Annotated in this window: 49 protein-coding genes and 1 riboswitch (1 of these 50 running past the window's edge); of the genes, 19 read left to right on the top strand and 30 right to left on the bottom strand. The window is 68.9% G+C overall.

From position 1 onward, the window contains the following. The first annotated feature begins 70 nt into the window (after nucleotides 1-70). From AC07OX_RS20855 to AC07OX_RS20830, 6 genes are all read left to right on the top strand, one after another. Complete coding sequence (locus AC07OX_RS20855; RefSeq protein WP_095947575.1) at nucleotides 71-1,006, top strand: phosphate/phosphite/phosphonate ABC transporter substrate-binding protein; 936 nt, start codon at nucleotides 71-73, stop codon at nucleotides 1,004-1,006. 8 nt (nucleotides 1,007-1,014) lie between these two features. Continuing rightward, on the top strand, nucleotides 1,015-1,815 hold the full coding sequence (gene phnC, locus AC07OX_RS20850; protein ID WP_495261739.1) for a phosphonate ABC transporter ATP-binding protein: 801 nt from the start codon (nucleotides 1,015-1,017) through the stop codon (nucleotides 1,813-1,815). Continuing rightward, a complete protein-coding gene (phnE, locus tag AC07OX_RS20845; RefSeq protein WP_495261738.1) occupies nucleotides 1,812-2,810 on the top strand; it encodes a phosphonate ABC transporter, permease protein PhnE in 999 nt (332 codons plus the stop codon). Before phnC ends, phnE begins: the two co-directional genes overlap by 4 nt. A gap of 147 nt (nucleotides 2,811-2,957) precedes the next feature. Then, complete coding sequence (locus tag AC07OX_RS20840) at nucleotides 2,958-3,146, top strand: hypothetical protein (RefSeq protein ID WP_495261737.1); 189 nt, start codon at nucleotides 2,958-2,960, stop codon at nucleotides 3,144-3,146. A gap of 69 nt (nucleotides 3,147-3,215) precedes the next feature. Next, entirely contained in the window at nucleotides 3,216-5,468 is a 2,253-nt protein-coding gene (locus AC07OX_RS20835) for a phosphocholine-specific phospholipase C (protein WP_495261736.1), read from the top strand. Between the two features lie 5 nt (nucleotides 5,469-5,473). Beyond that, nucleotides 5,474-6,886: a YadA family autotransporter adhesin gene (locus AC07OX_RS20830; protein ID WP_495261735.1), complete on the top strand. Its 1,413-nt coding sequence runs from the start codon at nucleotides 5,474-5,476 to the stop codon at nucleotides 6,884-6,886. 267 nt (nucleotides 6,887-7,153) lie between these two features. Here AC07OX_RS20830 and AC07OX_RS20825 read toward each other — a convergent pair whose 3' ends face one another. From AC07OX_RS20825 to AC07OX_RS20795, 7 genes are all read right to left on the bottom strand, one after another. Continuing rightward, nucleotides 7,154-9,433, bottom strand: a complete 2,280-nt coding sequence (locus AC07OX_RS20825) for a glycoside hydrolase family 3 N-terminal domain-containing protein (RefSeq protein WP_495261734.1) — start codon at nucleotides 9,431-9,433, stop codon at nucleotides 7,154-7,156. Nucleotides 9,434-9,532: 99 nt separating this feature from the next. Next, complete coding sequence (gene tcuB, locus AC07OX_RS20820) at nucleotides 9,533-10,771, bottom strand: tricarballylate utilization 4Fe-4S protein TcuB (RefSeq protein WP_495261733.1); 1,239 nt, start codon at nucleotides 10,769-10,771, stop codon at nucleotides 9,533-9,535. Beyond that, nucleotides 10,755-12,182, bottom strand: a complete 1,428-nt coding sequence (tcuA, locus tag AC07OX_RS20815) for an FAD-dependent tricarballylate dehydrogenase TcuA (RefSeq protein WP_495261732.1) — start codon at nucleotides 12,180-12,182, stop codon at nucleotides 10,755-10,757. The genes tcuB and tcuA overlap by 17 nt, the downstream gene beginning before the upstream one ends. Before the next feature lie 77 nt (nucleotides 12,183-12,259). After that, nucleotides 12,260-13,186: a LysR family transcriptional regulator gene (locus tag AC07OX_RS20810; RefSeq protein ID WP_495261731.1), complete on the bottom strand. Its 927-nt coding sequence runs from the start codon at nucleotides 13,184-13,186 to the stop codon at nucleotides 12,260-12,262. A 7-nt stretch (nucleotides 13,187-13,193) separates the two neighbouring features. Then, nucleotides 13,194-14,072 carry a bile acid:sodium symporter family protein gene (locus AC07OX_RS20805; protein ID WP_495261730.1) on the bottom strand — a complete coding sequence of 293 codons (879 nt, stop codon included), beginning with the start codon at nucleotides 14,070-14,072 and terminating at the stop codon, nucleotides 13,194-13,196. 100 nt (nucleotides 14,073-14,172) lie between these two features. Further along, a complete protein-coding gene (locus tag AC07OX_RS20800; protein ID WP_070060369.1) occupies nucleotides 14,173-14,940 on the bottom strand; it encodes a class II aldolase/adducin family protein in 768 nt (255 codons plus the stop codon). 22 nt (nucleotides 14,941-14,962) lie between these two features. Then, entirely contained in the window at nucleotides 14,963-15,553 is a 591-nt protein-coding gene (locus tag AC07OX_RS20795) for an HD domain-containing protein (RefSeq protein WP_062478352.1), read from the bottom strand. A 121-nt stretch (nucleotides 15,554-15,674) separates the two neighbouring features. On the opposite strand from AC07OX_RS20795, the gene AC07OX_RS20790 reads away from it, so the two are divergent. Further along, on the top strand, nucleotides 15,675-16,397 hold the full coding sequence (locus tag AC07OX_RS20790) for a Crp/Fnr family transcriptional regulator (RefSeq protein ID WP_062478356.1): 723 nt from the start codon (nucleotides 15,675-15,677) through the stop codon (nucleotides 16,395-16,397). Nucleotides 16,398-16,499: 102 nt separating this feature from the next. Further along, the gene (locus AC07OX_RS20785) at nucleotides 16,500-17,192 is read left to right on the top strand and encodes an alpha/beta hydrolase (protein ID WP_062478359.1); all 693 of its coding nucleotides are present in this window, start codon (nucleotides 16,500-16,502) and stop codon (nucleotides 17,190-17,192) included. 6 nt (nucleotides 17,193-17,198) lie between these two features. Here the strand turns inward: AC07OX_RS20785 and AC07OX_RS20780 are convergent, their stop codons facing one another. After that, nucleotides 17,199-18,722 (bottom strand): MFS transporter, encoded by a 1,524-nt coding sequence (locus tag AC07OX_RS20780; RefSeq protein ID WP_495261729.1) that lies wholly within the window; start codon nucleotides 18,720-18,722, stop codon nucleotides 17,199-17,201. After that, nucleotides 18,719-19,288: a GNAT family N-acetyltransferase gene (locus AC07OX_RS20775; RefSeq protein ID WP_495261728.1), complete on the bottom strand. Its 570-nt coding sequence runs from the start codon at nucleotides 19,286-19,288 to the stop codon at nucleotides 18,719-18,721. The genes AC07OX_RS20780 and AC07OX_RS20775 overlap by 4 nt, the downstream gene beginning before the upstream one ends. Nucleotides 19,289-19,361: 73 nt before the next feature. Here AC07OX_RS20775 and AC07OX_RS20770 point away from each other — a divergent pair, with 73 nt between their 5' ends. Beyond that, the gene (locus AC07OX_RS20770) at nucleotides 19,362-20,240 is read left to right on the top strand and encodes a LysR family transcriptional regulator (protein WP_495261727.1); all 879 of its coding nucleotides are present in this window, start codon (nucleotides 19,362-19,364) and stop codon (nucleotides 20,238-20,240) included. A 6-nt stretch (nucleotides 20,241-20,246) separates the two neighbouring features. On the opposite strand, the gene AC07OX_RS20765 is transcribed toward AC07OX_RS20770, so the two are convergent. Continuing rightward, nucleotides 20,247-21,416: an ABC transporter substrate-binding protein gene (locus tag AC07OX_RS20765; RefSeq protein ID WP_495261726.1), complete on the bottom strand. Its 1,170-nt coding sequence runs from the start codon at nucleotides 21,414-21,416 to the stop codon at nucleotides 20,247-20,249. A gap of 84 nt (nucleotides 21,417-21,500) precedes the next feature. Here AC07OX_RS20765 and AC07OX_RS20760 point away from each other — a divergent pair, with 84 nt between their 5' ends. Next, nucleotides 21,501-22,064: an energy transducer TonB gene (locus AC07OX_RS20760; RefSeq protein WP_495263357.1), complete on the top strand. Its 564-nt coding sequence runs from the start codon at nucleotides 21,501-21,503 to the stop codon at nucleotides 22,062-22,064. A 21-nt stretch (nucleotides 22,065-22,085) separates the two neighbouring features. Here the strand turns inward: AC07OX_RS20760 and trmB are convergent, their stop codons facing one another. The 4 genes from trmB to AC07OX_RS20740 form a co-directional block, all read right to left on the bottom strand. Beyond that, complete coding sequence (trmB, locus tag AC07OX_RS20755) at nucleotides 22,086-22,859, bottom strand: tRNA (guanosine(46)-N7)-methyltransferase TrmB (protein ID WP_062478378.1); 774 nt, start codon at nucleotides 22,857-22,859, stop codon at nucleotides 22,086-22,088. Then, on the bottom strand, nucleotides 22,856-23,761 hold the full coding sequence (gene gluQRS / locus AC07OX_RS20750; protein ID WP_495261724.1) for a tRNA glutamyl-Q(34) synthetase GluQRS: 906 nt from the start codon (nucleotides 23,759-23,761) through the stop codon (nucleotides 22,856-22,858). Before gluQRS ends, trmB begins: the two co-directional genes overlap by 4 nt. 6 nt (nucleotides 23,762-23,767) lie before the next feature. After that, nucleotides 23,768-24,850 (bottom strand): NAD(P)/FAD-dependent oxidoreductase, encoded by a 1,083-nt coding sequence (locus AC07OX_RS20745; RefSeq protein ID WP_495261723.1) that lies wholly within the window; start codon nucleotides 24,848-24,850, stop codon nucleotides 23,768-23,770. A gap of 116 nt (nucleotides 24,851-24,966) precedes the next feature. Next, a complete protein-coding gene (locus AC07OX_RS20740; protein WP_095947849.1) occupies nucleotides 24,967-25,920 on the bottom strand; it encodes a LysR family transcriptional regulator in 954 nt (317 codons plus the stop codon). A gap of 163 nt (nucleotides 25,921-26,083) precedes the next feature. Between AC07OX_RS20740 and AC07OX_RS20735 the strand changes: the two genes are divergently transcribed. From AC07OX_RS20735 to AC07OX_RS20720, 4 genes are all read left to right on the top strand, one after another. Then, entirely contained in the window at nucleotides 26,084-26,785 is a 702-nt protein-coding gene (locus AC07OX_RS20735) for a pirin family protein (protein WP_492678573.1), read from the top strand. Nucleotides 26,786-26,847: 62 nt separating this feature from the next. Beyond that, a complete protein-coding gene (locus AC07OX_RS20730; protein WP_495261722.1) occupies nucleotides 26,848-27,273 on the top strand; it encodes a DoxX family protein in 426 nt (141 codons plus the stop codon). 78 nt (nucleotides 27,274-27,351) lie between these two features. After that, nucleotides 27,352-27,903, top strand: coding sequence for a flavodoxin family protein (locus AC07OX_RS20725; RefSeq protein ID WP_095947847.1), 552 nt, complete (start codon nucleotides 27,352-27,354; stop codon nucleotides 27,901-27,903). A gap of 35 nt (nucleotides 27,904-27,938) precedes the next feature. Further along, nucleotides 27,939-28,862, top strand: coding sequence for a pirin family protein (locus AC07OX_RS20720; protein WP_492695844.1), 924 nt, complete (start codon nucleotides 27,939-27,941; stop codon nucleotides 28,860-28,862). 9 nt (nucleotides 28,863-28,871) lie between these two features. Here the strand turns inward: AC07OX_RS20720 and AC07OX_RS20715 are convergent, their stop codons facing one another. Then, a complete protein-coding gene (locus tag AC07OX_RS20715; protein ID WP_062481623.1) occupies nucleotides 28,872-29,657 on the bottom strand; it encodes a sulfurtransferase in 786 nt (261 codons plus the stop codon). A gap of 61 nt (nucleotides 29,658-29,718) precedes the next feature. Between AC07OX_RS20715 and dnaE the strand changes: the two genes are divergently transcribed. Continuing rightward, nucleotides 29,719-33,237, top strand: a complete 3,519-nt coding sequence (gene dnaE / locus AC07OX_RS20710; RefSeq protein WP_495261721.1) for a DNA polymerase III subunit alpha — start codon at nucleotides 29,719-29,721, stop codon at nucleotides 33,235-33,237. A 95-nt stretch (nucleotides 33,238-33,332) separates the two neighbouring features. Beyond that, entirely contained in the window at nucleotides 33,333-33,704 is a 372-nt protein-coding gene (locus tag AC07OX_RS20705; RefSeq protein WP_083259096.1) for a YgiW/YdeI family stress tolerance OB fold protein, read from the top strand. Here the strand turns inward: AC07OX_RS20705 and AC07OX_RS20700 are convergent. The 15 genes from AC07OX_RS20700 to AC07OX_RS20630 all read right to left on the bottom strand — a co-directional run bounded on the left by AC07OX_RS20700 (nucleotide 33,688) and on the right by AC07OX_RS20630 (nucleotide 50,919). Next, a complete protein-coding gene (locus AC07OX_RS20700; protein ID WP_495261720.1) occupies nucleotides 33,688-38,907 on the bottom strand; it encodes an AAA domain-containing protein in 5,220 nt (1,739 codons plus the stop codon). The genes AC07OX_RS20705 and AC07OX_RS20700 overlap by 17 nt on opposite strands. After that, nucleotides 38,904-40,142, bottom strand: coding sequence for a M48 family metalloprotease (locus tag AC07OX_RS20695; RefSeq protein ID WP_495261719.1), 1,239 nt, complete (start codon nucleotides 40,140-40,142; stop codon nucleotides 38,904-38,906). The genes AC07OX_RS20700 and AC07OX_RS20695 overlap by 4 nt, the downstream gene beginning before the upstream one ends. Nucleotides 40,143-40,234: 92 nt before the next feature. Beyond that, a complete protein-coding gene (tolA, locus tag AC07OX_RS20690; protein ID WP_159277190.1) occupies nucleotides 40,235-41,161 on the bottom strand; it encodes a cell envelope integrity protein TolA in 927 nt (308 codons plus the stop codon). 3 nt (nucleotides 41,162-41,164) lie between these two features. Next, the gene (locus tag AC07OX_RS20685) at nucleotides 41,165-41,602 is read right to left on the bottom strand and encodes an ExbD/TolR family protein (RefSeq protein ID WP_070060386.1); all 438 of its coding nucleotides are present in this window, start codon (nucleotides 41,600-41,602) and stop codon (nucleotides 41,165-41,167) included. A gap of 34 nt (nucleotides 41,603-41,636) precedes the next feature. Beyond that, entirely contained in the window at nucleotides 41,637-42,359 is a 723-nt protein-coding gene (gene tolQ / locus AC07OX_RS20680; RefSeq protein WP_070060387.1) for a protein TolQ, read from the bottom strand. Further along, the gene (gene ybgC / locus AC07OX_RS20675; RefSeq protein ID WP_062481580.1) at nucleotides 42,356-42,814 is read right to left on the bottom strand and encodes a tol-pal system-associated acyl-CoA thioesterase; all 459 of its coding nucleotides are present in this window, start codon (nucleotides 42,812-42,814) and stop codon (nucleotides 42,356-42,358) included. Before ybgC ends, tolQ begins: the two co-directional genes overlap by 4 nt. 61 nt (nucleotides 42,815-42,875) lie before the next feature. Further along, nucleotides 42,876-44,063: a pyridoxal phosphate-dependent aminotransferase gene (locus tag AC07OX_RS20670; protein ID WP_062481568.1), complete on the bottom strand. Its 1,188-nt coding sequence runs from the start codon at nucleotides 44,061-44,063 to the stop codon at nucleotides 42,876-42,878. After that, entirely contained in the window at nucleotides 44,060-44,590 is a 531-nt protein-coding gene (gene nusB / locus AC07OX_RS20665) for a transcription antitermination factor NusB (RefSeq protein ID WP_495261718.1), read from the bottom strand. The genes AC07OX_RS20670 and nusB overlap by 4 nt, the downstream gene beginning before the upstream one ends. Then, nucleotides 44,587-45,048, bottom strand: coding sequence for a 6,7-dimethyl-8-ribityllumazine synthase (gene ribH / locus AC07OX_RS20660; protein WP_056582067.1), 462 nt, complete (start codon nucleotides 45,046-45,048; stop codon nucleotides 44,587-44,589). Before ribH ends, nusB begins: the two co-directional genes overlap by 4 nt. Before the next feature lie 6 nt (nucleotides 45,049-45,054). Beyond that, nucleotides 45,055-46,209, bottom strand: coding sequence for a bifunctional 3,4-dihydroxy-2-butanone-4-phosphate synthase/GTP cyclohydrolase II (gene ribBA / locus AC07OX_RS20655; RefSeq protein WP_495261717.1), 1,155 nt, complete (start codon nucleotides 46,207-46,209; stop codon nucleotides 45,055-45,057). Next, on the bottom strand, nucleotides 46,206-46,877 hold the full coding sequence (locus AC07OX_RS20650) for a riboflavin synthase (protein WP_495261716.1): 672 nt from the start codon (nucleotides 46,875-46,877) through the stop codon (nucleotides 46,206-46,208). Before AC07OX_RS20650 ends, ribBA begins: the two co-directional genes overlap by 4 nt. An 86-nt stretch (nucleotides 46,878-46,963) precedes the next feature. Then, the gene (gene ribD / locus AC07OX_RS20645; RefSeq protein WP_495261715.1) at nucleotides 46,964-48,082 is read right to left on the bottom strand and encodes a bifunctional diaminohydroxyphosphoribosylaminopyrimidine deaminase/5-amino-6-(5-phosphoribosylamino)uracil reductase RibD; all 1,119 of its coding nucleotides are present in this window, start codon (nucleotides 48,080-48,082) and stop codon (nucleotides 46,964-46,966) included. A 40-nt stretch (nucleotides 48,083-48,122) separates the two neighbouring features. Continuing rightward, on the bottom strand, nucleotides 48,123-48,566 hold the full coding sequence (gene nrdR, locus AC07OX_RS20640; protein ID WP_007836918.1) for a transcriptional regulator NrdR: 444 nt from the start codon (nucleotides 48,564-48,566) through the stop codon (nucleotides 48,123-48,125). 33 nt (nucleotides 48,567-48,599) lie between these two features. After that, complete coding sequence (gene glyA, locus AC07OX_RS20635; protein WP_307693835.1) at nucleotides 48,600-49,844, bottom strand: serine hydroxymethyltransferase; 1,245 nt, start codon at nucleotides 49,842-49,844, stop codon at nucleotides 48,600-48,602. Between the two features lie 38 nt (nucleotides 49,845-49,882). Then, a riboswitch (ZMP/ZTP riboswitch) is annotated at nucleotides 49,883-50,009 on the bottom strand. Between the two features lie 49 nt (nucleotides 50,010-50,058). Continuing rightward, on the bottom strand, nucleotides 50,059-50,919 hold the full coding sequence (locus tag AC07OX_RS20630) for a lytic transglycosylase domain-containing protein (RefSeq protein WP_062481551.1): 861 nt from the start codon (nucleotides 50,917-50,919) through the stop codon (nucleotides 50,059-50,061). A gap of 713 nt (nucleotides 50,920-51,632) precedes the next feature. Here AC07OX_RS20630 and AC07OX_RS20625 point away from each other — a divergent pair. The 3 genes in view from AC07OX_RS20625 to AC07OX_RS20615 are tightly spaced (at most 10 nt apart) and all read left to right on the top strand, a layout consistent with a single transcriptional unit that may run on beyond the window. After that, on the top strand, nucleotides 51,633-55,454 hold the full coding sequence (locus AC07OX_RS20625; RefSeq protein WP_495261714.1) for a DUF748 domain-containing protein: 3,822 nt from the start codon (nucleotides 51,633-51,635) through the stop codon (nucleotides 55,452-55,454). 10 nt (nucleotides 55,455-55,464) lie between these two features. Then, nucleotides 55,465-55,647, top strand: a complete 183-nt coding sequence (locus AC07OX_RS20620) for a hypothetical protein (protein WP_492745561.1) — start codon at nucleotides 55,465-55,467, stop codon at nucleotides 55,645-55,647. Continuing rightward, nucleotides 55,644-56,315, top strand: partial view of a DUF349 domain-containing protein gene (locus AC07OX_RS20615; protein WP_495261713.1) — the beginning only. 2,169 nt of this gene lie beyond the right edge of the window; only the first 672 of its 2,841 coding nucleotides appear in the window; its start codon is at nucleotides 55,644-55,646; the stop codon falls past the right edge of the window. The genes AC07OX_RS20620 and AC07OX_RS20615 overlap by 4 nt, the downstream gene beginning before the upstream one ends.

Raw genomic sequence — 56,315 nt, 5'->3', positions numbered from 1 at the left:
GCTCCTAAAGTTCTCTTCATCGGGGCGTTGCAACCGCACGCCCACTGCTTTCCAAACGAAGGAACCGACCATGAAAAAGCTTCTGGCCCTTGCGGCCGCCGCCCTCTCGCTGACTGCCGCGCTGCCGCTGGCGGCGCAAGCCCAATCGGTGGCCGACGGCTCGCGCGAGCGGCCGCTGCGCGTGCTGCTGATCCCGGCCGACGGCGGCACCGAGTCGGGCACCAAGGCCGACTACGCGCCGGTGTTCAACGCCATCACGCGCAGCACCGGCCTGAACTTCGACCTCAAGGTCGGCCAGTCGTACGGCGCGGTGGTCGAGGGCATGTGCAACCAACTCGCCGACATCGCCTTCTTCGGCCCGGTGTCGTATGTGCAGGCGAACAAGCGCGGCTGCGCGCAGCTGCTGGCCGTGGGCGTGGAGAAGGGCGCTTCGGTGTACTACGCGGGCATGTTCGCCAAGGCCAACGCGCCCATCGCGTCGGTCAAGGACCTCAAGGGCAAGCGCGTGGCCTTCGGCGACGTCAACTCGGCCTCGAGCTTCACCTTCCAGGTCGCGATGCTGCTCGATGCCGGCATGGACCCGGCCAAGGACCTCGGCGCCATCCGCATGACCGGCAGCCACGCCAGCAGCCTGGCCGCGCTGGTGCAGGACCAGGTCGATGTGGCCTCGCTCTCGTTCGACTCCTACGAGAAAGCGGTGAAGCAGGGCGTGGTCGACCCGAAGACGGTGAAGGTGGTGGCGCGCAGCATGGCCATTCCGTACCCGCCGCTGGCGCTCAACTCGAAGCTGCCCGAGCCACTGAAGGCGAAGCTGAAAGATGCCTTCCAGACCGTGAACAAGGCCCCCGGCGTCACGCCCGACATGATCCGCGGCTACGGCGGCGGCAAGATCGACGGCTACGACACCAAGTTCTCCGAAGCCGAGTTCAACGTCGCTGCCGAAAAGCTCGGCCTGCTGACCGACGAGCTCAAGGGCCGCATCCTCGCCAAGTCCGCCGAGCGTTGAGCGTCGCCATGCTGAATTTCGAATCGGTCGCCATGCACTACGCCGACGGCACGCGCGCGCTCGACGGTGTGTCGCTGCAGGTGCCGGCGGGGCAGTTCTGCGTGGTGCTGGGCGCCTCGGGCGCGGGCAAGTCGACGCTGCTGCGCATGGCCAACGGGCTGGTCAAACCCACGCAGGGCGCGGTGCAGGTCGAGGGCGTGCAGATCGCTGCCCACTCGCTGGCCCGCATCCGCCCGCGCATCGGCATGATCCACCAGCAGTTCAACCTGGTGCTGCGTTCCACGGTGGCCGACAACGTGCTGGCCGGCGCGCTGCCCGCGGTGCCGACATGGCGCGCGCTGCTCGGCCTGTTCACCGACGCGCAGCGTGCCAAGGCCTGCGCGCTGATCGAATCGGTCGGGCTGCAGGAGCAGCACCTGCTGCGCCGCGTGAGCGAGCTCTCGGGCGGACAGCAGCAGCGCGTGGGCATCGCGCGCGCCTTCATGCTCGAGCCGCCGCTGGTGCTGGCCGACGAGCCGGTGGCCAGCCTCGACCCGCAGACCAGCCACGATGTGCTGTCGCTGCTGCGCACGCAGGCGCGCGAGCGCGGCACCACGGTGCTGTGCAGCCTGCACCAGATCGAGCTGGCCTGCGAGTTCGCCGACCGCATCGTCGCGCTGCGCCACGGCGCCGTGGTGTTCGACGGTGCGCCCGCGGCCTTCGACCCGAAGGTGTTCGATGTGGTCTACGGCCGCACGCCGGCGCCCGTGCGGCCCGCGCCCGAAGCGCCGTTGCCGCTGCATGCCGGCGCGCTGGAGCTGGTGCCATGAGCCGCCCCGCATCCGCCTGGAACCTGCCGCGCCCCTTCGGCGCCCGCAGCCTCGCCGTGCTGTTGCTCGTGGTGGTGGTCGGCTTCTTCGCCGGCCAGCGCGTCGAAATGGGCCGCATGCTGTCGCTCACGGGCGAGGGCGTGCTCGCGGCCGTCGGCTTGCGCGAGCAGTCGCAGGTGCTGTCGGGCCTGGGCACCATCGCCAGGTCGCTCTTTCCGCCGCAGGTGTCGGAGCGCACCGAGGTATCGCGCATCGAGGGCTTCGACCGCGAGCAGCTGCCGTGGTTCTCGCATGTCGAGACCGAGGAGTCGCGCCAGCCCAAGCTCAACCCGCAGACGTTGCAGATGGAAGAGGTGGTCGACCGGCGCGAGGTGCTGGTCGAGCCCTTCGGCTACCTCTGGCATGTGGCGGTGAAGATGTTGGAGACCTTCGAGATCGCCATCTGGGCGACGCTGCTGGCCATCGTGCTGAGCGCGCCGCTGGCCTGGTGCAGCGCGAAGAACTACACGCCGAACCGCGCCGTCTATACGCTGGCGCGTGGCGTGGTCGGCATGTTCCGCGCGGTGCCCGAGCTGGTGAGTGCGCTGTTCCTCGTGTTGGCCTACGGCTTCGGTCCCATCGCCGGCGTGCTGGCCCTCGCACTGCATTCGGCGGGCTTCCTCGGCAAGTTCTACGCCGAAGACATCGAGACCGCCGACGACAAGCCGCAGGAAGCACTGCGTGCCATCGGCGCCAGCAAGTTGAAGGTGATGCGCTTCGCGGTGCTGCCGCAGGTGATGCCGCAGTTCATTGCCTACACGCTGTACATCCTCGACCGCAACGTGCGCATGGCCACCGTGGTGGGGCTGGTGGGCGCGGGCGGCATCGGCCAGGAGCTGAAGGGCCGCTACGACATGTACAACTACGCGCACGTCGGAACGATCCTGATCGCGATCTTCCTCACGGTGCTCGTGCTCGACAGGGTCGCAGCCCGGCTGCGCAGCCGCTATGCCTGAGCGCTGACACCTACCCATCCGCCCACTTCGGGCACCCGACTTCATTCCGTTTCTTCCCGTTCCGGTGCAAGCCCTTCGAGGCCTGCACGGCCCGGCTTCGCCTTGCTTTTCCTTCCACGCCCCTTCGATCCAGAAAAGGACACCTCCATGACCTCACGTTCTTCCCGGTATGGCCTCGCTGCGGCGGGCTTTCTCCTGTGCCTGAGCCTTGCCGCATGCGGCGGCGGAAGCGGCGGTGGTGGCGGCCTGCCGGTGCTGCCGCCCACCGGCCCCACGCCCCCGACCACCACGCCGGAGCAGCCCGCCCCGACGCCAGCGCTGAAGTGCGCGCCCTGAGCCGCGCGCCGCCTTCATCCCCACGCCTTCCATTTCTTCTCTTTTTGTCCTCGCGTTGAAAGACTCCCCATGAACCCCTCCAACCGTCGCGATTTCTTCCGCAAGTCGGCCGGCGCCGTCGGCGCGGCCTCGGCCCTCACCCTGCTGCCGCCCACGATCCGCAAGGCGCTCGCCGTCGAGGCCGCGGTCGACACCGGCACCATCAAGGACATCAAGCACGTCGTGATCCTGATGCAGGAGAACCGCAGCTTCGACCACTACTTCGGCACGCTGCGCGGCGTGCGCGGTTTCGGCGACCGCTTTCCGATTCCGCTGGCCAACGGCAAGTCGGTGTACTTCCAGTCGAACCCCGCGGGCGGCGCGGAGATTCCACCGTTCCGCCGCGACTCGACGATTGCCAATGCGCTGATCGGCTCGGGCACGCCGCACAACTTTCCCGACCAGCAGGCCGCCTGGAACCAGGGAAAGATGGACCGCTGGATCCAGTTCAAGAACCAGGCCACGATGGGCTACTACCTGCGCGAGGACATCCCGTTCCAGTTCGCACTGGCCGATGCCTTCACGGTGTGCGACGGCTACCACTGCTCCATCCTCACCGGCACCGACCCGAACCGCATCGTGTTCTGGTCGGGCTCCAACTTCAACCCGGAGCTGCGCAAGAAGGGCATCAACAGCACCGACACCGACTCCGAACCCGTGAACTCGCGCTGCTGGCCCAACCCGTCCAACTGGGTGGCGGGCCGCCCGCAGCAGGCCGACGGCTCGGGCCAGAAAGACCCGATCAAGGGCGACTACAACTACAAGTACGTCAACAACGCCTTCAAGTGGGACACGCTGCCCGACGTGCTGCAGAAGAAGGGCGTCAGCTGGCACATCTACCAGAACATGAACAACAACTGGACGGGCGCCATGCACGGCTGCCTGGCCTTCGAGAGCTTTCGCACCGCGCAGCCGGGCTCGCCGATCTATGAGCATGGCCTCACGGGCGGCCCCGAGGCGGCCGACGGCGCCACCAACTTCCTGGCCCAACTCAAGCAGGACGTGATGACGGGCAAATTGCCGGACGTCTCGTGGGTGCTGCCCACGCAGGCGCTGGCCGAGCACCCCGGGAGCAGCGAAGGCACAGCCGGCGCCGCCGACTTCATCGCCGACGTGCTGGACGCGCTCACGTCCAACCCGGCCGTGTGGAGCAAGACCGCGCTGTTCGTGACCTTCGACGAGAACGACGGCTTCTTCGACCACCTGGCCATGCCAGCCGTGCCCTCGTACGACGCCAACGGCACGCTCATGGGCAAGTCGACCGTGCCGCTGGAGGGCGAGTACTTCGACGCCTCGGTGGGCAGCTACCTGGCCGCCGCCGACAACACCACCACCGGCAAGATCCGCCCCTGGGGCCTGAGCTCGCGCGTGCCGATGTACGTGGTGTCGCCGTGGAGCAAGGGCGGCTGGGTCAACTCGCAGGTGTTCGACCACACCTCGGTCGGCCGCTTCCTCGAGAAGCGTTTCGACATCACCGTGGATGCGATCAGCCCGTGGCACCGCGCCGTGTGCGGCGACCTCACGACCTGCTTCGACTTCGTGAGCCCGAACGATCCGGTCGTTCCCAAGCTGCCCGACACGAGCAACTTCCCCGCGATCAATGCGGCGCAGCGGCTGCTGCCCACGGCCCCCGTGAGGAACGCCCCCGCCACACCGCAGCCGCTGTACCAGGAGACCGGCACGCGCTTCTCGCGCGCGCTGCCCTACGAGTTGCACACCAGCGCACGCGTCGAGCCGCGCGGCCTCGTGCAGCTGGTGTTCGCGAACTCCGGCACGCAGGGCGCCGTGTTCCATGTGTACGACAAGCTGCACCTGGACCGCATCCCGCGCCGCTACACGGTCGAAGCCGGCAAGCAGCTGGCCGACTACTGGAACACCGGCGCCAGCGACAGCGGCAAGTACGACCTGTGGGTCTACAGCACCAACGGCTACGTGCGCAGCTTCCAGGGCGACGCACTGGCCTTCGACACCGCCGGCTTCAAGCCCGAGGTGCAGGTCTGCTACGAACCGGTCGACGGGCAGGTCTACCTGAAAGTGCACAACACGGGCAAGGCGACCGGCAAGGTCACGGTGACGGCCAACGCGTATCGCGCCGACGGCCCCTGGACGCTCGAGGTCGCGCCGGGTGCCACCGGCATGCTGCACTGGAGCCTGGACAAGAGCGGCCACTGGTATGACTTCACCGTCACGGCCGAGCACTTCGAGCGCCGCTTCGCGGGCCGCGTCGAGACCGGCAAGCCCGGCGTGAGCGATCCGGCCATGGCCCTGCACCTGAAGGCCTGAGCGTCATGAAGCGCAAGAACAGCACGCACACCCTGCTCGGGCTGGCCGTGGCCCTCGGCTCGGCGGCCGGCATGGGCATCGCCTCGGCCCAGCCGATCACCTGGGACCCGGCCAAGGGCAACCTGGGCATCGGCGACAAGGCCGGCACGACCGGTGTCACGGGCAGCAACGACCTGGCCTTCGGCAAGGGCGCGGGCAACAACGTCAGCACCAACTGGAATCTGGCCATCGGCGAGGGTGCCGGCACCGGCGTGTCGGGCAAGAACGCCAACCAGGCCATCGGCTACTACGCGGGCACCAACGTGGTCGGCGGCTGGAACCAGTCGATGGGCCGCAGCGCGGGCCAGAACGTGACCGGCGACTACAACAACGCCGTCGGCTTCTGGGCCGGCACCGACGTGAAGGGCAACGGCAACGAGGCCTACGGGAGCAACGCCGGGCGCAACGTGACCGGCAACGCCAACCAGGCCTACGGCGGCGATGCGGGCCGCAACGTGACCGGCAGCAACAACCTGGCCACGGGGCAGGGCGCGGGCAGCGGCGTCACCGGTTCGGGCAACCAGGCCTCGGGCCAGATGGCCGGCGCGCAGGTGGCAGGCAGCAACAACGTGGCCATGGGCCAGGCCGCGGGCGGCGGCGTGCAGGGCAACCAGAACCTGGCGCTGGGCACGGCGGCCGGCCAGGGCGTGGTGGGCAGCCACAACATCGCGCAGGGCAGCGGCGCGGGCCAGAACGTCATGGGCAGCGGCAACATCGCCATCGGCGCCGACGCCGGCGTGTACGTGAACGCGAACCAGGCGATCTCGCTGGGCAGCGCCGCGCGCGCGAGCGCCGACAACGCCATCGCGCTCGGCAGCAACGCATCGGCCTCGCACGCCAACAGCGTGGCGCTCGGCGCGGGCAGCACGACCACGCGCGGCGCGCAGTCGAACTACGTGGCCGTCGGCATGAGCGGGCTGCAGTCGTCGACCGGCGAAGTGGCGCTGGGCAACCGCCAGCTCACCGGCGTGGCGCCCGGCAGCGCGCCCGACGACGCGACCAACGTGGGGCAGGTGCAGGGCATGGTGCAGCAGGGCGTGAGCACTGCCAACGCCTACACCGACAGCGTCGCCGCGCAAGGCCTGCCGCTGGGCAAGGCCTACACCGACTTCACGGCCGCGCGACTGCAAAGCCAGATGGATGAGAACGCGCGGCGTGCCTATGCGGGCATTGCAGGCGTCGCCGCCATGGAGGCTGCGCCTGTCGTGCCTGGGAAGATCAGCTATGCCGTGGGGCTGGGCAACTTTCGCAGCGAAAGCGCGATGGGTGGATCGATTCGCCGGACTTCGCAAGACGGGCGCTACAGCGTGACGCTGGGGGTGGGTGCGAGCAGCTCGGGCGTGGTGAGTCGGGTTGCCTTCACGGGGGTGTTCGACTGAACTCGTTCAGGGCCACGATCACGCCGACGGGGCACCTTGCTCCGCGAATGTCCCCCGCCCTTCGGGCTCCTCCTTGATTTCGCTGCGCAAGGCACCCCATCGACGTGATCGTCATCAGCGCGGTCGTTGATCGGCGAGCACCCACAGCGTGCCCTCGTGCACAGGGCATCGGGTGCTCCCCGCAGCGAAATCAAGGAGGAGGGCGAAGCCCGGGGGACATTCGCGGAGGGGAGTACCCGGTGTCCTTTGCACGCGCCCTGAAGAAACTCACTCCCGCGTGAGAACGAAGCGCTTGCGAATCCCATCCGCAGCAGAGGGCGCGACCCACAAGTCGAACTCACCCGGCTCGACCACAGGCTTCATGTCGCGGCCCAGAAACTGCAGGTCGTCATTGCCGACCTCAAACTCGACCACCTCTGACGCTCCTGGCGCAATCCGCACCTTGCGGAAATTCTTCAGCTCGCGCACCGGCCGCGTCACGCTCGCGGCGCGCTGCGCCAGGTACAGCTGCACCACTTCTTCCGCCTCGCGCGTCCCCGTGTTGGTGACGGTCGCGCGCACGCGCAAGGTCTTGCCCATGGCGAGGCGGTCCGTGCTCAGTTCCACCTGGTCGTAACGCACCGACGCATAGCCGATGCCGAAACCGAAGGGGTACAGCGCCTCGTTCGTCGCGTCCAGGTAGCGGGTCTTGAAGGCCGTGCCCGGCGCGCTCTCGGGCGAGGGGCGACCGGTGCGCTTGTGGGCGTAGTAGTAGGGCACCTGGCCCGCAGTCTGCGGAAAGCTCACGGGCAGGCGGCCCGAGGGGTTGGCGTCGCCGAACACCACGTCGGCGATCGCGTGGCCGGTCTGCACGCCGAGGAACCAGGTCACGAGGATGGCGCGCGCATCGCGCACGGCCCCCTTGAGCGCCATCGCGCGGCCATTGCTCAGCAGCACGACCACCGGCTTGCCGGTGGCGGCCACGGCCTCGGCCAGGTCCTGCTGGGCCTGCGGCAGGCCGATGTCGCTGCGCGAGCGCGACTCGCCCGACATCTTCTGGCTCTCGCCGATGGCCAGCACCACCACGTCGGCGTCGCGTGCGGCGGCCATGGCGGCCTCGATGCCGCCGGGCAGCGGCGACTCGACGTTCGCACCGCGCGTGACGGTCAGCCGCGAGGCCTCGGTGCCCAGCGCGGCGCGCAGGCCCTCGTCGATGCCCACGGGCGCGGACTGGCCCGGGAACAGGCTCCAGGAGCCCATCAGGTCCTTCGTGCCTTCGGCGAAGGGGCCGATCAGCGCGATCTTCTGCGGGCCGGTTTTCGCGAGCGGCAGCAGCTGGCCTTCGTTCTTCAGCATCACGATGGAGCGGCGCGCGCTCTCGCGGGCCAGCGCGATGAACGCGGGGTTCTCCACGCGCTGCGCGGCCGGCGGGCCGTCCAGGCCACGCATCGGGTCGTCGAAGAGGCCGAGCTTGAGCTTGACCCGCAGCACGCGCCGCACGGCCTCGTCGAGCCGCGCCATCGGCACCTCGCCCGAGGCCACGAGGTCGGGCAGGTGGCGGATGTACAGGCCGCTTTGCATGCTCATGTCCGTACCGGCCATGAAGGCCAGCTTGGCGGCCTCGCGGCCGTTGGCGGCGTGGCCGTGCTCGATAAGCTCTTCGTCGGCCGTGTAGTCGGACACCACGAAGCCCTTGAACTTCCACTCGTCGCGCAGCACGCCCGTGAGCAGCGCGGGGTTGGCGGTCGAGGGCACGCCGCCGATCTCGTTGAAGGCGCTCATGACCGACAGCGCGCCCGCATCGAGCGCCGCGCGAAACGGCGGCAGGTAGACCTCGCGCAGCGTGCGCTCGGAAATCTCGCTCGTGTTGTAGTCGAGCCCGCCCTCGGCCGCGCCGTAGGCCGCGAAGTGCTTGGGCGTGGCCAGCATCGAATCGGCGTTCGCGAGGCTGCTGCCCTGGAAGCCGCGCACGCGCGCCGCCGCGAACTGGCGCGCCAGGTACGGGTCTTCGCCCACGCCCTCGAGGCCACGGCCCCAGCGCGCATCGCGCGCGATGTCGACCATGGGCGCAAAGGTCCAGCGAAAGCCGTCGGCCGTGGCCTCGACCGCCGCCGCGCGCGCGGTGCGCTCGGCCAGCGCGGGCTCCCAGCTCGAGGCCTCGGCCAGCGGCATCGGGAAGATCGTGCGAAAGCCGTGGATCACGTCGGCGCCGAAGATCAGCGGAATGCCCAGCCGCGATTCGCGCACCGCCACCTGCTGCAACCGCCGCTTGCCCTCGAGGCCGGCGTTGTTGAACAGGCCCGTGAGCCGCCCGTTGCGCACGTCCTCCGTCTCCTGCTGCCCGTTGCGCCAGCCGGCCTGCGGGTTGTTCGGCGTGTTGATGTCGGCCGGGCCGTAGAGGCTGAGCTGGCCGGCCTTTTCCTGCAGCGTCATGCGCGCGATCAGCGATTCGATGCGGGCTTCGGCGGCGTCGGAGGGCTGGAGGTTTTTCGGAACGGACGCCGCGATGGCGGAGAGGGAGAGGGCGGACAGGACGAGGGCGAGAGCGGCGGCTTTTCGAACATGCATGGCCGCCTATTCTGCAGACAACACAAGCCGGCCCCGGCCAGCGGGTTTCCGCCCTGGGCGTAGGGCCTTGTCCGACCTGGCCCCTTCAGGCCATGCCGGTCAGTCCGCACCCAGCCGCAACCGGCTGGGCAGTCGCTTCTCGATGGCGAACTTCAAGAGGGCCGCGCAACGGAAGATGCCGTGCGCGAACTTGCCGTAGGGCAGCGTGAGAAAGAGCGCCATCACCACGCCCAGGTGAACCGCGAGCAGCAGCGCCATGAAGCGCGTGTCGCGCCACGCGAGCAGGGCCAGGCCCGTGAGGCTCGTGAGCAACAGCAGCGCGATGAAGCCGCGGTCCATCGGCCGCTGCGCCGCGTCGCCGTGCGCGGCATGGCGCCGCAGGTTGAGCCACAACAGGCCGACGGGGCCGATCACGAGGCCGATGCCGCCCGTGGTGCCCAGCAGCACCGGCAGGCTCGTGAGCGCGTAGGGCGCGTGCAGGTCGAACAGGTAGTGGTACAGCGTCGCCACGCAGGTGGAGGCGAAGCACAGCATGAATCCGTAGAAGGTGAAGTGATGGAAGCGCCGGCGCCAGAGCGTGAAGCGATCGTCTTCGTTGTTGCAGCCTTCGCCGTGGCCACCATCGAGGTAGGTCAGGCGCAGCGCGTCGTGCGCGGCTTCGGCGCTCGCTGCGCGGCGCACGCCCGGCAGGTCGGGCGCGTTGCCCGGGTCGTTCGCGGGCGAGACCTCGCGCCAGAAGCGGCGCGTGCCCATGGCCAGCGCGAACATCACGAACAGGAACACTGCGCCGAACACCTGTGCGAGGAAGTTGTGCGGAAAGATCGCGTAGAAGTTGCCCGCAAGCGGTTCGTGCACGAGCGAACCCGTCATCGCTACGGCCAGCACGAGGAACAGCGCGAGCCCGCCCGCCAGTGCCAATGCCACGGTGAGCCCGGCCCGCTTGTAGAGCGCGCCCATCGTGGGCGGCCAGGCGTAGTCGTGGTAGGTCTGCAGGCGCACCTGCGCCATCGCCTGTGGCACGTTCACGGCGAACTCGTGCGGCGGTGCGTACTGGCAGGCATGCAGGCAGGCGCCGCAGTTGTGGCACAGGTTGGCGAGGTAGTGCGTGTCGGCCTTGCCGAATTCGAGCCGGCGCGTCATGGCGGGGAACACGGCGCAGAAGCCCTCGCAGTAGCGGCAGGCGTTGCAGATCTGCAGGATGCGCGCGACCTCGCCCTCGGAAGCAGTCAGCGGCAGGGCGGGCTGGATCGGGATCACGCGCTGCGATGGCGACGGGGTGCTGCCGATGCCATCGGCATCGGCACGGGCGCGTGCGACGAGGTCAGTGAGCTGCTGCAAGGGCGGTCTCCGGAGAATTCTTCGAATGGTTCTTTGCCGCACGCGCAGCCTGCGTGCCAGCGATGCGCCCGAAGGCCGTGCCGATGCTCATGCCCACGCCGGCCGTGTAGCCCTTGCCCAGCACGTTGCCGGCCATCATTTCGCCGGCCACGAAGAGGTTGGGGCTCGGGCGTCCACCGAAGCGCACGGCGGCGGTTTCGTCCACTTTCAGGCCGAGGTACGTGAAGGTGATGCCGGGGCGCAGTGGATACGCATGGAAGGGCGCCGTGTCGATCGGGCGCGCCCAGTGCGTCTTGGCGGGCGCGAGGCCTTCGGTGTGGCAGTCGTCCAGCGCCGTGTGATCGAAGCGGCCGACGCGGCAGGCGGCGTTGTAGTCGTGCACGGTGCGCACGAAGGCGGCTTCGTCCAGGCCGATCTTCTGCGCCAGTTCGCCGAGCGTGTTGGCCTGCGTGCCAGGGAACACGGGTGGCATGAAGCGGCCGACCGCCTGCTGGTCGATGACCGACCAGGCGATCTGCCCCGGCTGCTGCGCCACGAGCCGGCCCCAGATCGCATAGCGCTTGGGCCAGAAGTCTTCGCCCTCGTCGTAGAAGCGCCGCGCATCGCGGTTCACCACCACGCCGAGCGACACGCAGTCGATGCGCGTGCAGATGCCACCGTCGTACAGCGGCGCGCGCGCATCGATGGCCACCATGTGGCCCTGCGACGGATCGCCGATGCTGTCGGCGCCCGCGTCGATCATGTGCCTGAGCAGCACGCCCTGGTTGAAGCGCGTGCCGCGGATGAGGAAGTTGTCGGCCGGCCACTCGCCGCGCTCGTTGCGGCCCCACGCCTCGCGCAGCCAGTCGCGGTTCGATTCGAAACCGCCCGAGGCCAGCACGCAGCTCCTGGCTTCGATGCGCTCGCCGGCTTCGGTGCGCACGGCCACGAAGCGGTCGCCGTCGAGTTCGACCGAGGCCACGGGTGTGTCGTAGCGGATCTGCACGCCGAGCGCTTCGGCGCTGCGGTAGTAGGCGTTGACGAGCGCCTTGCCGCCGCCCATGAAGAAGGCGTTGGTGCGCGCCACATGCAGCGCACCCGACAGCGGCGGCTGGAAGCGCACGCCGTGGCGGCGCATCCAGTCGCGGCAGTTCGAGGAGGCGCGGATCACGAGGCGGGCCAGGTGCTCGTCGGTGAGGCCGCCGGTCACCTTCAGCAGGTCTTGCCAGTACTCCTCTTCAGGGTAGGCCTCGACCAGCACGTCCTGCGGCGTGTCGTGCATGCAGCGCAGGTTGCGGGTGTGCTGCGAATTGCCGCCGCGCCACTCCTTGGGCGAAGCCTCCAGCAGCAGCACCGAAGCGCCGGCCTCGCGCGCCATCAGCGCGGCGCACAGCGCGGCATTGCCGCCACCGACAACCAGTACGTCTATCACTCGTGGGTCTCCTTGGAATGCAGGAGACTTTAGGTAGTGCGGCCTTCACGCGAAAGGCCGATCGAGGCAACAGGTGTTCAGCTTTCGAGAAGACTTGCACCGGCCCAGCGGCCTTCACTGACCAGCGCGCGCGCCGTTTCGGCGACCACCACACGCGCGGCCAGCGCGGCGGGCGAGAGCTCGTCGTCCGACAGGCTCACGAGCAGGTTGCGGCGCCCGACGTGCGCGTCGGCAATCTGCGTGAGCGCGAGGTCGTCGCCGTCGTGCCGCGCGGTGGCGGCGCCGGGCTGGATGGTGGCGCCGTGGCCGGCGCGCACCGCGTCCATCAGCAGCGCCAGGCCGTCGACCTCGGCCACGATGCGCGGCGCCACGCGCGCCCGCGCAAAGGCGGCCATCAGCGTGGCGCGCAGGCCGTGGCTGCCGCTGGGCAGGATCAGCGGCACCTCGGCCAGCTGCGACAGGCGCACCTTCTTGCCCGTGGGGCGCGGCGTGAGTGCGGGCGACGCGATCACGAAGAGCTTTTCGGCCAGCAGCGGCGACACGCTCCAGCGCCGTGGCGTGTCGGTCTGGAACAGCACGGCCAGGTCGAGCTGGCGCGCATGCAGCATGGTCGTGAGGTGGCCCGACAGCGCCTCGACCATGTGCAGCCGCACCTCGGGGTAGCGCGCCTGCATGGCCTGCATCAGCGGCACGCCCAGCACGGTGGCGGTGGTGGGCGCCAGGCCCACGCTCACATGGCCCGACAGCCGCGCCTGCTGCGCCGCGCGCACGGCGTCGTCGGCGTGGCGCAAGGTGAGTTGCGCCTGGTGCAGGAAGGCCAGGCCCGCGTCGGTGGGCATGACGCCGGTCGAATGGCGGCGCAGCAGCCGGGTCGAGAGTTCGCTTTCGAGCCGGCTGATCTGCTGGCTCAGCGCCGAGGTGACCACCCCCAGCTCCACCGCCGCGCGGCCCATGCTGCGCAGCTCGCAGACCTTGACGAAGTAGCGCAGTTGTCTCAGTTCCATGCGCGCATCATGGCGCAGGCACGGCAGCGGGCTGGCCGCGCCGCAGCAACAGCCATCCGAACAGTGGGGCGGTGATGTACATCACGACCGAGTAGATGGCCGCCGGCAGCGCGAGCGGAAAGCTCCCCAGCACGCTCACCGCGATGAAGATGGCGAGCGTGGAGTTGTGGATGCCGATCTCGTAGCTGACGGCGGTGGCCAGCGGTTTGTCGAGGCCGGCCGCGCGGCTCAGGTAGTAGCCGGCCAGCAGGCTCACGAGGTTGAACAGCAGCACCGGCACGCCGATCTCGGCGAAGGTGGTGGTGATGTTCTTCCACTCGTTGGCGATGGCGAGCACCGTGACCACCGCGAGCACCACGGCGCTGAAGATCTTGGTCGGCTTTTCCATGCGAGCCGCGAAGCCGGGCTTTCGCGACGCGACCACCATGCCGATGGCCACCGGCACCAGCACGATGGCGATCACCTCGACCAGCTTGCGCGTCTGCAGCGGCACCACCTGGCCGCTTTGCGCGAAATGGCCGATGGCCCAGTTGGCGATGAGCGGCAGCGTGACGATCGACAGCAGCGTGTTCACGGCCGTGAGCGAGATGTTCATCGCCACGTTGCCGCCGAACAGGTGCGAGAACAGGTTGGCCGAGATGCCGCCCGGCGAGGCCGCCAGCAGCATGAGCCCGATGGCGAACACCGGCGACAGGCCGAAGCCCACGATGATCGCGTAGCAGGCCAGCGGCAGGCCGATGACCTGCAGCACGAGCGCGATGGTCACGGCCTTCGGGTGCTTGAACAGGCGCCGGAAGTCGTCGAGCGAGAGCGACAGCCCCAGCCCGAACATCACGAGCGCGAGCGCGCCGAACAGGAACCGGGTCACGATGAGCGTGGTGTCCATGCGGTGGTGTCTCCTCTTGGGTTCTTCTGCTTAAAAAAATGGCTGCCGGCACCCGTCGCGCGGGCGCTGGCAGCCGTGGAAACCGGGATCGACGTCTGTCTTATTGTTTGTAGCTGTCGTCGATGCGGTCGAGTTTGCGGATCAACGAAGGCCAGACGAACATGCCGCCCAGGCCGCCGCTTTGCACCTTCATGGCCTGGCCCACGCCGTCGATGATCCTCGGGTCCACGTGCGTGAGTTCACCGCCACCGGCCTGCGCGGCGATCTGGATCTGGCAGGTGTTCTCGAAGGTGTACATCGAAAGGAAGGCGTCGGCAATGGTCTTGCCGCAGGTCAGCAGGCCGTGGTTGCGCAGCATGAGGAAGTTGGCATGGCCCATGTCGGCCTGCAGGCGCGGCTTTTCGTCGTCGCGGAAGGCCACGCCTTCGTAGTCGTGGTAGGCCAGCGAGGCCAGCACGAAGGTCGACTGCTGGCTGATGGGCAGCACGCCGTTCTTCTGCGCGCTCACGGCGATGCCGGCGCGGGTGTGGGTGTGCAGCACGCACTGGATGTCTTCGCGCGCGGCATGCACGGCGCTGTGGATCACGAAGCCGGCCGGGTTCACGGGGTAGGGCGAGTCGATGATCTTGTTGCACTGCTGGTCGACCTTGACCAGGCTGGAGGCCGTGATCTCGTCGAACATCAGGCCGTAGGGGTTGATCAGGAAGTGGTGCTCAGGGCCGGGCACGCGCGCGCTGATGTGCGTGAAGACGAGGTCGCTCCAGCCGTACAGCGCCACCAGGCGGTAGCAGGCGGCGAGGTCGACGCGCAGCTGCCATTCTTCGGCGGAGACGAGCTTCTGGATTTCGGAGGCGGAGGTGGCGTTCATGGGGGTGGGTCCTTTGTCTTGATCAAGCGGCGGTCGGCTCTTGCAGCACCGTCTTGTAGACGCTCTGCTTGGGCTGCGCCATCAGGCGGCGCAGCATGGGCTCGAACTCGCTGATGGGCAGGGTCTCGGCCTTCGGGTCGAAGGCCGGGTTGTCGTAGAGCGCGCAGAACTCGGCCGTGCGCTCGTAGTGCGGGTGGTCCTTGAAGCTGTCGCGCATGTCGCGGTCCAGCCCGATGTGGTGGAAGAAGTAGTGGCCCTGGAAGATGCCGTGGTTCTGCACCATCCAGTGGTTGGCCTCGCTCACGAAGGGCTTGAGGATGGCGGCGGCGATGTCGGGGTGGTTGAAGCTGCCCAACGTGTCGCCGATGTCGTGCAGCAGCGCGCACACCACGTACTCCTCGTCGCGGCCGTCGCGCAGCGCGCGCGTGGCGGTCTGCAGCGAGTGCGTGTAGCGGTCGACCGGAAAGCCGCCGTAGTCGCCTTCGAGGATCTGCAGGTGCTTGATCACGCGCGCGGGCAGGCCGCCCGCGAACTGCATGAACTCGCCGCCGATCAGTTGCCAGTCTTCGCGCGTGCTGTCCTGCATGCGCTTGAAACTTGCCCGTGCGTTCATCGTGTGGGGTCTCCGTTCTTGGGGATGGCGGCCACTGTAGACCTGCGCTTGACCTTCAACTGTCAAGAATTTAACAATGCGAGGTTCTGGTAAACCCGCCTCAGGCGCCTTTTTTCCCTCTATGGCCACCTCGACCAAGCCGCGCCTGTCGGCCGCGCACCGTGCCGCGCTCGACGGCAACCCCTGGTTCACCAGCATGCCGCGCGCGCAGCGCGACGCGCTGCTGGGCGCGGCCGAGCTGCTGCATGTGCGGCGCGGCACCATGGTGTTCCGCCAGGGCGACCCGATCCATGCGGCGGGCGGCGGCTTCTACGGGCTGGTGGCGGGCACGATCAAGATCTCGTCGCTGCGCCAGGACGGGCGCGAGGCCATCCTGGCGGTGCTGGAGCCGGGCAACTGGTTCGGCGAGATCACGCTCATCGACGGCTCGCCGCGCACGCACGACGCCACCGCGCTCGAAGCGCTCGACCTGCTGGTGGTGCCGCCCGAGGCCTTCGTGCGGCAGATGCGCGACGTGGTGTTTTCCAACGCCATCGCGGCCATGCTGGCCGCGCGCGTGCGCATGCTCTACGGCCTGGCCGAAGACGCCACCCTGCGCAGCCTGCGCGCGCGCGTGGCGCACCGGCTGCTGGTGCTGGCGCGCGGCGACGCCACGCAGTCGGTGCACCTGCGGCACGAACTCATGCTGTCGCAGGAGGCGCTGGCCATGATGCTCGGCGTGACGCGCCAGACGCTGTCCAAGGAGCTCAACGCGCTGGCCACCGAGGGCGTGGTGTCGCTGGGCTACGGGCGCATCGAGCTGTTGTCGCTCGAGGCGCTGCAGGGGCTGGTGCGCACCGGCTGAGGGTCTTGTCACAGCGCGGGCAGGGCGCAGGCGTATAAGACTTTCCCGGCCCGTCATTCCGGCGGCCCGGTGTCTTATTTCTTCACTGGAAGGTGGCGAATCATGAGCAACAACAAACCGACGGTCGTCCTGGTCCATGGTTTCTGGGGTGGTGCGGCGCACTGGCACAACGTCATCGTGGAGCTGCTGCGCAAGGGCCACACGGCCATCCGCGCGGTCGAGCTGCCGCTGACCTCGCTGGCCGACGATGCCGAGCGCACGCGCAAGATGGTGGCGCAGGTGCAGGGGCCGGTCTTGCTGGTCGGCCACTCGTACGGCGGCGCGGTGATCACGCAGGCTGGCGACCTGCCCAATGTGGTGGGGCTGGTCTACATCGCCGCCTTCGCACCCGACGCGGGCGAAAGCCCCGGCGGCATCACGCAGGAGCATCCGCCGGTGGCCGTGCCCAACCTGGCGCCCGACAGCGATGGCTACCTGTGGGTGATACCCGAGAAATACCACGAGAGCTTCTGCCAGGACCTGAGCGCCGAAGAAGGCCTGGTGATGGGCCTGACGCAGAAGGCGCCGCTGGCCAGCACCTTCGGCGACACCATCACGGCGCCGGCCTGGAAGAAGAAGCCGTCGTGGTACCAGATCTCGAGCGAGGACCGGATGATCTCGCCCGTGAACCAGGAGCGCATGTCGGCGCGCCTGGGTGCGAAGAAGGTCATCACGCTGGCGGCCAGCCACGCCTCGCTGGCCTCGCAGCCGCAGGCCGTGGCTGCGCTCATCGACGAAGCCGCGAGCGCTGCCTGAGGCCGGCTACGCGCAGCGCTCCGTGCGCTGCGCACTTGTCGGGCGGGCCCGCCAGCCGAGGAACGCCACGGCGCAGGCCGCTGCGATGACGATCGCCACGGCCACGCCCATCACCGAGAAAAAGGCCTGGTCGAAGGCCGTGTGCGCGAGCGCCACGAGCTGCGAGGCGATGGGCGCGGGCAGCGTCTCGGCGGCCAGCAGCGCGGCATCGATGCTGTCGCCGGCCGAGGCCGGCACGGCCAGGCCGTCGGGAATCACCAGCGCGGCTGTGTAGCTCGCCGAGAGCACGCTGCCCAGCAGCGCGATGCCCAGCACGCCGCCGAGTTCGTACGACACCTCTTCGATCGACGCCGCCATGCCGGCGTGCTCGACGGGCGCGTTGTTCATGACCGCGTTCGACGCCGCCGTGATGGTCGCGCCCACGCCCAGCCCCAGCAGCACCAGGATGGCCGGCTTGAGCAGGCCTGCGGCATCGACCGCCAGCGCCAGTGCGCACAGCGCGAGCGCCGTGGTCACGAGGCCGCCCAGGATGACGGGGCGCGAGCCGATGCGTGCCAGCAGCAGGCCCGCGAGCGGCCCCGCCACGAAGGCGGCCAGCGGCAGCGGCAGCAGGGTGAGGCCCGCCTGCAGCGGCGTGAGGCCGACCACGAGCTGCAGCCGCTGGCTGAACACCAGCTCGACACCGATCAGCGCCACCGAGGCCACGATGGCTGCGATCACGCCGCCCGAGAAGTAGGCGTTGCGGAACAGGCGGAAGTCGATCAGCGGTGCGCTGCTGCGCCGCTGGCGCCGCACGAACAGGGCCATGGCCACCGCGGCGAGCACGCCGGTGATGGCAGCTGTCGTGACCGAGGGCGCGAACTTGGTGAGTTCCTTGATGGTCAGCACCAGGAAGACCAGCCCCGCCAGCACCTGCACCGAGCCGATGAAGTCCCACGGGCGCGTGCCGGTGTTCTTCTGCGTCGGCAGCAGCCACAGGGCCAGCACCAGCGCGAGCACCACCACGGGCACGTTGATGAGAAACACCGAACCCCACCAGAAGTACTCGAGCAGCACGCCGCCCACGACCGGCCCGAGCGCCGCGCCGCCCGAAGCCACCGAGGCCCACACGCCGATGGCCACGGCGCGCTCGCGCTCGTCGGTGAACACCAGCCGCAGGATCGCCAGCGTGGCCGGCATCATCATCGACGCGCCCACACCCAAGAGGGCCCGCGCGGCGATGAGGACGGCCGGGTTCGGCGCGTAGGCCGCGCACAGCGAGGCCACGCCGAACACGGAAAGACCCGCGACGAACATGCGCCGGTAGCCCACGCGGTCGCCCAGCGCGCCCATGCCCAGCAGGAAGCCGGAGACGACCACGGTGTAGGCATTGAGGATCCAGAGCTTCTCGGTGGCCGACGCGGCCAGGTCGTGCGTGAGCGTGGGCAGCGCCGTGTAGAGCACGGTCATGTCGACCACGATCAGCAGCAGCGCCATCGAGACGATGCCGAGCGTGATCCATTTCTTGGCGGTGGGGTTCAGGCCGTTCATGGCGTGGCCCTCCGGTCGTGCGACTGTGCGGTGGTGCCGTCCAGTTCCTTGAGCATCGTCACCGAGACCGTCTCGCAGCCGCGGGCGTGGAAGAAGTCGTGCGCGCGGGTGTTGCCGATGCCGCTTTCGAGAAAGAGACGCTGGATGCCGCGGCGCTGCAGCTCGGTGCAGACCCAGTCGAACAGCCGGCCGCCCAGGCCCTGGAAGCGCGCGTCGACCACGAGGTCGTCGAGCGTCGCGAAGCTGCGCGCGGCGCGGCGGGTGTCGTCGATGGAGACCAGCGCGAAGCCGGCCAGTGCGCCGTCGGTCCGCGCGACGGCCACGCGTGCCTGGGCCGTGGCCGGGTCCAGCGCCAGGGTCTCGCGCACTTGCGCCATGAAGACGGCGGGCAGGTCGGCGCGCCATTCGCCGAGGGCCACGGCGCGCTGCTCCTGCAGTTCCGAGTGGGAGATGTAGGAAGGGGAAAGTTGCTGCAGGAACAGGGCGGTCAACGCCTGTGCCTGGGAGGGATCGCTGCACCAGCTCAGTTCGAACGCCGGTGTCGTCTTGTTGTTTGCATTCGTCATGGCGCCATGTTGCGCCATTAAAATGAATGAATAAAGATGAAATCCATCTGATAAATAGATGAGTGGAGCCGACATGGAATGGACCGTCGACCAATTGCGCCAGTTCGTGACGACCGCCGAGTGCGGTTCGTTCTCGGCCGCGGCGCGCCACCTGGGCAAGGCCCAGTCGGCCGTGAGCACCGCCATCGGGCTGCTCGAAGTCGACCTCGGCGTGGCGCTGTTCGACCGCTCGCGCCGCAACGCGCAGCTGTCGGACGCGGGCCGGGTGCTGCTGCTCGAAGCGCGCGAGCTGCTGCGACAGGCCGAGCAGCTCGACCAGCGCGCCCGCTCGCTGCACGAAGGCGACGAGGCGGCGCTGTCGCTGGCGCTGGACGAGGCCCTGCCGTACACCGCCATCGGCACGCTGATGCGCGAGATTTCGGCGAAGTTTCCGAGCCTCGAACTCACGCTCTTGAACGGCACCGCGACCGAGGTGGCCGACTACGTCGAGCAGGAGCGCGCCAGCGTGGCTTTTCACTTCGACCGCGGCCCGGTGCGCGCGAGCTTCGACCAGCGCCACATCGGCAGCGTGCGCCAGGGCGTGTTCGTGGCCAGCGACCATCCGCTGGCCGACGGCCGCACCGTGCGGCGCCAGGACCTGGCGCGGCAACGCCAACTGCTGATGCATGCGGACGACGTGCATGAGGTGGCCTACAGCCCGCGCGTGTGGCGCTCCGACAGCTTCTACAGCACGGCCGAGATGGTGGCCGACAACCTGGGCTGGGCCGTGCTGCCCATCAACATCGCGCGCTACGAAGGCTTCAGCAAGGCGCTGAAGGAGGTGCCTTGCCCGTCGCTGGCCTTGCCGCGGCTGTCGGTGCGTATGCTGTGGCTGCAGGGGCGCCCGCTCGGCGCGACGGCGCTGTATGTGCAGCAGCGCTTCACCGAATTGCTGGGCGACGGCGCGGTGTGAGGCGCTTCAGCGGAGCACGCGACCGTCGGCCGAGATGCTGATGAGGTCGATGCTGCGCACGTTGTCGCGCAGACCCGGGCGCAGGTTGATGCGGAAGCCGCCCACGTCGTAGTCGGTCATCGCCGTCATCGTGCGCTGCAGCGTCGCGGTGTTGAAGCCGCGGCCCGCGCGGCGCACGGCCTCGCCCGCGGCCTTGGCGGCGATGAAGCCCTCGAGCCCTTCGTACGACGCGGTCTGGTCGGAGTTGTCGACCGCCGCGAGGTACTCCTTGACGATCGGAATGGCCGAGGGCCGCGGCGAGGGCACCACCTGCGAGATCACGATGCCGCCGATGTCCTTGCCCAGCTCGGCGTAGAGCGGGTCGATGCCGACGATCGAGAAGGCCATGAAGTTGCCCGTGTAGCCGCTCTTGCGCAGCTTGCGGATGGCGCTGGCCGTGGTGCCCGAGAGCGACACCAGCACGATGGCCTGGGGTGTCTGCTGCTGCACGGTCTTCAGCGCGGCGTCGAGCTTGTCGGCGCCCGCGGGCACCAGTGCGCTCGCGACCAGCGGTGGCAGCTTCAGTTCGGTGACGGCCTGCTGCACGGCGGCCAGGCCGGCGCGGCCCATGGCGTCGTCGTCGCCCACCAGCGCGATGCGTTTCTGCCCCACGGTGGCGCACTGGCGCACGATCTTGAGGGCCTCATCGATCATGCCGGGGCGCACATGGAACACGTTCGGGTGATCGGGGCCGCGCAGCGTGTCGGAGGCGGCGAAGGGCGCAAAGAGCAGGCTGCCCTGCTGCGTGGCGACCTTGGCGCCGGCCTCGCTGCTGGCGGTGCCGACAAAGCCGAACAGCATGTCGGCCTTGTTCGCGCCCAGCAGGGTGCGGGCGTTGGTGGTGGCGCGCGCGGCGTCGTAGCCGTCGTCGAGCTGCAGCAGCTTCAGCTGCAGGCCGGTGGCGGCGTTGCGCGTGTTGAAGTCGCTCACCGCAAGGCGGCTGCCGGCCGCGAAGGCGTTGCCGATCTCGTTGGCGCTGCCGGTGAGCGGCACCGACTGGCCGAGCAGGACGACGCGGGCCCCGGCGGCGGCCGGGCGTGGCGTCTGTGCCAGCAAGGGACGGGTGATGCCGAGGCCGCTTCCCAGAAGCAGCATTGCGGAGGCTTTTCCCAGCCATGTCCTGCGAGACGCGTTCATTGGCTACCTTTTGCTAACAATAGTAAAAAAGTGTAGCAATTTCGAGGCCAGGGCGGAAGGCGCGGGTGCTCCAGAATTGCCCTGATGAAAACAACTGTGTCCTGGGTTCTGGGAGGGATGTGCGCGGCGCTCGCCGGTTGCGTGGTGCCGCCCCCATCGAAGGTGGTGGAAAAGGCGCTGCCCGCGCCGGAGGTCTTCGTGCCCGTGGCTGCGCCGCAGCCGCCGCAACCGATGATCGACCCGCCGCCCCTGCCGTCGCCATCGACGATCGAGCCGCCACCGCTGCCACTGGCGGGGCCGCCGATGGCATTGCCGTCGGGGCCGACCCTCATGGCGGCGCCGCGCGCCGATCCGCGCGTTGCGGCGGACGCGGTCGTGACGGAGCCGGTGATCCGCCAGCGCCGCTATCCCAGCTATCCGTCCGCGCTGGTGGAAGAGGGCATCGAGGGCCTGGTGGTCACGGCCTTCTTCGTCGGCGTGGACGGCAAGCCCGAAGACATCCGCGTCGAACGCTCGCCGCACCCGCTGCTGTCGCAGGTGGCGACCGATTCGCTCAAGGGATGGCACTTCGACCCGGCGCGCACCGCGGACGGGCGTGCGGTGCGCGCCCGCATGCGGCTGCCGTTCCGCTTCAAGCTCGTCGAGTGAGCGGGGGAAGGTGACGCGCGCTCAGGCGCGTTTTTCGAACACCAGGTCCCACACGCCGTGGCCCAGCTTGAGGCCGCGGTTCTCGAACTTCGTGAGCGGGCGGTACGCCGGCTTGGGCGCGTAGCCGGTGTCCGGCGCGGTGTTGCGCAGCAGCGGCTCGGCGCCCAGCACCTCGAGCATCTGCTCGGCGTAGGGCTGCCAGTCGGTGGCGCAGTGGATGTAGCCGCCGGGGCGCAGGTGCTGCGCCAGCTTGGTCACGAACTCGGGCTGGATCAGGCGGCGCTTGTTGTGGCGTTTCTTGTGCCACGGGTCGGGAAAGAACACATGCACGCCGGCCAGCGTGCCGGGCTGCAGCATGTGGTCGATCACGTCGACCGCGTCGTGCGCGCAGATGCGGATGTTCGAGATCGACTGCTCGCCGATGCGCTTGAGCAGCGCGCCCACGCCGGGCTCGTGCACCTCGCAGCACAGGAAGTTGGTCTCGGGCAGCACCGTGGCGATGTGGGCCGTGGCCTCGCCCATGCCGAAGCCGATCTCCAGCACCGTCGGGCCCACGCGGCCGCCGAAGGCCGCCGTGAGGTCGAGCCGCTCGGGCGTGTAGGGCACGAGGAACAGCGGGCCCAGCTCGGCGAAGGCGCGGGCCTGGCCGTCGGTGGTGCGGCCGGCGCGCTTGACGAAGCTCTTGAGGCGGCGGTGCAGCGGATGCGGCTTGCCGTCGGTGGCGTCGTCTTCGGGGGAGGCGGGCAGGTCGTCGCCGGGCGGGAGGTCGTTGGACACGGTGTCGGGAATGTTCATGAGGGCCGCGAATTGTAGAGATCGCGCCATTCGGGCACCCAGCCGGCCAGGGCGGCGGTGCAGTGGCCGGCGGCCGTGGGGCGCAGCCCGAGCGCGCGCGCGGCGGCATCGAGCGCGGCCAGCGCGGCGTGCGGCGTCGCGGTGTCGATGGCCGTGGCGCCGTTCTGTTTGGAGAGCTTGTCGCCGTCCGCGCCGCGCACCAGCGGCGTGTGCAGGTAGCTCGGCGTGGGCAGGCCGAGCGCCTGCTGCAGCAGGATCTGGCGCGCCGTGTTGTCGGCCAGGTCTTCGCCGCGCACCACGTCGGTCACGCCCTGTTCGGCGTCGTCGACCACCACGGCCAGCTGGTAGGCCCAGGGGCCGTCGGCGCGGCGCAGCACGAAGTCGCCGACCTCGCGCTGCACGTCCTGCCGCTGCGGGCCGAGGCGGCGGTCGTGCCAGTGCAGGTCGCCGGCCGGCATGCGGTGCGCGGCAAAGCGCCAGGCGCGCGCGGGCTTGCCGTGCAGGCCGTCGCGGCAGGTGCCGGGGTAGACGCGCTCGCCGTGGCGCTCGTGCGCATGGCCGAGCCGGGCCAGGGCCAGATCGATGTCCTTGCGCGAGCAGCCGCAGGGGTAGGTGAGGCCGCGCGCCTGCAGCGCGGCCAGCGCCGCTTCATAGTGCGCGGTGCGCTGCGTCTGCCACTCGGGCGGTTCGTCGGGGAGCAGGGCGCAGTCGGCGAGCTGGCGCAGGATGTGCTCGCCCATGCCGGGCAGGCAGCGCTCGGTGTCGGCGTCCTCGATGCGGACCAGCCACCGCGCACTGTCGCCGCGCGCACGCACGTCGAGCCAGCTCGCGAGCGCGGCCACCAGCGAGCCGGCATGCAGCGGGCCGGTGGGCGAGGGGGCGAAGCGGCCGGTGGCCCGCATCCTTTCTTAGAGAACTGCGAGGGCCAGCGAGAGGCCCGAAACGAAACCGTCTTCCACGCGATGGCCGATGCACCAGTCACCGGCGATGCCGATGCGCGCCTTGGCGTCCCACAGGTGGGTCTGGCCCACAGGCACTTGCGTCTGCGCTTCGGGCCAGCAGCGCGCCTTGGCGTGGCTGGGCGTGGCGTGGATGCCGGTGATTTCCGAGAAGGCGCGCAGCAGCTTGGCCTCGATGCGGGCGGGCGTGTCGCGCAGGTGTTCTTCCGACCATTTGGCGCTGGCCTGCAGGGTCCAGCGCTCGACGCGCTCGCGGCCGGGCTTGGACGATTCGCGCGCCAGCCACGCCACGCGGTGGTGGGTGCTGCGCGCCACGTTCCATTGCGGGCCGAGGTGCGACATGTTGGCCTGGTTGGCCTGGGGGAAGGCGATCATCAGCGTCCAGCAGGGCGCGATGCGCACGGGTTCGATCTTGCGGCTCAGCGTGGCCGAGCGGTCGCCGCCGGCGAGCAGTTCGCGGGTGCGCGCGGGCGGCACGGCCAGCAGCACGGCGTCGAAGCCGGAGTAGACATGCTGCGAATCGTCGGCGCCGGCGGTGCGCAGCTGCCAGCGGGTGGCGTCGAGCGCGTCGGGCTCGATGCGGGTGACTTGCGTGCCGGTGACGAGCTGCTCGCCCAGCGGCGCGGCCCAGTGGGCCACGAGCGCGTCCATGCCGGGCTGGGCGACCCAGTGCGGCTCCAGCGAAGGCAGCGCCGCTTCGGCCACGCGGCCGTGGGCGTCGAGCACGCGCACGAGGTTGGCGCTCCAGGGGCGGCACAGCGCGGGCGTGGTGGCCAGCACCTGTGCAAAGCGCGGATCGCGCACGGTGAAGTACTGCGCGCCGCTGTCGAAGCGGCCGAAGGCGGTGTCGATGCTCGCCATCCGCCCGCCCGGCGTGGCCTCGCGTTCGAACACCGTGACACGGTGCCCGGCCTGCATCAGTGTGCGGGCACAGGCCACGCCGGCAATGCCGGCGCCGATCACGGCGAAATGGCGGGCGGCGGCGGGAGTTCGGTGGCGGTCGGCGGTGGCGCGGGCTTTGGCTTTGGGCATGGCGGACTCTTTTCTTTTGACAGGGTGATGACTGAGGAGGCCGTGCACACTCTACCTCGGTCTGCGCGCGTCTCCGGGCTGGGGGCGACCCTTATGACGCCGTCATCGCTTGGCGTTCAACGGCCCCGGTGCCGTTCAAGCAGCGCCTTGCGCGTGCCCTCGTGCTCGAACTGCGCGAGCCACCATTCGAGCGCGCGCCCCGGCTTTCCCGCGCTGCGCACGCGCCACGCGCAGTGCATGGTGCCCAGCGGCGGCTGGCGTTCGGTCTGCAGCTCGACGAGATGGCCGGCCTCGATGTAGGGCCGCGCCATCGGCTCGGGCAAAAAGCCGCCGCCCAGGCCGTGCAGCTGCGCGGCGATCTTGGCCTGCATGCTGGGCACGGTGAGCACGTCCTGCCCGCCCACGAGGTTCACGGTCATGCTCGGCCCGCTGCGCACCGAGTCGGCCGCGGCCACCGCGCGGTGCTGGCGCAGCACCGCGTCGCTCAGCGGCTGCGGCAGGCGCGCGAGCGGATGGTGCGGCGCCACCGCGAACACGAAGCGCAGTTCGCCGATCGGCCGGCTGCGGATGCCGGTGGCGGTGAAGGCCAGGCTCGCGGCATCGAGCACCGCGCCGATCGCCAGGTCGGCCTCGCCGCTGGTCAGCGCCTCGATGGTGCCGAGCAGGGTTTCGTCGCGCAGCTTCAGGCGCGTGGGCGGCTCGAGCGCGAAGAAGGCGGTGCACAGGTCGAGCAGCGGGTCGCGCGCGATCACGCTGTCGACCGCGATGGTCAGCATCGGCTCCCAGCCGGTGGCCACGCGCTTCACGCGGTTGGCCACGGCGTCGATCTCGCCGAGCAGGCGCGCGGCCTCGCGCAGCAGTTCGGCGCCGGCCTCGGTGATGCGGGCCTGGCGCGCGCTGCGGTCGAACAGCAGCACGTCCAGCGCGTCCTCGATCTGGCGCACGCGGTAGCTCAGCGCGCTGGGCACCAGGCCGAGCGCGCGCGCGGCGGCGGCGAAGCTGCCGGTGGTGGCCACCGTCTGCAGCATGGCCAGCGCGTCGGGAGTGAGGACGTCTCGGGCGCTCGTCATGGGGCGGGCTCCATTGGTCAAATAATTTGAATGATGCCATCAAAACCGGGCGTCTTTCAGAGGGGGATGGAGGTCCAGAATTCTTCTCATCCGCTGCGCATCCGGCGCGGCCCACGACGAAAGCCCCGGCGCCCGAACCGGGTGGGGCAGCAAGGAGTTCGATATGTTGCAAGTGCGTAAATCCCAGGAACGCGGTTATGCCGACCATGGCTGGCTGCGCTCGTTCCACAGCTTTTCCTTCGCGGGGTACTACGATCCGGCCTACATGGGCTTCGGCAACCTGCGGGTGATCAACGAAGACCGCGTGGCGGCGGGCGCCGGCTTCGGCACCCACGGCCACCGGGACATGGAGATCATCAGCTACGTGCTCTCGGGCGAACTCGCGCACAAGGACAGCATGGGCAACATCGAATCCATTCCGCCGGGCGACGTGCAGCGCATGAGCGCCGGCCGTGGCGTGATGCACAGCGAGTTCAACCACAAGGCCGACCAGACCACGCACTTCCTGCAGATCTGGATCGAGCCCAAGGAACGCGGCATTGCCCCCGGCTACGAGCAGAAGCAGTTCAGCGACGCCGAAAAGCGCGGCACCCTGCGCCTGGTGGCCTCGCCCGACGGCCGCGACGGCTCGGTGACGGTGAACGCCGACGCACGCCTGTTCGCCGGCCTGTTCGACGGCAGCGAAACCGCCAGCCTGGCGCTCGATCCGCAACGCAAGAGCTATGTGCACCTGGTGCGCGGCGAGCTCGAAGTCAACGGCCAGAAGCTCGTGGGCGGCGACGCCGCGATGCTCGAAGGCGAATCGCAACTCACGCTCGGCGCCGGCACCGATGCCGAAGTGCTGGTGTTCGACCTGACGGCCTGAGACGGCGTCTTTTTTCTTTTCTTTGTTCCTTTCGCTTCAACAACCAACGAGGAGTTTTCACCATGGCCATTACCACCACAACCACCGCCCCCAACGCTGCCCAGGACACCCTGGCACTCATCGGCCGCGTGCTGCTTGCAGCGCTGTTCGTGCCCGCCGGCTTCGGCAAGCTCATGGGCTTTGCCGGCACCGTGGGGTACATCTCCTCGGTGGGCGCACCGCTGCCGCAAGTGGCGGCAGTCATCGCGATCGTCGTGGAGCTGGGGCTCGGCCTGCTGCTGCTGGTCGGCTTCAAGACGCGCCTGTCGGCGATCGTGCTGGCGGTCTTCACCGTGGCCGCCGCCGTGATGTTCCACAACTACTGGGGCATGCCCGCCGACAAGGCCTTCGTGAACCAGCTGATGTTCTTCAAGAACATCGCCATCGCAGGCGGTCTGCTCGCCTTCGCCGCCTTCGGCGCCGGCCGTTTCAGCATCGATAAAAAGTAAGCTCGCTTCACCCCAGGCCGCGCACACCTTGTGGGCGCGGCCTGCTGACTTCATCGCTTCTTTGAGGAAATCCGTTTCATGGCAAACATCGTCGTTGTCTTCCATTCCGGCTACGGCCACACCCAGCGCGTGGCCCAGGCCGTGGCCGACGGGGCGGGCGCGCAGTTGCTCGCCATCGACGCCGACGGCAACCTGCCCGCCGATGGCTGGGAGACGCTGGCCGCGGCCGACGCGATCATCTTCGGCTCGCCGACCTACATGGGCGGCGTCAGCTGGCAGTTCAAGAAATTCGCCGATGCGTCGTCCAAGGTCTGGTACACGCAAGGCTGGAAAGACAAGCTCTTCGCCGGCTTCACCAACAGCGCCACGATGAACGGCGACAAGGTCACGACCATGACCTACCTGTGGACGCTGGCCATGCAGCACAGCGGCATCTGGGTCAGCATGGGCATCCTGCCGACCAACAACAAGGCGGCCACGCGCGACGCGATGAACTACGTCGGCGGCTATGGTGGCCTGCTCACGCAATCGCCCTCGGACGCGAGCCCGGCCGAGATGCCGAAGGGCGACCTCGAGACGGCACGCGCCTTCGGCGAGCGCGTCGGCGCGGTGGCAAGATCGCGCGCATAACGCCCCCAAAGAACTTCGCCCACAAGGACCCCACGATGACCGACACCATCCCCGAAATCCAATTGCTGCGGCCCCACGACAAGGACCTGGGCGGTGGCTTCAACGTGCGGCGCGTGCTGCCGGCGGCGCAGCGCCGCTCGGTCGGGCCCTTCGTGTTCTTCGACCACTTCGGCCCGGCCACCGAGCAGCCCGGCAACGCGCACGACGTGCGCCCGCATCCGCACATCGGCCTGTCGACGGTCACCTACCTGTTCGAGGGCGCGATGATGCACCGCGACAGCCTGGGCAGCGTGCAGGAGATTCAGCCCGGCGCCATCAACTGGATGACCGCGGGGCGCGGCATCGTGCACTCCGAGCGCAAGCCCGAGCGCCTCTTGGCCGACACTTTCGTGAACCACGGCCTGCAGCTGTGGGCCGCGTTGCCGCAGGCCCATGAAGAGGTCGAGCCCAGCTTCGAGCACACGCCGGCCGACGCCATTCCCGAACTGACGGTGCAGGGCGTGCCCGTGCGCGTGCTGGTGGGCGAGGCCTTCGGCGTGCGCTCGCCAGTGAAGACGCTGGCGCAGACGGTCTACCTGGACATCGCGCTGCCGGCCGGCGGCCGTTTCGAGCTGCCCGCGCTGGCGCCCGAACTGGCGGTCTACATGGTCGACGGCGATGCGAACGTGAACGGCGAGCCGGCGCCCGCCCACACGATGGCGGTGCTGCCCGACGGGCAGGGCGCGGTGTTCACTGCCGACACGGCCGTGCGCCTGATGGTGATCGGCGGCGAGCCACTCGACGGCCCGCGCTACATCACCTGGAATTTCGTCTCGAGCCGGCGCGAGCGCATCCTCGAGGCCGGCGCCGACTGGGCCGCGCAGCGCATGGGCCACGTGCCCGGCGAGACCGAGTTCATTCCGCTGCCGGGCAAGCCTTTCGGCGTGCGCGAGCCCGACACGGGCACGACGCCGGTCTGAACCTCTTGGTTATTGCTTGATGCCGATGTCCGGGTCTTCCGAGGCCCGGGCGCTGGCGTCCGACGCGCGCGCGCTGAGGTCGGGCGCCAGGGCCCGGCGGCCGTCGAACACGAAGCAGTCGCCGTGGTAGTGCGCACCGCCGACGTCCTCGAAGTACTTGAGGATGCCGCCTTCGAGCTGCAGCACATGCTCCACGCCTTCCTCGCGCATGAGGATGGCCGCCTTCTCGCAGCGGATGCCGCCGGTGCAGAAGCTCACCACCGTCTTGCCCTCGAAGTCGGCGCGGTGCGCCTTCAGTGCGGGCGGGAATTCGGTGAACTTGGTGATGCGCCAGTCGATCGCGCCGTCGAAGGTGCCTTCGTCGACTTCGAAGTCGTTGCGCGTGTCGAGCATCACGATCTCGCGGCCCTCGTCGTCGTGGCCCTGGTCGAGCCAGCGCTTGAGCGTGGGCGCGTCCACGCCGGGCGCGCGGCCGGCGGCGGGCTGGATGGCTGGGTGGTCCATGCGGATGATCTCGCGCTTGAGCTTCACCAGCATGCGCCGGAAGGGCTGCGTGGCCGACCAGCTTTCCTTGGTTTCGAGGTCGGCAAAGCGCGCATCGGCGCGCAGGTCGGCCAGGAAGGCGTGGATGGCCTGCGCCGTCCCCGCCAGAAACAGGTTGATACCTTCGGGCGCCAGCAGGATCGTGCCCATCAGGCCCAGGGCCTGCGCGCGCTCGCGCAGGGTCTCACGCAGCACGGGGCTGTCGTTGATGCCCACGAACTTGTAGGCGGCGATATTCAAAATCTCTTGCACGGGGCGGGATTGTAGGGATCGCCACACCACATCGTGGAGGGCGGCTTCCTACAATCGACGGATGTTTGTTCACCTGCGTCTGCACACCGAGTTTTCCGTCGTCGATGGCACGAATCGAATCGACGAAGTCATCAAGGCCGCCGCTGCCGACAAGCAGCCTGCGCTGGCCATCACCGACCTGAACAACCTGTTCGGGACGGTCAAGTTCTACAAGCAGGGCCGGGGCAAGGGCGTCAAGCCCGTCATCGGCGCTGAAATCTTCATCGACGGGCTGGGCAAGGAGCCCGGCGCGCTGACCCGCCTCATTCTGCTGGTGCAGAACATGGAGGGCTACCTCAACCTGTCGGAGCTGCTGGCCCGGGCCTGGACGCAGAACGTGAGCCGCGGCCAGTCGCAGGCGGCCTGCAAGCTCGAATGGCTGCAGGAGCTGCAGGGCGGGCTGATCGCGCTGTCGGGCGCGCAGGCCGGGCCGCTGGGCCAGCCGCTGCTGCAAGGCCAGGAAGAGCGCGCCGCCGAACTGGCGCTGCAACTGGCTGGCATGTTCCCGCACCGTTTCTACATCGAACTGCAGCGCGCCGGCCGTCCCGAGGACGAGCCGCACGTGATCGCCGCCGTGAAGCTCGCCGCCCGCCTGAAGCTGCCGGTGGTGGCCACGCACCCGGTGCAGTTCGCCGAACGCCAGGACTACGAGGCGCACGAGGCGCGCGTGTGCATTTCCGAAGGCGAAATTCTTGGCAACCCGCGCCGCGTGCGCAAGTTCACCGAAGAGCAGTACTTCAAGTCGAGCGCCGAGATGCAGGCGCTGTTCGCCGATGTGCCGAGCGCGCTGGCCAACACGGTCGAGATCGCCAAGCGCTGCAACCTCACGCTGGTGCTCGGCAAGCCGCAACTGCCCGACTTTCCCACGCCCTTCATCAGCGAAGGCGTGCGCATGCCGATCGGCGAGTTCTTCCGTCAGGAGTCGTTCGAGGGCCTGGAGGTGCGACTGAAGCACCTGTACCCCGACGAAGCCAAGCGCGAGGCCGAACGGGCACGCTACGTGGAGCGCCTGGAGTTCGAGATCAACACGATCCTGAACATGGGCTTCCCCGGCTACTTCCTGATCGTGGGCGACTTCATCAAGTGGGCCAAGGAAAACGGCTGCCCCGTGGGCCCGGGCCGGGGCTCGGGCGCCGGCTCGCTCGTGGCCTACGCGCTGAAGATCACCGACCTCGACCCGCTCGAATACAAGCTGCTGTTCGAACGTTTCCTGAACCCCGAACGCGTCTCGATGCCCGACTTCGACATCGACTTCTGCCAGGGCAATCGCGACCGCGTGATCGACTACGTGAAGGACAAGTACGGCCGCAACGCCGTGAGCCAGATTGCCACCTTCGGCACCATGGCCGCGCGCGCGGCCATCCGCGACGTGGGCCGCGTGCTCGACATGAGCTACATGTTCTGCGACGGCATCAGCAAGCTGATTCCGAACAAGCCGGGCATGTCGGTGACGCTGCAGTACCCGCCCGCGACCAAGATCGAAGGCGACAAGAACAACTACGCCATCGAGATGGAGCCGCAGCTGGCGGAGCGCATCGAGAAGGAAGAAGAAGTCCGCATGCTGGTCGAGCTCGCGCAGAAGCTCGAAGGCATGACCCGCAACATCGGCATGCACGCCGGCGGCGTGCTCATTGCGCCGGGCAAGCTCACCGACTTCTGCCCGCTGTACCAGCAGCCCGGCAGCGAATCGGCCGTGAGCCAGTACGACAAGGACGACGTCGAAGCCATCGGCCTCGTGAAGTTCGACTTCTTGGGCCTGGCCACGCTCACGATCCTGGAGATCGCGCGCGAGTTCATCATGAAGCGCCACAAGGGCCAGGAGAACTTCGCGTTCGAGAACATCCCGCTGAACGACGGGCCGACCTACCGCCTGTTCTCCGACGGCAAGACCGAGGCCGTGTTCCAGTTCGAATCCCGCGGCATGCAGGGCATGCTGAAGGACGCGCGGCCCACGCGCCTGGAAGACCTGATCGCGCTGAACGCGCTGTATCGCCCGGGCCCGATGGACCTGATTCCCAGCTTCGTGGCGCGCAAGCACGGCCGCGAAGACGTGGAGTACCCGCACCCGGCCGTGGCCGAGATGCTCTCCGAGACCTACGGGATCATGGTCTACCAGGAGCAGGTGATGCAGACCGCGCAGATCCTGGGCGGCTACTCGCTGGGCGGCGCCGACTTGCTGCGCCGCGCAATGGGCAAGAAGAAGCTCGAGGAAATGGCCGAGCACCGCGAGAAGTTCCGCGCGGGCGCGCTGTCCACGCACGGCATCGTGCAGGACAAGGCCGACGAAATCTTCGACTTGATGGAGAAGTTCGCGGGCTACGGCTTCAACAAGTCGCACGCCGCCGCCTACTCGCTGCTGGCGTACCACACGGGCTGGCTCAAGGTCCACTACACGGCCGAGTTCTTCTGCGCCAACATGACCGTGGAAATGGACGACACGGACAAGCTCAAGCTCTTGTTCGAAGACGCCCAGAAGAACTTCAACATCACCTTCGAGCCGCCGGACGTGAACCGCGGCAACTACCGCTTCGAGCCGGTCACCAACCGGATCATCCGCTACGGCCTCGGTGCCGTGAAGGGCACGGGCCAGCTCGCGGTCGAGGCCGTGGTGCGGGCGCGCGAAGAGGGCGGGCCGTTCAAGAGCCTGTACGACTTCTGCGTGCGCATCGACCGCCAGCGCATCAACAAGCGCACGGTCGAAGCGCTCATCAAGGCCGGCGCGTTCGACGCCATCCAGCAGAACCGCGCCTCGCTCATCGCCTCGGTCGACCGCGCCTTCGAGTTCGCCATTGCCACGGCGGCCAACGCCTCGCAGGCCGACATCTTCGGCGACTGCGAGCACGGCTCGGCCACGCAGGAGCCCGACCTGGTCGACGCCACGCCCTGGGGCGTGAAGGAACGCCTGACCTTCGAGAAGACGGCCGTGGGCTTCTACCTGTCGGGCCACCTGTTCGACGAGGTCTCGCACGAGGTGCGGCGCTTCTGCAAGCGCGAGATCGGCGACCTGCTCGACAGCCGCGATCCGCAGGTCATTGCCGGCATCGTGAGCGATTTCCGCGTCATCAACGGCCAGCGCGGCCGGCTGGCGATCTTCAAGCTGGACGACAAGTCGGAGTCCATCGACGCCACGGCCGACGAGGCGCTCATCAACGCCAACCGCAACACGCTGAAGGACGACGAGCTCGTCATCGTGAGCGGCAAGCTGCAGCCCGCGCGCGGCGGCTTCGAGGCGCGCTTCCAGGTGCAGCAGGTGTGGGACCTGGCCTCGGCGCGCTGCCGCTTCGGCAAGTTCCTGCGCGTGGCGGTCAACGGCAAGGTGCCAGAGATCGCGCGCCTCTTGAAAGACTTTCCGGCGCGCACCGAGCAGACCGAGGTCGGTGACCTCGTGCACGGCCTGCCCGTGCGCCTGTCGATGGCGCGGGGCGGGGCGCAGGTCGAGCTGCAACTGGGCGAGCGCGCGAAGTTCTTCCCGACCGATGCGGCGCTCGCGAGCTGGACCGCGCAGGCCGAAGCGGGCAAGGCGCAGGTCGTCTACGATTGATCGGGCCGCGCGGCCCCGGGGAACCTCGGGGCCTGCGCGCGGTCCATCAGTCTGTTGCAACCTGGCCTTGGGCCACTCACAGGAGGAATGACCGCATGCATTTCAAGAAGATCCTCAAGACCACCGCGTTGACGTTCGGCGTGGCGCTGCCCATGGCCGCGGCCTGGGCCCAGTACGCCGGCCCGAGCTCGGTGCCGAACCTGACGGTCAAGCAGCTGATCGAGACCGGCCAGGACGACCAGCACGCCACGGTGCGCGGCTTCATCGTCTCGCACGATGGTGGCGAGCACTACACCTTTGCCGACGACACGGGCCGCCTGAAGGTCGAGATCGACGCCAAGTACTTCCCGCCGGGCGTGAAGATCGACGACAAGGTGCGCGTCGAACTCAGCGGCGAGTTCGACAAGGACCGGCTCACCGGCAAGACCGAACTCGACGTCAAGCGCGTCATTACCGTCCTGCGCTGACCCCGGCCTTTTTCCCGAGCGCCTGTTCGACCTGGTCGAGCACGGCCTCGGGGGCGTGCAGCCAGTCCTTGGCCAGCACCTGCATCACCTGCCAGCCGAAAGCGTCGAGGATGCGCGGACGCGAGACGTAGCGTTCCAGCACGTTGTGGCGCGTGCCGTCTTGCGCCGCGCCGTCCACGAGGAGGCCCAGCGCATAGTGGCCCTGGCCCGCCGCGCGCACCGCGAGGTCGCAGCGAAAACGCGACTGCCCCACCTGTTCGTCCACCGCATGGCCGCGTGCGCGCAGCGCCTGCGCGATCTGCGCCGTGACCTCGTCCGTGCGCGCCTGCCGCGCCACGTGGCCGCGCGCCAGCGGGTTCATGCCTTCGAGCACGCGCCGCGCCGTGTCCTCGTCGCCGCGTGACAGGCACTCGGCATAGCGCAGGAAGTTCTTCAGCGCCGCCGCGCCTTCGTTGTGGTCGTTGGTGATCGCCTCGTGGCGGATGGTCGAGACCACCGCCATGTGGTGCTTCGCGCGGCTGAAGATCACGTTCAGCCGCTTCTCGCCGCCGCGCTGGTTGATGGGGCCGAAGTTCATCAGCATGCGGCCCTCGGGGTTGGGGCCGTAGCAGATGCTCAGGATGATGATGTCGCGCTCGTCGCCCTGCACGTTCTCCAGGTTCTTGATGAAGAGGCCGCAGAACTGGTCGTCTTCCTCGCGCACGTACTCGGCCTCCAGCCGCGCCGCAAAGTCGGCATCGACCGCGCCGAGCGCGTTCAGCTCCTCCTCGATCTCGCCCTGCTGTGCCTCGGAGAACGCCACGATCCCGAGGCTGCGCCCGGTCTCCCGTTTAAGCAGCTCGCGCACCAGTTGCGCGATGTGACGCGCCTCGCCGTCGTTGATGCGGTTCTCGTACACCGCATCGGCCACGCGGTGGAAGCTGATGGCGCGCGAGAGCAGGGCGTCGACCTGCGCCTTCACGGACTCGTCGGTCGGGCTGCGCGACTGCACCACGATCTCGCCGCGCTCGGGCGCGGGCAGGCTGCGGTCGGGAATGGTGTACAGGTTGCCCGCGTAGAAGGCCGCGTTCGAAAAGCCGATGAGCGATTCGTAGCGGCTGCGGTAGTGCCAGGCCAGCAGCGTGGCCGGCAGGTTGCGCGCGCCCTGGTTCAGCAGGCTGTCGGCGTCGAGCACGACGGCGATGCGTTCGCCTTCCTCGCCGTTCTCCGCATCGTCGCCTGCCACCGACACGGTGTCTTCCTCGGCGTCGCGGCCCGACGAGAAGAAGCTGGTCGGCGGCAGCTGCATCTCGTCGCCCACCACGATGATCTGCGGCGCGCGGTACAGCGCAGGCACGGCTTCCTCGACCGGGATCTGGCTGGCCTCGTCGAAGATCACCACGTCAAACAGGTCGGCCGCGAGCGGCAGCGTGTCGGACACCGACAGCGGGCTCATGAGCCAGATGGGCTTCATGTCGCGCACCACGCGGCCGGTGTCGCCGCTGGCGAGTTCGCGGATCGCCTTGTAGCGCATGGTCTTGCCGAACTCGTGCTCGAGCTCCCGGCGGCCGGCGTTGTAGCTCTTCTTGAAGACCTTGCCGTCGGCGTCGAGCTGGCTGGCGGGCAGGGCGCTCTTTTGCACATGGTCGCGGAAACGCTGGCGCACCGCGGCGGCGAGCGTGCGCGCATTGCGTTCGAGCAGCTTGCGTTCGCCTTCGCCTAGGCGCTGCGCATGGCGCGCGAGCGTGGCGCCGTCGAAGCGCGGCAGCCAGCGTTCGGTGCGGTACACGCGCTCCAGCCCTTCGCGCGCGACGGCGTACTCGATGGCCTCGGGCGGCAGCGGCAGGGTGCGCAGCGCGGCGGCCACGGCCGGGTCGGCCTCGGCCAGTTCCTGCATCGGCTGGAGCACCGACGGCAGCGCGTCGGCCTGGTCGCGCAGTGTGCGGGCCTGGGCGTCGAGCGCGTCCAGCGGTTGCGCGCCGGCGTCGTGCAGCAGGTCGCGCCAGAGGGCGTCGAGTGTGTCGACGCGCGGTGCGGCGGCGACGAGCTGTTCGACGCTGCGGCGGCCCGCGTCGGTGCGCAGGTGAGCCTGGAACGCCGCGCGCAGGCCGGCGCCGGCGTCGATGCTGCGCATCGCCTGCAGCTGCTGCGCGAAGGCCTCGGCGTCGGTGCAGCCGTAATCGACCTCGAGGCGCGCCGCCTGCTGGTCGAGCGCGGTGCGCGCGGCCTGTTCGGCGCGCAGGTCTTCGAGGATCTGGCTGGGCTGCGGACGCACGGCATGCGCGGCGAAGTCGTAGCGGCGCTTGAGTTCGCCCGACAGGCGCCACCACGAGGGCTGCAGCCAGCGCAGCAGCGAGCCTTGCTGCGTGCGGGCCTGCGCCAGCGCGGCTTCGGTGTCGCCGGGCGAGAGCTTGTCGCGCCAGTGGGCGGTGCGCTGCAGCTGCGCGTCGAGCGCCTGCTGCAGCGTGCGTCTTTCGTTCAACGCGCTGCCGAGCGCGAGGCTGCTTGGGTGCGCCGCATCGAGCAGCGCCAGCTGGCCGCGCGCGGCCAGCGCGGCGACGCTGCGCGCATCGGCCACCACGGCCAGCGCATCGCGCCACAGCACGCCGGCCTCGGCCAGCGGCGGCCACGCATCGACCAGCGCATCGCGGCAGGAGGCGCTCAGGTCGATGGCGCGTTCGCTGCGTTCGACCAGCCGCGCCAGCGGTTTCTCCTGCGCCAGCAGCGAGGGCGCGAGCTGCGCGAACACATGCTGCGCGAAGCTGGGCGCGCCCAGGCTTTCGGTCACGGCCAGGTGCAGGCGCGACACCAGCTCCGCATGCCGGCGCCAGGCCGCGAAGGCGGGCAGCGCCTCGGCCTGCAGCGGCGTGAGCGACGGGTCGCCGGCCTTGAGCGCCACCAGCCGCGACAGCAGCTCGCGCAGCGTCACCGCGATGTGTTCGGGCACGTCGTGCATGGCGGCGTCGAAGCGTTCGAGCGCGCGCAGGTCGAGGTCCATGGCGTCGAGCAGCTGCGTGCGCTCGGTGCTTTCCTGCGCCAGCGTGCCGGGCGCCTCGAGCCACAGCTCGTAGGTCTTGCGCAGGTTCTGCACGAAGGCCTTCTTGTCGCCCTGCGAGTCGTGGATCATGCAGCACAGCTCGTCCAGCCCCTGCTGGCGCAGGCGGTGGAACACGACGTCGATGGCGGCGCGCTTCTCGCACACGAACAGCACGCGCTGGCCGCGGCCCACGTAGTCGGCGATCAGGTTGGTGATGGTCTGCGACTTCCCCGTGCCCGGCGGGCCCTGGATGATGTAGCTGGTGCCGGTGCGCGCCAGCGCCACCGCGGCGGTCTGCGTGGCGTCGGCCTGCACCACGGGCCACTGGTCGGCCAGCGGCAAGGCGGGCGGCGTCTCGGCGTCGACGCGGCGCGGCTGCAGCGAGAACACGCGGTCGAAGGCCTCGCTGGCCAGGTCGGATTCGGCCAGCCCCGAGTAGTCGCGCACCAGCGACATCTTGCGGTGGTTGAAGTTGCCCAGCGTCACGGCCGTGAGGTCGATGTCCCACTGGTAGGGGTTGCCGCTGCTCTCGCGCAGCGCGAAGGTCTTGCGCTCGGTGTCATCGACAGCCGTGGCCGCCATCTGCGGCGCGCGCGGCTGCGGCGCGCCGCCGACGGCCTCGCGCACCGGCAGCGGCACGGGGCGCACGCGCGCATGGAACAGCTGCAGCCCGCGCGGGCGGAAGTCGTCCTGCGCGTAGCTGAAGTCTTGCGCGGCCACCGGCACCGCCGAGGGCGAGCGCACGCGGGTGCGGCGCTTGAACTGTTCGAGCCGCTGGCGTGCGCGCTGGTGCATCACGGCGATCTCGGGCTGCTTCACGAGCCGCAGCTGCACGCCGGGCTCGCTCTGCGCGATCTGCGCCGACAACTGGGCGTGGAACTGTTCGAGCGAGGTCTCGCGCAGGTCCACCGTCTCGGGCAGCGCGATGCCGTAGAGCTGGCGCAGGTGGTGGCGCAGCGTGGGGTTCACCTGCGCCTCGCTGGCCGAGGCTTCGAGCAGGTACTGGTCGCGCACGCCTTTCTTGCGCGTGAGCTCCACCGGCAGCATCAGCAGCGGCGAGGCGATGCGCTCGGCGCGTTCGGCCTCGCCCTCCTTGAGGTTGTGCCAGCGCAGGAAGGCGATCACCAGCGACAGCTGAGAGAAGCCGTACTCGGCCCGGTCGCGCCGTGCCTCCTGCAGGATGCGGTCGAGCGCGCCGGGCAGGTAGGGTTGGTCTTCGAAGCGCAGCCAGCGCGCGAGCGGCACGGGGTCGCAGCTGGCGATGTCGGCGGCAAAGCGGCCGTCCCACACGCACAGCTGGTCGGTGCGGATGCTGTTGAGGTCGACCACCAGCGGCACGCTGGCGACGGTGAGGTTCACATGCGCCTGCGTCGGCTTGAAGTACAGCAGGCGGTTGCGCCGCGAGAGGTCGAACAGCCGGTCGCGCAGGTGCAGCTGGATCGCCTGGCGGCGCTGGCCCGCGCCGTCGCGGGCGGGCGCGATGCGGTCCAGGCCGAGGTCGACGGGCTGGTCGCGGTAGGTCTCGAGGCGGCGGATGACCGAGGGCAGGTCGCGCGCGCGCTCGTGGCGGTCGAGCGCGGTCATCTCGAAGATCACGGCGGCCACCACCGGGTGCAGCCGGCGGTTCAGCTCGAACAGGTTGCCGCGGTGCGTGGCGAAGCGGGTCAGGTCGTCGCCGTCGGTGAAGTCGAGTCCGCACGACAGGCTGGCCAGCACCTGACCCAGGCACAGGATGTCGCCGAGCGCGTCGTGGTGGCCCAGGCGCAGCTCCCACGCGGCGTAGCCGGGCAGGTAGACGGGGCGCGTGGGCACGGTGTCGGGGCCGGCCTCGGGCATCACCGCGAGGTTCTCGAGCGCGACGCCGGCGTCGGCATCGACGGTCAGGCGCGTTTCGCCGACCACGCGCAGCACGGAGGCAGCGGGCTGTTCGAGGGGCGCGATGGCCTCGGGGTGGCGACTTGGTGCCGTGCCTTCAGGCTGGACGAGTGCCAGCGCGGGTTCGGCGGGCGCGTCGGTCACTCGGTAGGCGAAGGCGTTGCCGAGCGCGGCGACGTGGCCGAGTTCGTGCAGGGCCGAGACCTCGCGCAGCAGCGGCAGCACGAGCTTGAGCACGTCGTCGGTCTGCAGGCCGCCATGGGCCTCGGCGGTGGCGAGCAGTTGCAGGAGCGGGGCGGGAGCGAGGGTCATGCGGCGGCAGCCTGCGAAGAAGAAGTGGCGGCCTTGTCGAGCAGGGCGGCGGCGTCGCGCTTGACGCGGGTGAAGTTGCGCTTGGACAGACCCAGGTCCTTCAGCACGCGCTGTTCGAAGGGCGTGTCGCAACCGAGCGCATCGGCCAGGCCCAGCGCGGCGGCGAGGGTGACGTCGTCCATCTCGGGATCGGCGGCGACGAAGTCGACCAGCACGCTGGCCAGGTAGTCGTGCAGGCCGGTGGGGGCGGGCTCGGGCAGCGGCATCGCCGAGGTGGGCGGCGCGAAGTCGGGGAAGAAGCGGCGCGCATGCGCCAGCAGCGACTCCGACTGCAGCACGGGCCGCTGCAGCAGCTGCGCCAGGGTGCCGCGCGTGAGGGCGCTCACGCGCTGCTGGCCGAGCACGTCGAGCGTGGCCAGGTCGAGCGGACCTTCGAGCGCGGCGGCCAGCCATTCGTCGGCGTCGTGCTCGCGGCCGGCCCACAGGCGCAGCGCGCGGGCGCGCACGAACACCTCGGGGTGGCTCACGCCGCGCGTCTGCAATGCCTTGTTGTTGGGGTCGGCGCAGATTTCCTCGGCCTGCGCCAGGTAGCTCGCCACGTTGACCTGCGTGAGGCCGGTCTCGATCTTGATGAGCGCACTCACGGCGGGCTCGAGCGCGCCGCAGGCCACGCAGCCGCCGCGGTCGGCAAAGGCCTCGGTGTACAGCGCATGGCGCCGCGCGGCCTGCAGGTGGCTCGCATCGGCGCGTGGGTCAGCTGCCGTGGCGTGCAGCAGGCGATCGACGACGTGGTGCTTGCCGCCGTCGCGCTCCCACAGCAGGTAGTGCGCCAGCTCGTGGCCGAGCACTGCCTGGCGCTCGGGCGGCTGCAGCTTTTCGAGCAGCGGACCCGAGAGCACGATGTGCGCCTCGCCCGGCACGACGTAGATCGCGGCGTTCATGGCCGCGCCGTCGCCGGACGGGGCCTGGTAGAGCGTGATGCGCGCCGTGACGCCCAGCCGCTGCGCGGCCAGGGTGGCGTCGGCATGCAGGTCGGGGTGCGCGTCGGCGTCGAGCCGGTAGGCGCTGCGCAGCAGTTCGGCGCGCATGGCGGCCGTGTGTTCTTCGCGCGCTTCGGCGGAGGCGGCCCAGCGCCAGGCCTCGGGTTCGTTCGCCTGGAGGTGGGCGGCCAGTGCCTGCTGGTAGGGCAGCGGCGTCAGGTCTTGGAGGCGAACGGCAGGGAAAGAGTCGACCATGTCAGGAGCGCCAGCAACAATGAGTTGCCGACGATCCTAAACGAGCGGGTGGTGTCGCTTGCAATCACCCACGATGTGGGTGATTGCGGGTGTCAACGCTTGGGCTTGAGCGTGACGATGAGCGACGGGAAGATGCGCCCGTCCGTGTCGCGCGGCAGCTTGTCGGTCTTGCGCAGGCCGCGTTCGGCCGCTTCGTCCCAGGCCGGCAGGCCGCTGGACTTGGCGAGCTTGACGCCGACGATGGTGCCGTCGGGTGCCAGTCGCACTTCGAACTCGGCCTCGGGGTTGCCGTTCACGCTGTCGGCATCGGGGAAGGTGATGTTTGGGCGCACAGCGGCAGCGATGCGGCCGGCATAGCCGCTGGACGGGCCGGACGAGCGCTGGGCGTTGCCCTTGGCATCGTCGCTGCCGCTGGCGCCTGCCAGGCCCTGCATGCGCTTGAGCGTCGCGGCGCGGTCGGCGGCGGCCTGCTTGGCGGCCGCCTCCGCCTTCTTCGCTTCGGCCTGCTTGGCCTCGGCTTCCTGCTGCTTCTTCTGCTCGGCCAGTTTCTTCTGCTGTTCTTTCTTGCGCTCGGCTTCGTCCTCGGCGCGCTCCTTGGCCTCGAGCTCCTTCTTCTTTTGCTGCTGCACGCGCTGCTGCTCGAGCTCGCGCTCCTTCTGCGCCTTCTGTTCCTTGAGCTTCTTCTCGCGCTCCAGCGCGATGTCGGGCGCAGGGGCGGGCGCCGGCTCGGGCGGCTTGACGGCCGGGGGAGGCGGCGGGGGCGGTGCGGGTGCAGGCGGGGGCGGTGCGGGCACGGGGGCCGGCGGCTCCGGCACCGACAGGCGCGGGGCGGCCTGCATCACCGTGGTGGACCACAGCTCGGCATCGACCGCGCCATCGTCGGCTTCGCTGCGCCAGCGCACGCCCCAGGTGAGGGCGGCGATCAGCAGCGCATGGGCAATGAGGGCGAGCGCAACCGCGCGGGGCGTGCCGCGTTGCGGCGGCGGCGCGAACTCGGGGCGATCCAGGGCGAGCGACATGCCTTATTTGCCGCCCGTGGTCGTGACCGACAGGCCCACGCGCTCGATGCCGCTGCGCTTGAGCTGGTTCATCGCCTTCACGACGGTTTCGTACTTCACCGACTTGTCGGCGCTGATGACCACGGGGCGCTGGGCGTCGCCGCCTTGCGCGGCCTTGGCGGCCGAGCCGATCTGCGTCATGGGGATCGACGCGCCGCCGGTGCCGGTGGACGGGTCTTTCTTGATCTGCACTTCGTCGTCGCTCTTGATGACGATCTCGATGGGCTTGTCGGGCTGCTTGTTGGCCCGATCGACCGTCGGCAGGTTGATCACGCTCGGCGTGATGAGTGGGGCCGTGACCATGAAGATGATCAGCAGCACCAGCATCACGTCGATGAACGGGACCATGTTGATCTCGTTGATCGTGCGGCGGCCGCGGCCCCGGGATGAAACGGCGGGCATGTCGTCGCGTCCTTTGTCTTGTGCGCGCCGCTCTTCAGCGGTTCGCGGCGGTGACCGAGGCTGCGGGCGTCACGGCGCCGGGGTTGGCCGAGAGGTTGCGCTGCAGGATGTTGGAGAACTCTTCGATGTAGGTCTCCAGGGCGATGGCGATCTTGTCGATCTCGCGCGCGAAGCGGTTGTAGCCGACCACCGCGGGAATGGCGGCGAACAGGCCGATGGCCGTGGCCACCAGCGCTTCGGCGATGCCGGGCGCCACGGTGGCCAGCGTCACCTGCGTGAGGGCGGCCAGGCCGGTGAAGGCATGCATGATCCCCCAGACCGTGCCGAACAGGCCCACGTACGGCGACACCGAACCGACGGTGGCCAGGAACGACAGGTTCTGCTCGGCCGCGTCGAGTTCGCGCTGGAAGCTCGCGCGCATGGCGCGGCGGGCGCCGTCGAGCAGCGTGGCCGCGTCGGTCACGTGGCGCTCGCGCAGCTTCTGGTACTCGCGCATGCCGGAGGCGAAGATGCGCTCCATGGGGCCGGCGAACTTGGCGTTCTGCGCGGCCGAGGCGAACAGCTCGTTCAGGCTGGTGCCCGACCAGAACTCGCGCTCGAAATCGTCGTTGAGCACGCGGATGCGCTTGAGGGCGAAGTACTTGCGGATGATGGCGGCCCAGCTGGCGACCGACACGATCACCAGCAGCAGCACGACCAGTTGCACCACGAAGCTGGCGTGGAGCAGGAGATTGATGATGGAGAGATCTTGGTTCATGGCTTGAAAGGTTGAGTCATGGAGCCGCTGGAGTGCTCGAGGGTTCCCGAAACTTGGGCCGGAATGCGCGCAGGGCGCAAGGTGGCGGCGTCCACCCAGCCGATGCGGATCGTGCCTTCGCACAGCAAGACCGGTGCCGCGGCCCCGGTGCGTTCTTGCTCTGTTTTTGATAGCACGCGCTGACCGATTATCAACGACGCGGTGCCCAGTTGCCGCAGCTCGGCTGTAACCAGCAGTTCGTCGTCCAGCCGCGAGGGCCGATGGTATTTGAGCTGGGTTTCGCTCACCACGAACTGGCCGCCGGTGGCTTCCTTGAGCTTGCGCTGCTCGACGCCCAGGGAGCGCAGCCACTCGGTGCGACCGCGCTCCATGAACTTCAGGTAGTTGGCGTAGAACACGATGCCGCCGGCATCGGTGTCTTCCCAGTAGACGCGGATCGGAAACTCGAAAGTCACTTGCATGCCTCCGTGCTTCGCACTGCGGCGCGAGCTTGCTTGGGGCGGCCCGGCGCTACGCTCATTGGGCGATCATGGCCCGCAGGCGCTCGACCGATTCCTGCAGGTGCGCCATCGAGCTGGCGGTGGAAAAGCGCACGAACTTCGCGGTTTCGGCCGTGCCGAAGTCGCGGCCCGGCGTCACGGCCAGGTGGGCGCGCTTCATGGTCTCGAAGGCGAAGTCCCAGCTGCCCGAGATGCCGAGCTTGTCGGCCACGCTCGTGCAGTCGGCCCAGGCGTAGAAGGCGCCGTCGGGCACCACGGGCACGTTCAGGCCCAGGGCGTTCAGTTGCGGAATGAACCAGTCGCGGCGCGCCTTGAACTCGGCGCGGCGGCGTTCGTACTCGGCGATGCTCTCGGCCTCGAAGCAGGCCAGCGCGGCGTACTGCGACACCGTGCTCGCGCAGATGAAGAGGTTCTGCGCCAGGCGCTCGACCACCGGCACCAGCACTTCGGGCACCACCAGCCAGCCCAGGCGCCAGCCGGTCATGTTGAAGTACTTGCTGAAGCTGTTGATGCTGATGACGTTGTCGTCGATGGCCAGTGCCGTCTGCCCGAACGCATCGTCGTACGACAGGCCCAGGTAGATCTCGTCGATCAGCGTGATGCCGCCGCGCTGCGACACCACCTCGTGGATGCGACGCAGTTCGTCGGGCGCGATCGAGGTGCCGGTCGGGTTCGAGGGCGAGGCCAGCAGCACGCCGCGGGTCTTGTCGGTCCAGGCGGCCTCGACCTTGGCGGCGGTGAGCTGGAAGCGCTCCTCGGCCGTGGTCGGCACCAGCACGGCCTTGCCGTCCGCAGCGCTCACGAAGTGGCGGTTGCAGGGGTAGCTCGGGTCGGGCATCAGGATCTCGTCGCCCGATTCGATCAGCGCGAGGCAGGCCAGCTGCAGCGCGGCCGAGGCACCGGCCGTGACGACGATGCGGCGGGCCGGCACGTCGACGTTGAAGCGCTGCTTGTACCAACCGCTGATGCGTTCGCGCAGGTGGTCCAGGCCGGTGGCCTGCGTGTACTGCGTGGCGCCGGCGCGCACGGCGCGGGCGGCGGCTTCCTGCACGAGGGGCGGGGCGGTGAAGTCGGGCTCGCCGATGTTCAGGAAAATCATCGGACGGTCGGTGTGGGCCACTTCGCGGGCCAGCACGCCGGCGGCTTTCGCCACCTCCATCACGTAAAACGGTTCGATGCGCTGCGCGCGCGTCGAGATCCTCATGGGCGCGCCTTGCCGGTGGCCCGGTCGGCTTCCACTTCGAGCGGACGCAGCTGCGGTGCGAGGCCGTTGAGCACGGCGTTCACGTATTTGTGGCCGTCGGTGCCGCCGAATTCCTTGGCGAGTTCGATGCACTCGTTGAGCACCACGCGCCAGGGCACGTCGGGGCAGTTCTGGAACTCGTACACGCCGATCCACATCACGGCGTGCTCGATGGGCGAGATCTCTGTGAACTTGCGGTCCAGCAGCGGCAGGATCAGCGCGTCGAGCTGCTCGGCGCCGTTGATCGAGCCGTGCAACAGCGCGTCGTAGTGCGCCGCGTCGGCCTTGTGGAAGCCCGCGAGGTCGCGCGTGAAGTGGTCGATGTCGGTCGGGTCGTTGCCGCCCACCAGGTGCTGGTAGAGCGCCTGCAGCGCGAACTCGCGCGCGCGGCTGCGGTTCGACTTGGCCGCGGCCTTGCGTGCGCCCGTGCTGGTGAGGCCGGTGCGCGACTGGCGGGGCTTGGCGGACTTGGAGGTGTCTTCGGTCATGAAAGGGTGGCCAGCAGTTGTGCCATCTCGACCGCCACCTGGGCTGCGTCGCGGCCCTTGTCGGTCTGGCGGGCGACGGCCTGTTCGAGGTTTTCGGTCGTGAGGATCGCGTTGGCGATGGGCAGGCGGTAATCGAGCGCGACGCGGCTCACGCTCGCGCCCGATTCGTTGGCCACCAGTTCGAAGTGGTAGGTCTCGCCGCGGATGATGCAGCCCAGCGCCACGAGCGCGTGGTAGCCGCCGCGCTCGGCGAGCGCCTGCAGCGCCACGGGCACTTCGAGCGCGCCGGGCACCTGCACATGATGGATGTCGGACGCGGCCACGCCGAGCGCCTCGAGCTCCGACAGGCAGGCCGCGGCCAGTGCGTCGGTGATGTCGGCGTTGAAGCGCGCCTGCACGATGCCGATGCGCAGGCCTTTGCCGTTGAGCGTGATCTCGCCCTTGTTGGAACCTTGCATGGTCGTTCAGTCTTTCGTGAGGTAACCGGCGATCTCGAGGCCGAAGCCGGCGGCCATGCTCGGCATGCGACGCGGCGCGCCGAGCAGGTTCATCTTGTGCACGCCGCATTCGCGCAGGATCTGCGCGCCGATGCCGTAGTTGCGCAGGTCCATGCGACCGCGCTCCGGGGCTTGCGCGGGGCGCGCGGTGCCGTCGAACTGCGCGAGCAGCTCGGCCGCGGTTTCGCCGCAGTTCAGCAGCACGGCCACGCCCTTGCCTTCGTTCGCGATGTGCGAGAGGCTGGCGTCCAGGCTCCAGGAGTGCATCGGGCGGTTGACTTCGAGCGCGTCGAGCACCGACAGCGGCTCGTGCACGCGCACCGACACCGTCTCTTCGGGGGCCCACTGGCCGCGCACCAGTGCCAGGTGCACGCCGCGGCTGGGCTTGTCGATGAAGGCGTGGGCCGTGAAGGCGCCCCAGTTGGTCTGGATCTCGCGGCAGCCGACCTTCTCGACCAGCGATTCGACGCGGCTGCGGTGCTCGATGAGCGCGGCAATCGTGCCGATCTTGAGGCCGTGCTCGGCCGCGAAGATCTGCAGATCGGGCAGGCGGGCCATCGTGCCGTCTTCGTTCATCACTTCGCAGATCACCGAGGCGGGCGAGCAGCCGGCCATGGCGGCCAGGTCGCAGCCGGCTTCGGTGTGGCCAGCGCGCATGAGCACGCCGCCGTCCACCGCCTGCAGCGGGAAGATGTGGCCGGGCTGCACCAGGTCGGCGGCCACGGCGTTGCGTGCCACGGCGGCCTGCACGGTGCGGGCGCGGTCGGCGGCCGAGATGCCGGTGGTCACGCCTTCGGCCGCCTCGATGGAGACGGTGAAGGCGGTGGAATGCTTGGCGCCGTTGCGCTGGACCATCGGCGGCAGCTGCAGCCGCTCGCACATCTCGCGCGAGAGCGTGAGGCAGATCAGGCCGCGCGCGTGGCGGGCCATGAAGTTGATGGATTCGGCGGTGATGTGGTCGGCGGCGATGACGATGTCGCCTTCGTTCTCGCGGTCTTCCTCGTCCACGAGGATGACCATGCGGCCGGCGGCCAGCTCGGCCACGATGTCTTCGACCGGGGAGATCGGTGCGGGTGCACGGTCGGCGCGCGGGGCGCCGATCGGCGTGACGGAGGCGTTCATTTCGAAGTGTCCTTGGGAGACGTGGAAGACGTCAGAGAGGGGGTGAGCATGCCGGCCTGAAGCATGCGCTCCACGTAGCGCGCCACGGTGTCGATTTCGAGGTTGACCTTCGAACCGGCCTTCAGGCCGCCGAGGGAGGTGTTTTCCACGGTGTGCGGGATCAGGTTGATGCTGACCTCGGCGCCCTCGGCAATGTCGCTCACGCTGTTGACCGTGAGGCTCACGCCGTTGATGGTGATCGAGCCCTTGTAGGCCAGGAAGCGGGCGAGGGCAGGCGGTGCGACCACGCGCAGCTCCCAGCTTTCGCCGACCGGCGCGAAGAAGCTCACGTGGCCGATGCCGTCCACGTGGCCCGAGACGATGTGGCCGCCGAGGCGGTCGCTCGCGCGCAGGGCCTTCTCGAGGTTGATGCGGCTGCCTTCGTCGGTCAGGCCGGCCGTCTTGTCGAGGGACTCCGCGGAAATGTCGATGGTGAATTGCCCGCGTTCAGGTGCGAGCCTGGTGACCGTCATGCAGGCGCCGTTGAGCGCGATGCTGTCGCCGAGCCCGACGTCGTCGAGGTAGCCGTCGGGCACCTCGATGCTGAGTCGCTTGCCGTAGGAGGAGGAGGTGCCGAGGTCGTGGATGGCGGCGATGCGCCCCACGCCGGTGATGATTCCGGTGAACATTTCCACATTTTCGCAGACATCGAGGGGTCTTCGGCCCGAAGGGCCGGTTTGCGGCTGCGAATGTGCCGCGCCGCGTCGGCCGCGGCTCAGAAGTGGTCGCGGCCGGCGACGCGCGCGACGATGCGCAGGTCGGGCCCCAGCATGTCCACCGACTTGAATTCGAGCGGCAATGCGCCTGCGAGCGACGTGAGCGGGCCTTCGGCATGCAGGTGGCTGGCGATGTCGAGCCCGCTGCCGATCAACTTGGGTGCCAAGTACACCAGCAGCTCGTCCACGCAGCCTTCGCGCAGCAGCGAACCGTTGAGCTTGTGGCCCGATTCGACGTGCAGCTCGTTGACGCCGCGTGCCGCGAGGTCCTGGAGCATCGCGGGCAGGTCGACCTTGCCGTGCAGGTTGGGCAGGCAGGTGATGGTGGCGCCGCGGGCTTCGAGCGCGGCCGCCTTTTCTTCGTTGTGCCGGCTGGCGGCGTAGATCCAGACGGCGCGGCCAGCTATGAAAATGTGAGCGTCGGGCGAGGTCTGGAGGTGGCTGTCGACCACCACGAGATGGGGCTGGCGCGGCGTGTCGACCAGGCGCACGTCCAGGCGCGGGTTGTCTTCGAGCAGCGTGCCGACGCCGGTCAGCACGGCGCCGGTGCGGGCCCGCCAGGCGTGGCCGTCGGCGCGCGCGGCCTCGCCGGTGATCCACTGGCTCACGCCGTTGTGCAGGCCGGTGCGGCCGTCGATCGAGGCGGCGATCTTCATTCGAACCCAAGGCTGCTTGCGGATCATGCGGCTGAAGAAGCCGATGTTGAGTTCGCGGGATTCGTCGGCGCCCGGTCCGACTTCGACCTCGACGCCCGCCGCACGCAGGCGCTCGAAGCCCTGTCCCGCCACCAGCGGGTTCGGGTCGGCGAGCGAAGCCACGACACGGCGCACGCCGGCGGCGATGAGCGCGTCGCAGCAGGGGCCGGTGCGGCCGTGGTGCGAGCAGGGTTCGAGCGTGACGTAGGCGGTCGCGCCCGCAGTCGAATGGCCCTGGGCCTGCGCGTCGCGCAGCGCCATCACTTCGGCATGCGGGCCGCCGGCCTGTTGCGTGTGGCCCTGGCCGATCAGGTGGCCGTCGGCGTCGCACAGCACGCAGCCGACGCGCGGGTTCGGGTCGGTCAGGCGGATCGCGGAAGCGGCCAGCCGCAGAGCGGTCGCGATGTGTTCGGAAGAGGGCATGGGTACGGAGCGAAAAAGGCTGCGCGGGTCGGCTCGCCGCTCAGATATCGCGCAGCAGCTGCCGGAACTCGTCCACGTCCTCGAAGCTGCGGTACACCGAGGCAAAGCGCACGTAGGCGACCTTGTCGAGTTTCTTGAGTTCGCGCATGACGAGTTCGCCGACCTTCGTCGAATCGATTTCGCGCAGGCCGCTGGCCAGCAGCTTCTGCTCGATGCGCAGCAGGGCGTTGTCGATCTGCTCGATGCTCACGGGGCGCTTGCGCAGCGCCAGCATCATCGAGGCGCGCACCTTGGTCGAGTCGAAGTCGGCGCGGCTGCCGTCCTTCTTGACCACGACGGGGAAATTGACGTCGGGGCGCTCATACGTGGTGAAGCGCTTGTCGCAGGCGCTGCACTGGCGGCGCCTGCGGACGAAGTCGGCGTCTTCCGAAACGCGGGTCTCGACGACCTGCGTTTCGAGATGACCGCAAAAAGGGCATTTCATGCGGCCAGTGCTTCTCTTCTTCTGATTACGAAATCAACGGTAGACAGGGAAGCGGCTCGTCAAGGCGTGGACCTTGGCGCGCACCGCGTCGATGTTCGCCGCGTCGCGCGGGTTCTCGAGCACGTCGGCCACAAGGTTCGCCGTGATGCGGGCCTCTTCGTCCTTGAAGCCGCGCGTGGTCATGGCGGGGGTGCCGATGCGCACGCCGCTGGTGACCATCGGCTTCTCCGGGTCGTTGGGGATCGCGTTCTTGTTGATCGTCATGTGGGCGGCGCCCAGCACGGCTTCGGCTTCCTTGCCGGTGATGCCTTTGGAACGCAGGTCGACCAGCATGACGTGGCTTTCGGTGCGTCCGCTCACGATGCGCAGGCCGCGCGCGGTGAGGGTGTCGGCCACGATCTGGGCGTTCTTGACCACCTGTTGCTGGTAGGCCTTGAACTCGGGCGTCAGGGCTTCCTTGAACGCGACGGCCTTGGCGGCGATCACGTGCATCAGCGGGCCGCCTTGCAGGCCGGGGAAGATGGCGCTGTTGATCGCCTTCTCGTGCTGCGACTTCATCAGGATGATGCCGCCGCGCGGGCCGCGCAGGCTCTTGTGGGTGGTCGAGGTCACGATGTCGGCGTGCGGCACCGGGTTGGGGTACACGCCCGCGGCCACGAGGCCGGCGTAGTGGGCGATGTCGACCATGAAGATCGCGCCGACGTCCTTGGCCACCTTGGCGAAACGCTCGAAGTCGATGTGCAGCGAGTAGGCTGAGGCGCCCGCGATGATCAGCTTGGGCATGTGCTCATGCGCCTTGCGTTCCATCGCGTCGTAGTCGATGGCTTCGTTGGCGTCCAGGCCGTAGCTCACCACGTTGAACCACTTGCCGCTCATATTGAGAGGCATGCCGTGGGTCAGGTGGCCGCCTTCGGCCAGGCTCATGCCCATGATGGTGTCGCCGGGCTTCAGGAAGGCGAGCATCACGGCTTCGTTGGCCGAGGCGCCGCAGTGCGGCTGCACGTTCGCGGCGTCGGCACCGAAGATCTGCTTGACGCGGTCGATGGCTAGTTGCTCGGCCACGTCGACGTGCTCGCAGCCGCCGTAGTAGCGCTTGCCTGGGTAGCCTTCGGCGTACTTGTTGGTGAGCTGCGAGCCCTGGGCTTGCATGACGGCCGGCGAGGCGTAGTTCTCGCTGGCGATCAGCTCGATGTGGTGTTCCTGGCGCGCGTTTTCGGCTTGAATCGCGGCCCAGATTTCGGGATCGGTCTGTTCGACCAGGATATTGCGTTGGTACATGGCAGTCCTTTGAAGACGAGGTCCTTGTTCAACCAAACAAGGGCTGCCCAGGCGAACGGCTGAACGCCTGTTGTGGCCAGGCGGCACGCTTCCCAGTGGTATTCCACGTCAGCGCGTGGCACCTTTTTCAGGGTGCTGCGCCTATCGCCAGTCGCGTACAGGCCGAGTGTAGCGCAGGCCCGCACGCATCCGGGCCGGGAGGGCCGGCAAGGCCTCAGGAAACTGCGGAGAGCAGGGCGACCTTGGCCGGCTCGCTGCCGGTGGCGGGCTCTTCGCCAGCCGGCTTGGCCGGTGCCACGACCGGGATCGGCTGTGCGCGCGCCGTGGTCGGCGGCGGCACAACCATCGTCGACGGCGCGCGGCCGGCGGCAACCTGGCGCAGGCGCTCGTGCTCGGCCAGCACCTTGGCGGCATAGCCGCCGTCGTCGTCGAGGTTGGCGGCGCCCACGTAGTAGCGCAGGCCGCCTTCGAGCGAGCCGGCGCGGGCGATGCATTCCTGCAGCACCTTCACGCCGACGCGCATGTTGGTCACGGGGTCGAAGGCGGTGAGCGTGCCGCCCGCGCTTTCGTACTTGTCGCCGTGCACGCGCGTCATGACCTGCATCAGGCCCTGGGCGCCGACGTGGCTTTGCGCGAACGGATTGAAGCTGGATTCGATGGCCATGATGGCCAGGATCAGCGTCGGGTCGAGCTTGGTGCGCTTGCCGATCTGGTAGGCCTCGGAGACCAGCACGCTCAGCGGTTCGGCCGCGACGCGGTACTTCTTGCTGAGCCAGTAGGCCACCGCCGCCTGCTGCTTGGGCAGCTCGTCGGGGCTCGCGGCCGTGGTGCGCTCGATGGCGGTCGGCTCGAGGTCCGTGGGTTCGGGCGCGGGCTTGCGCGACTGCAGCCAGCCCATCAGTTGTTCCTCGCCGGTCTTGCGCAGGTCGGGGCGCGCCACGAGGGCGAGGGCCGCGAACACGATGGCCAGGCCGACCAGCGCAAACCCGTTGTGGGTGATTTCAAAAAAGCCGTCTGCCACATCGGACACGAAGGTCCGTAGCCCGCGGGCTGTGGCATCAAACGCCTTGCTCATCGCTTTTTTCCTTTCTGTGCGGCACCTGGCATGCAGCGCCTGAAAGGGCGGTGGATGAAGGCAGCGGCGCTTGGATTGGTATGTACGAATCAGGCTCCGCGCATGGAGGGGGTGTGGGGTAGGGAGCGCGGCGGCCTGATCACGCCGGTGGAATTCGGCAGCGGATTCAGGGAGGCCCTGCTGCGTCCGGCAGCAAGGGCAGGCGGGATTCTATCGTGGCTAAATACACGGTCAAGCATAAGGATTTGGTTCCATATGTTAATAAGTGCTTGAAGAATCCCCCCGTCCGAGGGGCTGCCAAGGGGAACGGGCCTACGGGAAATCCCTTGGAAAAAGGGATTTGCAAAGGAAGGGTGAGACGCCTAATCTGGACGGGCCTGAGGTTTCAGGCGTTTTTCCGAAGTCAGGCAGTCCGAGGTGCAAGTCAAGGACTCGAACGATGGAGGACTCCACGGCGGCAATCTCTTGCTGCCAGCACGGCGGGAACCATTACTTCCGGTCGCGCGAATCGATGGCATGGGTTTTGAGCCCGCCATCAAGCCCGGTGACAAGACACTTCGTCGACTCACCGGGCTTTCTTGTTTGTGGGGCTCACACTTTCGGCCTACCGATCCTGTCGAGGGGCGCGTGGGCATCACAACGCCTCGCCAAAAGGGAACGCATTCACGTTTCGGCAGACTTTGTTGGCATCTGTTTGCGGCACACTTCTGCGGATGGATGCTGCTTCGATCAAACAGAACAAATGGGTGCGGCGTGGGGTTGTCGCGTTGCTGGTGTTGTTGGCCCTGTGGGTCATCGCGTGGCTGGCGGTGCCGCCGATCGCCAAGAGCCAGCTCCAGAAGATCGCGAGCGAAAAGCTGGGCCGGCAGGTCACCGTCGGCAAGATCGACTTCAAGCCCTGGACGCTCGAGCTCGCACTGAATGACCTGCGCATCGCCACCGCCGACGGCAAGCAGCCGCAGGTGGCCATCAAGCGCATCTATGCCGACGCCGAACTGCAATCGCTGTTCCGCCTGGCGCCGGTGATCGACGCGGTGACGGTCGAGGCACCCGCGGTGCTGCTCACGCACCTGGCCGACGGCAAGTACGACATCGACGACATCCTGGCCAAGCTGGCCTCGGGCCCGCCGCCCGACCCGAAGGCCGAGCCCGCGCGCTTCGCGATCTACAACATCTCGATCAAGGACGGCGCGGTCGACTTCGACGACCAGACCGTGAAGCGCCGGCACGAGCTGCGCGGCTTCATGCTGAACGTGCCGTTCCTGAGCAACCTCGCCTCCAAGCGCGAGATCAAGACCGAGCCCAAGCTGGCTTTTGCGCTCAACGGCAGCCAGTTCGACTCGGCCGCCTTCACGACCCCGTTCGCGCAAAGCCGCAAGACCGACGCCCACGTGCAGTTCAAGGGGCTCGACCTCGTGCCGTACCTGGGCTACATCCCCGGCGGCCTGCCGGTGAAGCTGCAGGCCGGCAGCCTCGATGCCGACCTGAAGATCGATTTCCAGCAGACCAACACCATCGGCCTGAAGATCACCGGCACGGTCGAGGCCCACGGCGCCAAGCTGGGCGACGCCCGCGGGCGCGACCTGCTGGGCTTCGACTCGCTCAAGCTGGCGCTGGCCGACGTGCGACCGCTGGAGTCGGTGTTCCACCTGAGCGAGGTCGCGCTGGCCAAGCCGCAGCTGGTGGTGGCGCGCGACGCCGCCGGCCAGCTCAACCTGATGGCCACCGACCCGGCGACCGGCGCGGCCGAAAAGGCGGCGCCGCTGCCCGCGCCCGCCGCCAGCGCCCCGGGCGGCAATCCGGCCGCCGAGAAGCCCAAGCTCAAGGTGCAGGTCGACAAGATCGCGCTCGACGGCGGCCGTGTCGGCTGGCGCGACGAAACCGTCAAGCCCGCTGCAGCCATCGACCTCACCGACCTCGGCATCAACCTCACGGCCGTCACTTGGCCCATGGAAAAGCCCGCGCAGTTCGACGGCAGCACCGCCGTCGCGGGTGCCACGCTGAAGTTCAAGGGCAATGCCACCGACAAGGTCGCCGACGTGCAGACCGAGGTCGAGGCGCTGCCGCTGTCGCTGGCCGCGCCGTACCTGGCGCAGAGCCTGGAGCCCACGCTCGACGGCAAGCTCAGCGGCCAGATCGACGTGTCCTGGGCCCAGCCCGACCTGAAGTTCAAGGCGCGCCGCCTCGCCGCCGACGGCCTGGCGCTGACCCAGGCCAAGACCGCGCTGGCCAGCGTCGGGCGCTTCGAGCTGGTCGACGCCGAGGTCGACATGACCAAGCACACCTTGAACATCGCGTCGTTCACCGCGACCAACCCCAAGGTGAGCGTCGAGCGCGACAACGAGAAGCGCTGGATGTTCGAGCGCTGGCTGAAGACCCCGGCCGGCGGCGCCAAGGTGGCGGCGCCCAAGCCGGCCGACGCCGGCGCGGCGCGCCCCAATAGCGCCAACACCAAGCCCTGGGCGCTGACCCTGGGCACGCTGGCGGTCGACAACGGCAGCCTGTCCTATGCGGACAAGGCCGGCTCGGCGCCGGTGGCGATCGAGGTCACGGCCTTCAAGCTTCTGGCCCAGAAGATCGCACCCGACACCAACACGGTCTCGCCGCTGCAGGTGTCGGGCCGCATCGGCGCGGGCCGCCGCGCGGACCCGGGGCGCTTCGACTACAAGGGCAACATCGTGCTCAAGCCGCTGGCGGCCGAGGGGCGGCTCGAGGTGGCGTCCTTCCCGGCGCATGCCTTCAAGGCCTACTACGCCGATGCGCTCAATGTCGACATCCGCCGCGCCTTCGCGAACTACCGCGGCACGGTGCGCTACGCGAGCGCGCCGGCCGGCATGAGCCTGAAGCTGGCCGGCGACACCGCGCTGGACGACTTCCGCGCCAACAGCGTCTCGCTGACCCAGTCGCCGGGCTTCGACCGCGGCAACAGCCAGCTGCTGAGCTGGAAGACCCTGAGCCTGCGCGGCTTGCAGGTCAGCCTCGCACCCAACGCGGCCCCGACGGTGGACGTGCGCGAAACCACGCTGACCGACTTCTTCGCCCGCGTGATCGTCGACCCCACCGGCCGCCTGAACCTGCTGAGCCTGACCAAGAAGGGCGAGGAAGCCTCGAAGGCCGCCGCGGCCGCCGCCACCGAAGCCAGCACCAAGAAGGGCCCGGGTGGCACGACCACCACGACCCGCGCGCCGGCCGCCTCGGCGCCACAGCGGGCTTCGGGCGGTGCGCCGGTGTCGGCCGAAGCCATGGTCGGCGGCGCGCCCGAGCCTGCGCCGGCTGCGTCCGCACCCGTCGTGGCTGCCGCGCCTGCGGCCGACAGCGGCCCGGCGCCCGTCATCAACTTCGGTCCGATGAGCCTGGTCAACGGCAAGATCGACTTCACCGACCTGTTCGTCAAGCCCAACTACTCGGCCGACCTGAGCGAGCTGACCGGCAAGCTCAGTTCCTTCTCGTCGAACCCGCCGAACGGGCAGGGCGGTCGACCGGCGCTGGCCGACCTCGAGCTGCGCGGCAAGGCGCAGCAGACCGCGGCGCTGGAAATCACCGGCAAGCTCAACCCGCTGGCCAAGCCGCTCGAACTTGACATCACCGCCAAGATGCGCGACCTCGACCTGGCGCCGCTGTCGCCGTATTCGGTGCGTTACGCGGGCCACGGCATCGAGCGCGGCAAGATGAGCATGGACGTCAATTACAAGATCGCGCCCGACGGCCAGCTCACCGCCACCAACAAGCTGGTGCTCAACCAGCTGAAGTTCGGCGACGAGGTGGCCGGCGCGCCCAACAGCCTGCCCGTGCGCCTGGCCGTGACCTTGCTGGCCGACCGCAACGGCGTGATCGATGTCGACCTGCCGCTGCGCGGCTCGCTCAACGATCCGCAGTTCAGCATCGGCCCGCTGATCTTCAAGGCGGTGGTCAACCTGATCGTCAAGGCCGTGACCGCGCCGTTCAGCCTGCTGACCGGCGGCCTGGGCGGTGGCGGCAGCGGCGATTCGAGCGCCATCACCTTCGAGCCTGGCAGTTCCACGCTCAGCAGCGGCGCCAAGGAAAGCCTGGACAAGGTCGTGAAGGCCCTGGCCGAGCGGCCGACGCTGCAGATGACGGTGGTGGGTACTTCCAGCCTCGAGAAGGAGCGCGACGCCTACCAGCGCCAGCGCCTGCGCCAGCTGACCCAGGCCGAGAAGCGCCGTGTCGCGGTGCGCGGCGGCCAGACCGGCACCGAGGTGGCGCCGGTGACCGATGCCGAGTACCCGGAGCTGCTCACGGCCGTCTACAAGCGCTCCGACATCACCAAGCCGCGCAACATGGTCGGCCTGGCCAAGGACCTGCCGGTGAAGGAAATGGAAAACCTGCTGCTGGCCAGCGTGCCGGTCGACGAGGAATCGATGCGCCAGCTCGCCGTCGAGCGTGGCGCCGTGGTGCGCGACTACCTGCTGGCGCAGAAGCTGCCGAGCGAGCGCCTGTTCCTGGGAGCCGTGCGCACCACGGCCAGCGGCAACGACTGGAAGCCCGGCGCCGAGCTGAGCCTGACCATGAAATAGCCGGCGGGGCTTGGCTTTTCGCCTCGCCTTGCCATATATCTTGCGGGCCCTTTTCAGCCCGCCGAACGGTGCGCGCCGCAGTTCCGACACGGAATTCGGCGGGCTGTTCGCCAACTGGGTGAAAATGTCGATGTGCGCCGGCCTTTGCCGGCGCCTTCGCTTTCTCTACCAAGACAACGATTTCGCGCAGTGACCTCTACTTCTTCCAAGCCACACGACCTCCAGGCCCTCGACACGCTCACCGGCGGCGCCTTCACCGCGCCGACCTCGGGCGAGCGCGCCGCGCGCATCCGCGACTGGCTCGCGGGCAACCCTTCGTCCGAGCAGATGCAAGAGGTCTTCAAGGAGTTGAGCGGCCGCGACAAGGGCGCCGCGCGCCTGCTGCGCGAAAAGCTCGACGAAATCAAACGCGCCAAGGGCCAGGAAGCCATCGCCGCCGAATGGGCGCAGAAGGCCGAAACGCTGCTGGCGCAGTCCAAGCTCAACATCGCCGACGCACTGGCCTGGCAGCGTGACGCCGCCAAGGCCGGCGCGCCGTTGTCGCGCGAACCGCTGGCCGGGCTGAAGGCCCAGTTGGCCGAACGCGTCAAGGGCATCGAAGACCTGCAGCACCGTGCGCAGGTCCACCGCGAAGCCGCCGTCCTGCTGGCGCAGCGCTTTGAAGTGTTGTCCACCAAGGGCTGGAAGGACGCCCAGGCCGCCGAGGAATCGCTGCGCGCCGACGTGACCCACTGGCAGCAGCAGGCCGCTGACATCGTGGCTGACGCCAACTGGAACAGCCTCGACGCCAAGTTCGCCCCCCAGCTCGAAGCCTCCAAGTCGCAGCTGCTCGTGGTCTCCGACTCGTTCCACGGCGCACTG

The organism is Variovorax sp. GW821-FHT09D07 (assembly GCF_059416345.1).
This window is presented reverse-complemented; position numbering and strand designations above follow the sequence as displayed.

Coding starts and splice junctions, on each gene's coding strand:
- AC07OX_RS20830 (WP_495261735.1), top strand. CDS start 5,474: ATGAAGCGCAAGAACAGCACGCACACCCTGCTCGGGCTGGCCGTGGCC.
- AC07OX_RS20735 (WP_492678573.1), top strand. CDS start 26,084: ATGTTGCAAGTGCGTAAATCCCAGGAACGCGGTTATGCCGACCATGGC.
- AC07OX_RS20825 (WP_495261734.1), bottom strand. CDS start 9,433: ATGCATGTTCGAAAAGCCGCCGCTCTCGCCCTCGTCCTGTCCGCCCTC.
- AC07OX_RS20760 (WP_495263357.1), top strand. CDS start 21,501: ATGAAAACAACTGTGTCCTGGGTTCTGGGAGGGATGTGCGCGGCGCTC.
- AC07OX_RS20725 (WP_095947847.1), top strand. CDS start 27,352: ATGGCAAACATCGTCGTTGTCTTCCATTCCGGCTACGGCCACACCCAG.
- ribBA (WP_495261717.1), bottom strand. CDS start 46,209: ATGAACGCCTCCGTCACGCCGATCGGCGCCCCGCGCGCCGACCGTGCA.
- AC07OX_RS20700 (WP_495261720.1), bottom strand. CDS start 38,907: ATGACCCTCGCTCCCGCCCCGCTCCTGCAACTGCTCGCCACCGCCGAG.
- phnC (WP_495261739.1), top strand. CDS start 1,015: ATGCTGAATTTCGAATCGGTCGCCATGCACTACGCCGACGGCACGCGC.
- AC07OX_RS20800 (WP_070060369.1), bottom strand. CDS start 14,940: ATGAACGCCACCTCCGCCTCCGAAATCCAGAAGCTCGTCTCCGCCGAA.
- AC07OX_RS20740 (WP_095947849.1), bottom strand. CDS start 25,920: ATGACGAGCGCCCGAGACGTCCTCACTCCCGACGCGCTGGCCATGCTG.
- AC07OX_RS20790 (WP_062478356.1), top strand. CDS start 15,675: ATGGCCACCTCGACCAAGCCGCGCCTGTCGGCCGCGCACCGTGCCGCG.
- AC07OX_RS20705 (WP_083259096.1), top strand. CDS start 33,333: ATGCATTTCAAGAAGATCCTCAAGACCACCGCGTTGACGTTCGGCGTG.
- tolA (WP_159277190.1), bottom strand. CDS start 41,161: ATGTCGCTCGCCCTGGATCGCCCCGAGTTCGCGCCGCCGCCGCAACGC.
- AC07OX_RS20775 (WP_495261728.1), bottom strand. CDS start 19,288: ATGACGAATGCAAACAACAAGACGACACCGGCGTTCGAACTGAGCTGG.
- trmB (WP_062478378.1), bottom strand. CDS start 22,859: ATGAACATTCCCGACACCGTGTCCAACGACCTCCCGCCCGGCGACGAC.
- AC07OX_RS20720 (WP_492695844.1), top strand. CDS start 27,939: ATGACCGACACCATCCCCGAAATCCAATTGCTGCGGCCCCACGACAAG.
- AC07OX_RS20625 (WP_495261714.1), top strand. CDS start 51,633: ATGGATGCTGCTTCGATCAAACAGAACAAATGGGTGCGGCGTGGGGTT.
- AC07OX_RS20765 (WP_495261726.1), bottom strand. CDS start 21,416: ATGAACGCGTCTCGCAGGACATGGCTGGGAAAAGCCTCCGCAATGCTG.
- gluQRS (WP_495261724.1), bottom strand. CDS start 23,761: ATGCGGGCCACCGGCCGCTTCGCCCCCTCGCCCACCGGCCCGCTGCAT.
- AC07OX_RS20805 (WP_495261730.1), bottom strand. CDS start 14,072: ATGGACACCACGCTCATCGTGACCCGGTTCCTGTTCGGCGCGCTCGCG.
- nusB (WP_495261718.1), bottom strand. CDS start 44,590: ATGACCGAAGACACCTCCAAGTCCGCCAAGCCCCGCCAGTCGCGCACC.
- AC07OX_RS20630 (WP_062481551.1), bottom strand. CDS start 50,919: ATGAGCAAGGCGTTTGATGCCACAGCCCGCGGGCTACGGACCTTCGTG.
- AC07OX_RS20780 (WP_495261729.1), bottom strand. CDS start 18,722: ATGAACGGCCTGAACCCCACCGCCAAGAAATGGATCACGCTCGGCATC.
- phnE (WP_495261738.1), top strand. CDS start 1,812: ATGAGCCGCCCCGCATCCGCCTGGAACCTGCCGCGCCCCTTCGGCGCC.
- AC07OX_RS20840 (WP_495261737.1), top strand. CDS start 2,958: ATGACCTCACGTTCTTCCCGGTATGGCCTCGCTGCGGCGGGCTTTCTC.
- AC07OX_RS20685 (WP_070060386.1), bottom strand. CDS start 41,602: ATGCCCGCCGTTTCATCCCGGGGCCGCGGCCGCCGCACGATCAACGAG.
- AC07OX_RS20650 (WP_495261716.1), bottom strand. CDS start 46,877: ATGTTCACCGGAATCATCACCGGCGTGGGGCGCATCGCCGCCATCCAC.
- tolQ (WP_070060387.1), bottom strand. CDS start 42,359: ATGAACCAAGATCTCTCCATCATCAATCTCCTGCTCCACGCCAGCTTC.
- AC07OX_RS20695 (WP_495261719.1), bottom strand. CDS start 40,142: ATGGTCGACTCTTTCCCTGCCGTTCGCCTCCAAGACCTGACGCCGCTG.
- AC07OX_RS20795 (WP_062478352.1), bottom strand. CDS start 15,553: ATGAACGCACGGGCAAGTTTCAAGCGCATGCAGGACAGCACGCGCGAA.
- glyA (WP_307693835.1), bottom strand. CDS start 49,844: ATGTACCAACGCAATATCCTGGTCGAACAGACCGATCCCGAAATCTGG.
- AC07OX_RS20855 (WP_095947575.1), top strand. CDS start 71: ATGAAAAAGCTTCTGGCCCTTGCGGCCGCCGCCCTCTCGCTGACTGCC.
- AC07OX_RS20835 (WP_495261736.1), top strand. CDS start 3,216: ATGAACCCCTCCAACCGTCGCGATTTCTTCCGCAAGTCGGCCGGCGCC.
- AC07OX_RS20730 (WP_495261722.1), top strand. CDS start 26,848: ATGGCCATTACCACCACAACCACCGCCCCCAACGCTGCCCAGGACACC.
- AC07OX_RS20670 (WP_062481568.1), bottom strand. CDS start 44,063: ATGAGGATCTCGACGCGCGCGCAGCGCATCGAACCGTTTTACGTGATG.
- AC07OX_RS20785 (WP_062478359.1), top strand. CDS start 16,500: ATGAGCAACAACAAACCGACGGTCGTCCTGGTCCATGGTTTCTGGGGT.
- ribH (WP_056582067.1), bottom strand. CDS start 45,048: ATGCAAGGTTCCAACAAGGGCGAGATCACGCTCAACGGCAAAGGCCTG.
- AC07OX_RS20745 (WP_495261723.1), bottom strand. CDS start 24,850: ATGCCCAAAGCCAAAGCCCGCGCCACCGCCGACCGCCACCGAACTCCC.
- AC07OX_RS20770 (WP_495261727.1), top strand. CDS start 19,362: ATGGAATGGACCGTCGACCAATTGCGCCAGTTCGTGACGACCGCCGAG.
- ribD (WP_495261715.1), bottom strand. CDS start 48,082: ATGCCCTCTTCCGAACACATCGCGACCGCTCTGCGGCTGGCCGCTTCC.
- AC07OX_RS20810 (WP_495261731.1), bottom strand. CDS start 13,186: ATGGAACTGAGACAACTGCGCTACTTCGTCAAGGTCTGCGAGCTGCGC.
- nrdR (WP_007836918.1), bottom strand. CDS start 48,566: ATGAAATGCCCTTTTTGCGGTCATCTCGAAACGCAGGTCGTCGAGACC.
- dnaE (WP_495261721.1), top strand. CDS start 29,719: ATGTTTGTTCACCTGCGTCTGCACACCGAGTTTTCCGTCGTCGATGGC.